At 62.7% G+C, this 56,662-nt stretch carries 49 protein-coding genes and 5 tRNA genes (2 of these 54 only partly in view); 24 read left to right on the top strand and 30 right to left on the bottom strand.

Going from position 1 to position 56,662, the window contains the following annotated elements; translation table 11 throughout:
- From SJI00_RS05120 to SJI00_RS05110, 3 genes are all read left to right on the top strand, one after another.
- Positions 1-5,054, top strand: the 3' portion of a protein-coding gene (locus SJI00_RS05120; RefSeq protein ID WP_322460661.1) for an RHS repeat-associated core domain-containing protein. 100 nt of this gene lie to the left of the window's left edge; the window shows 5,054 of its 5,154 coding nt (coding positions 101-5,154); its start codon lies off the left edge, out of view; its stop codon occupies positions 5,052-5,054.
- Positions 5,055-5,249: 195 nt separating this feature from the next.
- The gene (locus SJI00_RS05115) at positions 5,250-7,790 is read left to right on the top strand and encodes a fimbria/pilus outer membrane usher protein (protein ID WP_416220998.1); all 2,541 of its coding nucleotides are present in this window, start codon (positions 5,250-5,252) and stop codon (positions 7,788-7,790) included.
- Positions 7,791-7,834: 44 nt separating this feature from the next.
- Positions 7,835-8,914, top strand: a complete 1,080-nt coding sequence (locus SJI00_RS05110) for a fimbrial protein (RefSeq protein ID WP_322460659.1) — start codon at positions 7,835-7,837, stop codon at positions 8,912-8,914.
- Positions 8,915-9,258: 344 nt separating this feature from the next.
- On the opposite strand, the gene SJI00_RS05105 is transcribed toward SJI00_RS05110, so the two are convergent.
- The 5 genes from SJI00_RS05105 to SJI00_RS05085 all read right to left on the bottom strand — a co-directional run bounded on the left by SJI00_RS05105 (position 9,259) and on the right by SJI00_RS05085 (position 9,834).
- Positions 9,259-9,334: transfer RNA gene (locus tag SJI00_RS05105), tRNA-Gly, on the bottom strand.
- 85 nt (positions 9,335-9,419) lie between these two features.
- A tRNA-Gly gene (locus SJI00_RS05100) sits at positions 9,420-9,495 on the bottom strand.
- Between the two features lie 3 nt (positions 9,496-9,498).
- A tRNA-Glu gene (locus SJI00_RS05095) sits at positions 9,499-9,574 on the bottom strand.
- A gap of 106 nt (positions 9,575-9,680) precedes the next feature.
- Positions 9,681-9,756, bottom strand: a tRNA-Gly gene (locus SJI00_RS05090).
- Positions 9,757-9,758: 2 nt separating this feature from the next.
- A tRNA-Glu gene (locus tag SJI00_RS05085) sits at positions 9,759-9,834 on the bottom strand.
- Between the two features lie 322 nt (positions 9,835-10,156).
- Between SJI00_RS05085 and SJI00_RS05080 the strand changes: the two genes are divergently transcribed.
- Positions 10,157-10,924 (top strand): hypothetical protein, encoded by a 768-nt coding sequence (locus tag SJI00_RS05080; protein ID WP_322460658.1) that lies wholly within the window; start codon positions 10,157-10,159, stop codon positions 10,922-10,924.
- 332 nt (positions 10,925-11,256) lie between these two features.
- Here the strand turns inward: SJI00_RS05080 and SJI00_RS05075 are convergent, their stop codons facing one another.
- Both SJI00_RS05075 and SJI00_RS05070 read right to left on the bottom strand, forming a co-directional pair.
- On the bottom strand, positions 11,257-11,739 hold the full coding sequence (locus SJI00_RS05075) for a GAF domain-containing protein (RefSeq protein ID WP_322460657.1): 483 nt from the start codon (positions 11,737-11,739) through the stop codon (positions 11,257-11,259).
- The gene (locus SJI00_RS05070; RefSeq protein ID WP_322460656.1) at positions 11,740-12,627 is read right to left on the bottom strand and encodes an ATP-binding protein; all 888 of its coding nucleotides are present in this window, start codon (positions 12,625-12,627) and stop codon (positions 11,740-11,742) included.
- 119 nt (positions 12,628-12,746) lie between these two features.
- On the opposite strand from SJI00_RS05070, the gene SJI00_RS05065 reads away from it, so the two are divergent.
- Positions 12,747-15,047: a response regulator gene (locus SJI00_RS05065; RefSeq protein ID WP_322460655.1), complete on the top strand. Its 2,301-nt coding sequence runs from the start codon at positions 12,747-12,749 to the stop codon at positions 15,045-15,047.
- On the opposite strand, the gene SJI00_RS05060 is transcribed toward SJI00_RS05065, so the two are convergent.
- On the bottom strand, positions 15,037-15,525 hold the full coding sequence (locus SJI00_RS05060; RefSeq protein WP_322460654.1) for a glutathione peroxidase: 489 nt from the start codon (positions 15,523-15,525) through the stop codon (positions 15,037-15,039). The genes SJI00_RS05065 and SJI00_RS05060 overlap by 11 nt on opposite strands.
- A 12-nt stretch (positions 15,526-15,537) precedes the next feature.
- Positions 15,538-15,933, bottom strand: a complete 396-nt coding sequence (gene msrB / locus SJI00_RS05055; protein ID WP_322460653.1) for a peptide-methionine (R)-S-oxide reductase MsrB — start codon at positions 15,931-15,933, stop codon at positions 15,538-15,540.
- A gap of 163 nt (positions 15,934-16,096) precedes the next feature.
- Between msrB and SJI00_RS05050 the strand changes: the two genes are divergently transcribed.
- Positions 16,097-17,308, top strand: coding sequence for a pyridoxal phosphate-dependent aminotransferase (locus SJI00_RS05050; RefSeq protein WP_322460652.1), 1,212 nt, complete (start codon positions 16,097-16,099; stop codon positions 17,306-17,308).
- Positions 17,309-17,553: 245 nt separating this feature from the next.
- On the top strand, positions 17,554-18,441 hold the full coding sequence (gene htpX, locus SJI00_RS05045) for a protease HtpX (protein ID WP_322460651.1): 888 nt from the start codon (positions 17,554-17,556) through the stop codon (positions 18,439-18,441).
- Positions 18,442-18,501: 60 nt separating this feature from the next.
- Here htpX and SJI00_RS05040 read toward each other — a convergent pair whose 3' ends face one another.
- The 3 genes from SJI00_RS05040 to SJI00_RS05030 all read right to left on the bottom strand — a co-directional run bounded on the left by SJI00_RS05040 (position 18,502) and on the right by SJI00_RS05030 (position 22,338).
- On the bottom strand, positions 18,502-19,152 hold the full coding sequence (locus SJI00_RS05040) for a thiopurine S-methyltransferase (protein ID WP_322460650.1): 651 nt from the start codon (positions 19,150-19,152) through the stop codon (positions 18,502-18,504).
- Positions 19,153-19,292: 140 nt separating this feature from the next.
- Positions 19,293-20,972 (bottom strand): DEAD/DEAH box helicase, encoded by a 1,680-nt coding sequence (locus SJI00_RS05035; protein WP_491630664.1) that lies wholly within the window; start codon positions 20,970-20,972, stop codon positions 19,293-19,295.
- A gap of 610 nt (positions 20,973-21,582) precedes the next feature.
- Entirely contained in the window at positions 21,583-22,338 is a 756-nt protein-coding gene (locus SJI00_RS05030; protein WP_322460649.1) for a spermidine synthase, read from the bottom strand.
- Between the two features lie 119 nt (positions 22,339-22,457).
- Between SJI00_RS05030 and SJI00_RS05025 the strand changes: the two genes are divergently transcribed.
- Positions 22,458-23,804: a class II 3-deoxy-7-phosphoheptulonate synthase gene (locus SJI00_RS05025; RefSeq protein ID WP_322460648.1), complete on the top strand. Its 1,347-nt coding sequence runs from the start codon at positions 22,458-22,460 to the stop codon at positions 23,802-23,804.
- 294 nt (positions 23,805-24,098) lie between these two features.
- Here SJI00_RS05025 and SJI00_RS05020 read toward each other — a convergent pair whose 3' ends face one another.
- Positions 24,099-24,848, bottom strand: a complete 750-nt coding sequence (locus tag SJI00_RS05020) for a sulfite exporter TauE/SafE family protein (RefSeq protein ID WP_322460982.1) — start codon at positions 24,846-24,848, stop codon at positions 24,099-24,101.
- Positions 24,849-25,162: 314 nt separating this feature from the next.
- On the opposite strand from SJI00_RS05020, the gene SJI00_RS05015 reads away from it, so the two are divergent.
- Positions 25,163-25,618 carry a MarR family winged helix-turn-helix transcriptional regulator gene (locus SJI00_RS05015; protein WP_322460647.1) on the top strand — a complete coding sequence of 152 codons (456 nt, stop codon included), beginning with the start codon at positions 25,163-25,165 and terminating at the stop codon, positions 25,616-25,618.
- Positions 25,619-25,673: 55 nt separating this feature from the next.
- Here SJI00_RS05015 and SJI00_RS05010 read toward each other — a convergent pair whose 3' ends face one another.
- Together SJI00_RS05010 and earP are read right to left on the bottom strand one after the other, a co-directional pair.
- The gene (locus tag SJI00_RS05010) at positions 25,674-26,243 is read right to left on the bottom strand and encodes an elongation factor P (RefSeq protein WP_312935941.1); all 570 of its coding nucleotides are present in this window, start codon (positions 26,241-26,243) and stop codon (positions 25,674-25,676) included.
- A gap of 48 nt (positions 26,244-26,291) precedes the next feature.
- Positions 26,292-27,425 carry an elongation factor P maturation arginine rhamnosyltransferase EarP gene (gene earP / locus SJI00_RS05005; protein WP_322460646.1) on the bottom strand — a complete coding sequence of 378 codons (1,134 nt, stop codon included), beginning with the start codon at positions 27,423-27,425 and terminating at the stop codon, positions 26,292-26,294.
- A gap of 132 nt (positions 27,426-27,557) precedes the next feature.
- Between earP and SJI00_RS05000 the strand changes: the two genes are divergently transcribed.
- From SJI00_RS05000 to SJI00_RS04990, 3 genes are read left to right on the top strand one after another with little or no spacing between them, the layout of a single operon-like run.
- Complete coding sequence (locus tag SJI00_RS05000) at positions 27,558-27,938, top strand: hypothetical protein (protein WP_322460645.1); 381 nt, start codon at positions 27,558-27,560, stop codon at positions 27,936-27,938.
- A 2-nt stretch (positions 27,939-27,940) separates the two neighbouring features.
- Positions 27,941-28,411 (top strand): transcription elongation factor GreAB, encoded by a 471-nt coding sequence (locus SJI00_RS04995; RefSeq protein ID WP_322460644.1) that lies wholly within the window; start codon positions 27,941-27,943, stop codon positions 28,409-28,411.
- A gap of 50 nt (positions 28,412-28,461) precedes the next feature.
- A complete protein-coding gene (locus SJI00_RS04990; RefSeq protein ID WP_322460643.1) occupies positions 28,462-29,670 on the top strand; it encodes an MFS transporter in 1,209 nt (402 codons plus the stop codon).
- A gap of 537 nt (positions 29,671-30,207) precedes the next feature.
- Here SJI00_RS04990 and SJI00_RS04985 read toward each other — a convergent pair.
- The 6 genes from SJI00_RS04985 to recQ all read right to left on the bottom strand — a co-directional run bounded on the left by SJI00_RS04985 (position 30,208) and on the right by recQ (position 36,172).
- A complete protein-coding gene (locus tag SJI00_RS04985) occupies positions 30,208-31,155 on the bottom strand; it encodes an ornithine cyclodeaminase family protein (protein WP_322460642.1) in 948 nt (315 codons plus the stop codon).
- Positions 31,152-32,129, bottom strand: coding sequence for a threonine/serine dehydratase (locus SJI00_RS04980; protein WP_322460641.1), 978 nt, complete (start codon positions 32,127-32,129; stop codon positions 31,152-31,154). Before SJI00_RS04980 ends, SJI00_RS04985 begins: the two co-directional genes overlap by 4 nt.
- Before the next feature lie 168 nt (positions 32,130-32,297).
- Positions 32,298-32,906: a helix-turn-helix transcriptional regulator gene (locus SJI00_RS04975; RefSeq protein ID WP_322460640.1), complete on the bottom strand. Its 609-nt coding sequence runs from the start codon at positions 32,904-32,906 to the stop codon at positions 32,298-32,300.
- A gap of 144 nt (positions 32,907-33,050) precedes the next feature.
- Positions 33,051-33,332, bottom strand: a complete 282-nt coding sequence (locus tag SJI00_RS04970) for an Rdx family protein (protein WP_322460639.1) — start codon at positions 33,330-33,332, stop codon at positions 33,051-33,053.
- 59 nt (positions 33,333-33,391) lie between these two features.
- Positions 33,392-33,829: a MarR family transcriptional regulator gene (locus tag SJI00_RS04965; RefSeq protein WP_322460638.1), complete on the bottom strand. Its 438-nt coding sequence runs from the start codon at positions 33,827-33,829 to the stop codon at positions 33,392-33,394.
- Positions 33,830-34,036: 207 nt separating this feature from the next.
- Entirely contained in the window at positions 34,037-36,172 is a 2,136-nt protein-coding gene (gene recQ / locus SJI00_RS04960) for a DNA helicase RecQ (protein WP_322460637.1), read from the bottom strand.
- Between the two features lie 247 nt (positions 36,173-36,419).
- Here recQ and SJI00_RS04955 point away from each other — a divergent pair, with 247 nt between their 5' ends.
- From SJI00_RS04955 to SJI00_RS04945, 3 genes are all read left to right on the top strand, one after another.
- Positions 36,420-37,007 (top strand): YecA family protein, encoded by a 588-nt coding sequence (locus SJI00_RS04955; protein ID WP_322460636.1) that lies wholly within the window; start codon positions 36,420-36,422, stop codon positions 37,005-37,007.
- Positions 37,008-37,014: 7 nt separating this feature from the next.
- On the top strand, positions 37,015-37,380 hold the full coding sequence (locus tag SJI00_RS04950) for a YbaN family protein (RefSeq protein WP_322460635.1): 366 nt from the start codon (positions 37,015-37,017) through the stop codon (positions 37,378-37,380).
- 197 nt (positions 37,381-37,577) lie between these two features.
- A complete protein-coding gene (locus tag SJI00_RS04945; protein ID WP_322460634.1) occupies positions 37,578-38,579 on the top strand; it encodes an NADP-dependent oxidoreductase in 1,002 nt (333 codons plus the stop codon).
- Between the two features lie 90 nt (positions 38,580-38,669).
- Here SJI00_RS04945 and pyrF read toward each other — a convergent pair whose 3' ends face one another.
- Complete coding sequence (gene pyrF, locus SJI00_RS04940) at positions 38,670-39,371, bottom strand: orotidine-5'-phosphate decarboxylase (protein WP_322460633.1); 702 nt, start codon at positions 39,369-39,371, stop codon at positions 38,670-38,672.
- A gap of 169 nt (positions 39,372-39,540) precedes the next feature.
- Between pyrF and SJI00_RS04935 the strand changes: the two genes are divergently transcribed.
- Positions 39,541-39,708, top strand: coding sequence for a DUF2897 family protein (locus SJI00_RS04935; protein WP_322460632.1), 168 nt, complete (start codon positions 39,541-39,543; stop codon positions 39,706-39,708).
- 81 nt (positions 39,709-39,789) lie between these two features.
- On the opposite strand, the gene SJI00_RS04930 is transcribed toward SJI00_RS04935, so the two are convergent.
- Positions 39,790-40,149 carry a ComEA family DNA-binding protein gene (locus tag SJI00_RS04930; RefSeq protein WP_322460631.1) on the bottom strand — a complete coding sequence of 120 codons (360 nt, stop codon included), beginning with the start codon at positions 40,147-40,149 and terminating at the stop codon, positions 39,790-39,792.
- 414 nt (positions 40,150-40,563) lie between these two features.
- On the opposite strand from SJI00_RS04930, the gene kdsA reads away from it, so the two are divergent.
- Positions 40,564-41,406 carry a 3-deoxy-8-phosphooctulonate synthase gene (gene kdsA / locus SJI00_RS04925; protein ID WP_322460630.1) on the top strand — a complete coding sequence of 281 codons (843 nt, stop codon included), beginning with the start codon at positions 40,564-40,566 and terminating at the stop codon, positions 41,404-41,406.
- Positions 41,407-41,554: 148 nt separating this feature from the next.
- On the opposite strand, the gene ydiJ is transcribed toward kdsA, so the two are convergent.
- The gene (gene ydiJ, locus SJI00_RS04920; RefSeq protein ID WP_322460629.1) at positions 41,555-44,581 is read right to left on the bottom strand and encodes a D-2-hydroxyglutarate dehydrogenase YdiJ; all 3,027 of its coding nucleotides are present in this window, start codon (positions 44,579-44,581) and stop codon (positions 41,555-41,557) included.
- A gap of 183 nt (positions 44,582-44,764) precedes the next feature.
- Between ydiJ and SJI00_RS04915 the strand changes: the two genes are divergently transcribed.
- The gene (locus SJI00_RS04915) at positions 44,765-45,649 is read left to right on the top strand and encodes a LysR substrate-binding domain-containing protein (protein WP_322460628.1); all 885 of its coding nucleotides are present in this window, start codon (positions 44,765-44,767) and stop codon (positions 45,647-45,649) included.
- A gap of 58 nt (positions 45,650-45,707) precedes the next feature.
- Here the strand turns inward: SJI00_RS04915 and SJI00_RS04910 are convergent, their stop codons facing one another.
- Positions 45,708-47,123, bottom strand: a complete 1,416-nt coding sequence (locus SJI00_RS04910; RefSeq protein WP_322460627.1) for an amino acid permease — start codon at positions 47,121-47,123, stop codon at positions 45,708-45,710.
- On the opposite strand from SJI00_RS04910, the gene SJI00_RS04905 reads away from it, so the two are divergent.
- Positions 47,122-47,400: a hypothetical protein gene (locus SJI00_RS04905; protein ID WP_322460626.1), complete on the top strand. Its 279-nt coding sequence runs from the start codon at positions 47,122-47,124 to the stop codon at positions 47,398-47,400. The two genes, SJI00_RS04910 and SJI00_RS04905, sit on opposite strands and share 2 nt — an antisense overlap.
- Before the next feature lie 576 nt (positions 47,401-47,976).
- Here SJI00_RS04905 and rluB read toward each other — a convergent pair.
- From rluB to SJI00_RS04880, 5 genes are all read right to left on the bottom strand, one after another.
- Positions 47,977-49,035: a 23S rRNA pseudouridine(2605) synthase RluB gene (gene rluB / locus SJI00_RS04900; protein WP_322460625.1), complete on the bottom strand. Its 1,059-nt coding sequence runs from the start codon at positions 49,033-49,035 to the stop codon at positions 47,977-47,979.
- Positions 49,036-49,587: 552 nt separating this feature from the next.
- A complete protein-coding gene (scpB, locus tag SJI00_RS04895) occupies positions 49,588-50,448 on the bottom strand; it encodes an SMC-Scp complex subunit ScpB (RefSeq protein WP_416220997.1) in 861 nt (286 codons plus the stop codon).
- Entirely contained in the window at positions 50,435-51,298 is an 864-nt protein-coding gene (locus SJI00_RS04890) for a segregation and condensation protein A (protein WP_491630663.1), read from the bottom strand. The genes scpB and SJI00_RS04890 overlap by 14 nt, the downstream gene beginning before the upstream one ends.
- Positions 51,295-51,924 (bottom strand): L-threonylcarbamoyladenylate synthase, encoded by a 630-nt coding sequence (locus SJI00_RS04885; RefSeq protein WP_322460624.1) that lies wholly within the window; start codon positions 51,922-51,924, stop codon positions 51,295-51,297. The genes SJI00_RS04890 and SJI00_RS04885 overlap by 4 nt, the downstream gene beginning before the upstream one ends.
- A gap of 16 nt (positions 51,925-51,940) precedes the next feature.
- Entirely contained in the window at positions 51,941-52,798 is an 858-nt protein-coding gene (locus tag SJI00_RS04880; RefSeq protein WP_322460623.1) for a PHP domain-containing protein, read from the bottom strand.
- Positions 52,799-52,865: 67 nt separating this feature from the next.
- Between SJI00_RS04880 and SJI00_RS04875 the strand changes: the two genes are divergently transcribed.
- From SJI00_RS04875 to SJI00_RS04855, 5 genes are all read left to right on the top strand, one after another.
- Complete coding sequence (locus tag SJI00_RS04875; RefSeq protein WP_322460622.1) at positions 52,866-53,462, top strand: septation protein A; 597 nt, start codon at positions 52,866-52,868, stop codon at positions 53,460-53,462.
- Position 53,463: 1 nt separating this feature from the next.
- Entirely contained in the window at positions 53,464-53,763 is a 300-nt protein-coding gene (locus SJI00_RS04870) for a YciI family protein (RefSeq protein ID WP_322460621.1), read from the top strand.
- A gap of 72 nt (positions 53,764-53,835) precedes the next feature.
- Positions 53,836-54,513, top strand: coding sequence for a response regulator transcription factor (locus SJI00_RS04865; protein WP_322460620.1), 678 nt, complete (start codon positions 53,836-53,838; stop codon positions 54,511-54,513).
- Between the two features lie 132 nt (positions 54,514-54,645).
- Positions 54,646-55,698, top strand: a complete 1,053-nt coding sequence (locus SJI00_RS04860; RefSeq protein ID WP_322460619.1) for a metallophosphoesterase — start codon at positions 54,646-54,648, stop codon at positions 55,696-55,698.
- Between the two features lie 574 nt (positions 55,699-56,272).
- On the top strand, positions 56,273-56,662 hold the 5' portion of the coding sequence (locus tag SJI00_RS04855; protein ID WP_322460618.1) for a Spy/CpxP family protein refolding chaperone. Its footprint extends 24 nt past the window's final position; the window shows 390 of its 414 coding nt (coding positions 1-390); its start codon is at positions 56,273-56,275; the stop codon falls past the right edge of the window.

Raw genomic sequence — 56,662 nt, 5'->3', positions numbered from 1 at the left:
GCTTGCAGGTGCCGGCCGGCAACGACCTGCTCGGCCCTGGCTTACCCTTGCGCCTGTCGTACAGCTCATTCGCCAACGAGAACACAGGGTTCGGCACCGGCTGGCAACTGGCAATGACTCAGTACGTGCCTGCCACTCAAATGCTGACCCTGCACACGGGGGAAAGCTACAAGGTGACAGGGAGCGGGCCGCAACCCGGCATTCGTGAACAGAAAATTCACAGTTTCTACTTTTACGACGACGGCGAGGACGGCAAAGGCCCCTATCGAGTCGTGCATAAATCCGGTCTGGTGGAAATCCTCACTCTGCACGACGTGGTCAACCCTATTGCCCTGCCCGCAAGAGCCATGGCGCCGGCCGGTCACGGCATCACGTTCAGCTACGTCCCGGAAAACCGGCGGCTGAGCCAGATCGTCGATGACAATGGCACACTGCTACTTGAGCTTAAATACACCGCCAGCCGGGTAACCCTAGAGACGCACCCGGGCTCAGGGGCTGACGACCAGCCGTTCATGCGCTATGCGTTGGAGCTGAGAAACCAGGCATTGGTCGAAGTAAAACTGCCACCCGAAGTCGGCGGTAACTGGCGCTTCGGTTACACCACCGCCCTTGGCTTGCCCTGTATTGCGAAGGTATCCACACCCACGGGCGCGGTGGAGGAAATCCGCTACGGCGAGGACAGCGACCCGGGCCACTTGCTGCCGGGCACAAATCCGCGAAGATTCCTGCCGCGGGTAACAAGCCATGAAGTCAAACCCCGCGCCGATCAGCCACCGTTGAAAACAACCTACACCTACAAGCATTTCGATGAAGCCAACAGCGTCGAGGTAGAGCACAGCTTTGTAGGCAGCAACAGCGGTGTCAGTTGGCGTGACGATGGCGAGGATAACCTGTACCGGGCATCCTCTTCTTATCACTACAGTGTCACTGCGCATTACTGGAAAGCGGGCGAAGTCGCGCGCAAACAAACCCAGACGTTCAACCGCTATCACCTGCTGACCCGACAGGTACTTGAAGAAAACGGCCATATCGAAGAAACCGAGACGGTGTTTCACGAACGCGCCGGGGTCAGTTTTGACAATCAACCTCGTTATTTCCAACTGCCCAAGACCATCACCAAACGCTACAAATTGCGCGGCGACGCCAGCAAACTGCGCTTGGAAACTGCCAGCATCTACTATGACGATTACGCCAATGTCATCGAAGAAATAGCTCCCACGGGAGTACGTACTACCTACGAGTACTACGACAAGCAAGGCGAAAAACGGCAGGGCGACGATCAGGGCGATACCTGGGCCTGCCCACCCGACCCGCAGGGCTTCGTGCGCAACCTCAAATGCAAGACGATCTACCCCGCAGAGGGGCTAGCGGGCGACGCGCCGGTACAACGGGCTCGTCTGAGCTACAAGGCCTACCCGACCCTGGCCAGCCAGGAGCAAGCGGGCGAGTGGCTTTCGCCGTGCGAAGAACAGGTCCTGCAAGTATCCGATGCCGGCCTGCCCAACGAAGCCGAACACTTGCTGCTGAAGGTGGAGCGCGCCTACCTGAACAAGCCAGACGACGCCTTCCTGCATGGTCGGCCAGATCATCAGGTGACCACCCGTTACGGTGAAGCCACCGACGATCCCGTACGCCGGGCAATGGATAGCCGCAGCTCACGTGTCGACTGGCATTACCGCAAAGTTGTCGACAAACAGTACGGCCTGGAATACTGGACCGATGAAACCGTATCCGGTTTTGATCTGGTGCAAAAAACCTCCAGTACGGCCGTGTCCGGTCTGCACGGTCAAACCGTGTATGAAGAGGATGATACGGGCAATGGTATCCGTCGCAGCTACGATGCCCTTGCACGCCTGACAAAAGAAACCTTTGCCCCAGGACAAGGCGAGGACGAGGCCAGCGCCAGCTACAGCTACGGATTGGTCACCCACCCTGAGCAAGGCGTGGCCGGGCTGGCCTCGCAGTCAACCACCAGCAGCACGGGTGTGACGACCTCGGTTACCCTCGACGGCTGCAGCCGGATGGTGACCGAAGAGCGTGAAAGCGAAGTACCGCACGCTTCGGATACTGCGCCCGGGGCTGAAAAACAGCGGCAACTCAAAGTAACGGCACGGCGTAAATATGATGAACTGGGCCAACTGACAGAAGAAACGGCCTTCGACTATCACGACGGCAGAACCCTGCAGCTGACCTCCACATTCGAATACGATTCCTGGAGCAGGCTGTGCAAGACTCGTCTGCCGAACGGTGCCGCCCAGCACAGCGAGTATTCGCCATTCGGCGAATCAGGCGATCTCGTCACTGCCTGGATCGAATCACCCGACAAGCCAGGTATTCGTCAACAGCAGCAGGTGACCGAAAGCAATCGCTTTGACAAAGTGGCTCGCCAGTATCGGCTGGATGAGGCAGGCGAGGCCGTTGGCCGTCTTGAATTCAGCTATGACGGTCTTGGCCGCTGCACCCGCCAAGAGCATGCATTCAAACGTGGCGACAAGTCAGTCAGCCGAATCACCGGCTACACCTATGACTCCGAAGGCCGGGTGACGCGTACCGAACGGCCGGGCGGCTCGGCAGTGCTTAGCCAGTTCGCGCTGCACAGCGCCGCGCCTCTGGCCGAGCAAGTACTGGTCGAGCCGCGCAAGGGTGCGCAACCTGTTCTTGCCTGGCAGCGCAATTACGATGGCCTTGAGCGCCTGAAGTCGCTGACAGCCGGCTTGCAGCACGAAACGTTTACCTACAAGCCTAATACGTCACTGTTGGAAACCCGTACTACAGCGCAACGCACCTTCACCTACCACTACCGCCCCACTCGCTCGGCCCAACCCAACCGAATCGACGTCAACGCACAGACGACTGCAACGTACGATTACCACAGCAAGACCTCGGCCATCAGCACGGCCAGCGACGAACAGGGCCTGCACAGGTATACCTATTCCGATCAGGGCTACCTGCTGAAAACTGAATGGGAGGATAAAGACGCAAAAAGCTACCACTGCGATTACCGCAACAGCATGCAAGGCCTGTTATTGGGCTACACCGAAAATGACGGGATCGAAGTGAGCCATGTCTACAACGACCTGGGCCAACTGCAAGAGACTCGCCAGGGTGACCTGGTCGCCATCTTCGACTACGACACCCTTGGACGGTTGTGGAAGACCACCACTGAGGACCAGAGCAACAAACAGATCGTTGAGTGCGTACAAACGTTCGACTCCCTTGGCCGAGAGGAGACACGCGAACAAACCCTTACCCGTGCCGATGGTTCCACACTGACTCAGAGCATCGTACTGACGTGGCAGGGCGATGACCAGATACGCACCCGCACGCTTACCCGTGATGGCCAACAGCTGTTGCAGGAGACGTTCAACTACGATGCGCTTGACCGGCTGGAAGAACACAGTTGCCAAGGCACGGTTCTGCCTGAAAACGCTGCTGGGCGTGCTATCAAGAATCAGTTTTTCGTCTATGACAGTTTTAACAATGTCACAGAGTGCTACACCGATTTCGCTGACGGCGCCTCGGACGAGGCTCTCTTTACCTATGATGGTTTCATCCTCAAACACGCAGAGCACTCGCTGCAACCCGATTACCCGGCCAGTCAAGCCTTCGACTCCGATGCCGAAGGCAACCTGCTGAACGACGAACAAGGCAACCGACTGGTGTACGACAAGCAGGGGCGCCTGTGTGAAGTGCAAAGCGCCAGCGATGGGCAACCCCTGAGCCGCTACCGCTATGACGGTCATAACGACCTGATCGGCGTTCGCCATGACCAGGCACCAGAAGTGTCGCGCCGTTACCAGGGCTACCGAGTGACCAGCACGCGCGAGGCAGACGTGCTCACCGAGTACCTGTACGCAGGGGATCGCCCTCTGGGCCTGCAACGTCCGGCCAGCAGCGCAGACAACCGGCTGTTCGTGACCGACCTCGCCAACACGGTGGTAGGCGAATGCAGTCACGACCAGCTGCATGACACCACCTACACCGCCTATGGCGACTCTCCGGACAACGACCAGCTAGTGGGCCTGCTCGGATTCAACGGTGAAGCCCGCGAGCGGGCGTTGGGTTGGTCATTGCTGGGGCGTGGCTACCGTGCCTACAACCCCGCGCTGATGCGCTTCCACAGCCCCGACACGGCTGCGCCTGAAGATGCCGGTATCAATCCCTATGTGTACTGTGGCGGCAACCCGGTCAATTGGCACGACCCAAGCGGCCATTACGGCATACGCAACAGCATGGAGCTGCCCTATATCCCACCAAAACCTGTAAAGCCCAAGGCAGACTGGCGCGCCTGGGTTGGCGTGGGGCTGGGCGCTGTTTTTGCAGTGGTCAGCTTCCTGTTGCTGCCGCCGGTGGGCCTGACCGTGGCCTTCGCGTATGGCGCAGCCAGCCTGGCCATTGACGCGGCCGCGACGGCGGTTTCAGTCGCAGCCATTACCACCGGCAGCCAAGCGGCAAATGACTGGGCGTTTTGGCTTGGGGTGGCCAGTGCGGTCAGTACATTGGGGATGATCGCTTATGGCCGGTTGGCGGCAAAGGGGGCGGGTAAGCTTGCTAGTGTCGGCCAACACACTGACGACGCAACGTCGCTGGCTTCCTCCACCGCAACGGCTAGGAACGGTGGCGGTGTACTCACGAGTAGAATCACTACAACGCATGGACGAGTCTGGAGGAAAGTCGCAACGCCATTCAATAACGAAATATCGACTCAAACACCGAGAATGGCCGCAAGCGTCGATGCCTCCACTCAAATAACCCAGAATGTCTCTGACATGGCGACGTCCATGACGCCGAGCGGATCGCTCCGCAGCATTGCCTCCAATCATTCAGCTGCTTCCAGCGCTTCAAATGCTTCTGGTTCGTCAGTTGGGTCGTACGGCTTGGAAGCATTGTTCGCTGAATCTGCTAGCTCTCTAGTTCCTGCTGCTCCTAGAGCGGAAAACTTTATCAATAGTCCCGGTTCCATTTTGGGATTTAGAAAAGATCCAAACTCCCCACATTGGATACCAACGGAAAGATCGTCCTATGGCCCTGTTACCGTTGTGATCCCTGTATAAAAGTTTTAGCGGCCGGCGCATCAGCCGGCCGTACCGGCCGAATGCAGTGAGGAAAATTCCACGGTAAATTAATGAAATATCCTACATGAATCATTTCAGCAAGACTTTAGTCTGCGCCTGGAACTTGCTCCCAATGACCCTCAATATTCTCTCATAGAGACAGGGCTCAAACGCTTCTCTCCACGGTGCCTGATAATGCAAAGACTTACACAGTACCGACCATTGCCAAGTTATTTACCTGCAATCTTTTTCCTTCCCTTGGCAAGTTGCGGTCTGCTGTTTTTGTTGATTGATCCGGCACTTGCCAAAGAACGCCCGCTGCAATTCAACCCCAACTTCATGCGCCAAACCCCAGGGCAATCCAGCGACGCCAGCGTCGCTGCCCTGGGTACCCTGGCTGCTCAAGCATCCGTGGCACCCGGCCGCTATCAGGTTGAAGTGCTGGTCAATCTGGCCCCGGCAGGACAGCACGACATCGATTTCCGTGAACGCCGTGATGGCAAAGGCCTGGAGCCTTGCCTGAGCGCCAGTTTATTGCGCGAGCTGGGCCTGCGTGAACAAGGTCTGGCAGAGCCCTTGCCCACGGACGAGCGCTGCGTGGACCTGCCTGCACTGGTCTCCGACGCCACTTACTACCTCGACGCTGGCCAACTCCAACTGGCGCTCTCGATTCCGCAGATAGCCCTGCGCCGCGACGTCGCCGGCAGCGTTGCGCCAGAGCGCTGGGACGACGGCATCAATGCCGCCTTTGTCAGCTATCAGGCATCCGCGCAACGTTTCAGCGGCCGCGCGGGCACTTCCAACGACAGCCAGGACCTGTACCTCAATGCCGGCATCAACCTGGGCGGATGGCGCTTTCGCAGCAGCCAAAGCTGGCGCGACGACGGTAAAGATCAGGAGTGGGTGCACTTCAATACTTACGCCCAACATGATCTGCCCGGCCATTGGGGCACACTGACCCTGGGAGAAACCTTCAGCAGCGGGGACGTGTTTCGTAGCCTGCCCATCAAAGGGGTGCAGCTGGCCACTGACCTGGGGATGCTGCCTGACGTGATGCAAAATTACGCACCGGTCATCCGCGGCGTAGCTCAGACCCGGGCCAAGCTTGAGGTGTTGCACAATGGCTACCCGGTCTACTCCACCTACGTTGCCGCTGGCCCTTACGAAATCAACGATTTGGGTATCGGTGGCAGCAGCGGCGACCTGGAAATCGTGCTCACAGAAGCTGATGGCCAGGTACGCCGCTTCATCCAGCCCTACTCTACCCTCAGCAATCTGCTGCGCGAAGGTGTATGGCGCTATAACCTGCTGGCGGGGCGCTATGACGGCGCCGAGGGCATCGACAGCCCGGCACTGTGGCAAGCCACCCTCGCCCGCGGCGGCCAATGGGGCACGACCCTGTACGGCGGCCTGATGGGCAGCGAGTACCATGACGCCGCCAACCTTGGCGTTGCACGCGACTTCGGTAGCTTCGGCGCATTGTCGCTGGACGCAACGCAGTCTCGTACCGACCTGGGCGGGCAAGGCGGCCAGGTACAGGGGCAAAGTTACGCCATGCGTTACGGCAAGGCTTTTCAGACCGGTACCAGCCTGCGTTTCGCTGGCTACCGATACTCGACCGAGGGCTACCGCGAATTCGACGAGGCCGTGCAACAGCGTAACGCCTCCAGCCGCTACCAGGGCAACCGACGCAGCCGCCTTGAAACGTCGATCTACCAATCGTTCAGCAACCGTAATTCGCTGAGCCTGACCTTGTCCCAGGACGATTACTGGAACTCCAATCGCCAGCGGCGTCAGTATCAGTTTCAGTTCAATACCCATTACCGACGGGTCAGCATCAATCTGTATGCCTCGCAATCGTTGAACACCGACCGCGGCAGGCACGGTGTGACCGGCCGCAGGAGCGACCGCATCGTGGGGCTTGGCGTTACCCTCCCGCTGGACTGGGGCTCATCGAGTACGGCCAGTTTCGACGTGCAGGAAAGCAACGGCCATCTCAGCGAACGCGCTACCTTGAGCGGCGGCTCGCCGGATAATCGTCTGAGTTACCTGGCCTCGTTGGCCAATGACGAACAGCAGCGCAAGACGGTATCGGCGTCGATGGCGTACCAGACGCAAAAGGTCAACCTGGGAGCGGGCTTCACCGAGGCGGACGACTTCCGCAGCGTCTCGGTCAATGCCAGCGGCGCAGTACTGGCCCACGCGGGCGGTATCGTCCTAGGACAGTACCTGGGCGAGACTACCGCGCTGGTGCATGTCCCCGCAGTGCCCGGCGTAGGCGTTGACAACGTACCCGGTGGCCGCACCGACACCAATGGCTACATTCTCGCTCCGCACATGCGCCCCTATCGGGTCAATCAGGTCACGCTGCAAACGGATGAGCTCAATCCGGATGTTGAAATCGAAAACGGCGCCACCCAGGTCGTGCCTCGTCGAGGCGCAGTCGCCCTGGCTGCCTTCAAGGCACGGCACGTCAGCCGCCTGATCCTCACCTTGCAACATGCCGACGGCCGCCCACTGCCTTTCGGTACCCAGGTCACTGACCAGCAGGGTAACCACTTGGCGATAGTGGGCCAGGCTGGCCAGGCCCTGGCAGCCACCGATGCCCATGCCCAAACCCTGGAAGCGCGCTGGGGCAAGCGTAACGAGCAGCGCTGCCTGTTGAGAGTCGACCCCACAGCCATGCCAGAAGAGCAAGGCTACCGCCTGCAGACCCTGCGTTGCCCTACTCCTTGACCTCGCCCTAGCGCGATGCCACGTGTTTGCTACAGGAAACGACCATGCTCCCTTTTTCGCGTTTGATCATCGGCATTGCCGCTTCGGCAGCGATATTGACATTGCCCGGCCGGGCCCATGCCTTAGGATGCGAATGGCCGACCACAACGGGCCCGTTGCAGTACATCCACAACCTGGGGGCGTTGAAATGGGTAGCACGTGATGCCCCCGTAGGCAGCAAGATCTATTCAACTACCAGCACTGGCGTACGCGGGCCCGGGTTTGCATTGAAGTGCGATAACGACGCGTCGCTGTTGCTGACGGCGGACATGGGTACCCCATTACCGATCGCCCCCGGCACCTTTCCCCCCGTCGACGGTAGGGACGTTACTGGCAAAGTACTCGAGACCAGTATTCCGGGTGTTGGCCTTTATCTGGAACTGGGTGGCTTTCTTAACGCCACTGCAAGCAACGCGTTTTTGGCGAACGACGGGGGAGTCGGTGCGATTCCGTATCTGGGTGAGAACCAGAGAAGGATGTCACCGTCCCCGCTTCTGATGACGAATCTGGTCATCAAGTACATGGCCCTGATCAAGACCGGCACCATCCCGGCCGGGGTCAGCTCATTCAGCCAGGAAGTTGTCCGAGGGGTGGTCAGCGATGTCGGGGATGCCGTCAGGTTGACGCTCAGTGGTCAGGTGCAGCAGGCCCAGTGCACAGTCAAGGCCGACGCGGTCAGTGCCAACCCGGTACAACTGGGCACCCACGACATCGCCGACTTTACAGGCCAAGGCAGTACCAGCAATGCGGTTGATTTCTTCATTACCCTCAGCGATTGCGAAGACGATCCGGCGGCCAGTGTTGCGCGTGCGTTCATGCGCCTGGACGGCGTTGACGGGTCGATACCGGTGGACCGGGACATGGGGCTGTTCACCCTGACGACGGATTCTACCGCCACGGGTATCGGCATCCAGGTACTGCGCAGCGACAATACTCCGATCAAGCTCGAGGATTACGTTGACATGCTGGGCCTCACCTCGGGCATCACGCGCCTCGACCTGCGGGCTCGTTATTACCAGACTGGGGCGAGGGTTGTACCCGGTGAGGCCAAAGGCGCCTTGAATTTCACCATCGAGTACCGCTAGCAGCCCTGGCAGGCGGGTGATGCCAGGGCTGGCACGCCCCACGCTCGAGATCGCGCTGAATAAACATGAAAACCCTGGTCACGCAGTGGGCACGCACGCGTACGCCAATAGGCATGACAGGGCCAAGCCCCTCCTGGCAGGTGATCGCCGACCTTGTTGCGATGGGAAACCGAACGCGCTCGATGAGTCGGCCCCAGGGCTGAGCGTGCTGTATCGGCGTACAGAGGAGATGCGCCTCGAGCACGAGTCTAAACGGGCTGATGGCTGAAGCTGAAAACGAAAAAAGACGCCGAAGCGTCTTTTTTGTAGACCCAAGCATCTATGTAAGCCTGTAGGTCGATATGTGGAGCGGGAAACGAGACTCGAACTCGCGACCCCGACCTTGGCAAGGTCGTGCTCTACCAACTGAGCTATTCCCGCATGTGAAGCTTAAACCGCGATTGGCGTGAAGCGCCTTGACGACCCTCACCACCACTGCACCGCATAGACGCCACAGTCATCAAACTGGAGCGGGAAACGAGACTCGAACTCGCGACCCCGACCTTGGCAAGGTCGTGCTCTACCAACTGAGCTATTCCCGCAAATGGCGTCCCCTAGGGGACTCGAACCCCTGTTACCGCCGTGAAAGGGCGGTGTCCTAGGCCACTAGACGAAGGGGACACACGACACTGTTCAGCACAAGACTTTCAGCGCACCAAACCTGAACCTCACGATTCAACCTGGATTTTCTTTTCCTGCCTCGCCCTATAGGCGCTGCCGGAGAAACTGGAGCGGGAAACGAGACTCGAACTCGCGACCCCGACCTTGGCAAGGTCGTGCTCTACCAACTGAGCTATTCCCGCAATGGCGTCCCCTAGGGGACTCGAACCCCTGTTACCGCCGTGAAAGGGCGGTGTCCTAGGCCACTAGACGAAGGGGACACGCTGCTGGCATTTACATGCCGGCTTTCACTCCCTGCAACGGTTGGCTGTGTGCTTTACGCTGCAAGTGGCGCGCATTCTAGGGAGCGAGCGGTATCCCGTCAATACCTTTGTAGAAATTTATTTAAATCAATGACTTCGGGGCTTTCGCAGACGGGCTGACTGCAACCTCGCGACCCTGGCGTTGCTTTTATGGCGCCGCCTCGGCAAGCTCACGCCATTGTGCCAGTACGCGGCAGCCTGCCGGTCCGTTTGCACTGTTCCGCTGTCTTCGGAGCCACTAGACTCCGAGGGTAGACCTTCCTATATAGAGGCAACAACGGTGACTCCACTTCTGATCACCCTGCTCATCGTGGCCGGGATCACGCTGCTGATCGTGATCGGCTATCTAAACAATGCCGTGGAGAACAACAAGGTCGAACGAGCACGCAACAAGCTGGAACTCAGCGAGCGCCTCAAGCGCTGTGAAACGCTCAACGAAACCTTTCCCAGCCAGTTGATCAACGCGCCGCTCAAACTGCTGATGACGCGTCTGGAGCTCAACCTCAATCAGCGCCTGCTGGCGGTAGAGCGCAAGAGCCCGCGTTACCCGGCGCGCATCGCCGAGCTGGAAGCCTTGATCGCCAAGGGCGAGGACATCCCGGTCAATAATCCGCCGGCGCCGATCCTGACCGAAGCCAAGGCCAAGGACGTGCGCTTCCTCCTGGAAGTGCTGCACAACCAAGTGGTGCGCGCCACTGCCGAGGGTTTTCTGCAGAACATCGAAAGCAAGCACTGGATCAAGGAAATCCACCACATCCTGGTGTTGCTGCACATTGAGTTCTTCAACAACCTGGGCCAGCGTGCGCTGCAGCAGCAGCAGCCTGGTCAGGCACGTTTGGCGTTCGAGCGCGGCGTGCAGTACCTGAAGAAGCAGGCAGAACCCAAGCAGTACGAGGAACAGCGACTTTATCTGGAAAAACTGCTGGCCCGTGCCGATGCGCAGGTGCTGGACCAGATGGAGCCGAGCGAGGACGCGGAAAACGAACTGAATGAAGGCTTGAAGAGCGACGAAGAAGAGACCTGGAAGAAGAAGGCCATGTACGACTGATGCGCACCGGCCCGCTGGAACGTGGTGGCAACTTTCAGGGCAGCGCTGCCGCCCATCGCGGCTGACCGGAGCCCCGGGCCCGCCGCTCCCACAGACCGCAGTTCTTTGCAGAAGGCGGTGCAGATAGGAAACCGCATGAAGCTGCCCACCGCGTTCCCTGTAGGAGCAATTGTCTGTCACTCGGCGATGACAAACGGTGATGCATTCCCGCTATCAGGCCGACTTCGCTGTCCATCGCGAGCAAGCTCGCTCCTACCCTGAGATTCACAGGATTTTATAGGAGCGGCCGCTCCGGACTGCCGCGATGGCCGGCGCAGCCGGCCCTCCTGAGATCAGCAGTCGGTCAGCGACAGAAACACCGCCGCCAAGCGCTCCAACCCTGCCTGATCCGCCTCGCTGAAACGCCCGACCGTCGGGCTGTCCAGATCCAGCACGCCAATCAGCCTGCCCTCTTTGACCAGCGGAATCACCACTTCGCTGTTCGACGCACTGTCGCACGCGATATGCCCGGGGAAGGCATGCACGTCCTCGACGCGCTGGGTCTGTCGCGTGCGCGCCGCTGCACCACAGACGCCTCGGCTGAACGGAATCCGCACGCACGCCACTTGCCCCTGAAACGGCCCGAGCACCAGCTCTTCATTGCGGTTGAGGTAGAACCCGGCCCAGTTCAGGTCGTCGACCTGGTGATAGAGAAACGCCGAAAACTGCGCGGCATTGGCGATGAAGTCGCGCTCGTCAGCGAACAGGGCCTGTACTTGTGCGGCCAGCAGGTCGTAGCCGTCGAGGCCTTGGCCATTGGCATTGAGGTCGATCATTCAGGCTTGCTCCAACAATTGCAGCCCGACCCAGTAGCGGGCGAACTGGTAGGCACAACGGCCGTTACGGTTACCGCGGCCGGTGGCCCAGCGCACAGCGAGGATATCCAGCGCTTCATCACGCTGCCATTGCAGGCCGGCAGCGCCGGCCAGTTGGCCGATCCAGTGTTCGACCACATCGAGGTAGTGCTCTTGAGTGAAGGGGTAGAACGACAACCACAGGCCGAATCGGTCAGACAATGCAATCTTGTCTTCCACCGCCTCGCTGGGGTGCAGCTCGCCGTCCACGCGCTTCCAGTTTTCGTTGTCGCTTTCCTTTTCCGGCACCAGGTGGCGGCGGTTGGAGGTGGCATACAGCAGCACGTTGTCCGGCGCTTGTTCCAACGAACCATCGAGCACGCTTTTAAGTACGCGGTAGTCACCCTCCCCGGCTTCAAAAGACAGGTCGTCGCAGAACAGGATGAAGCGCTGCGCCAGCGTTTGCAGTTGCTCGACCACACGCGGCAGGTCGGCCAGGTGATCGCGCTCGATCTCGATCAGGCGCAACCCGGCGCTCGCGTGTTCGGCCAGCAGCGCGCGCACCAGCGACGACTTGCCGGTGCCGCGCGAGCCCCAGAGCAAGGCGTGGTTGGCGGGAAGGCCGCTGATGAATTGCTGGGTATTGCGCCCCAACTGCTCACACTGCCTATCCACGCCGATCAGGTCGGACAGGCGCGTATCCAGGCTCACTTGCAGCGGCAGCAGGTAGCCGCTGCGACCGTCGCGCTGCCAGCGTGCGGCCAGGGTGGCGGACCAGTCGATGTGCGGGCGCAGGGCCGGCAACAGCGGGTCGAGCCGCGCCAATACCGATTCGGCGCGGTCGAGAAAAGCGTTCATGCGGGCGTCCATGATGGCTCCTGACGGGAAAATGGGATGAGGCTGACGCCGCTGGCGCGCACAGAACACAGCGGCCATGGCGCTTGGGCTATGCTAGCGCTGCGCAATGGAGGTACACCGGCTCGGGGCCCATGGATATCAAGTTCACCAATCGCCTGTCGTATAAACAGGCCAAGCTCACCGTGCTGGTGGGCTTCATGCTGGGAACCTTGCTCAGCGTTGTGCAGATCGGCATCGATTATGCCAGCGAAGACGCGTCCATCAACCGCGAACTGCAAACCGTGCTGCAAATCAGCCACGATACCGCTTCGCGCATCGCCTACAACATCGACGCCGAACTTGGCGAGGAACTCACCGGCGGGCTGCTGCGCTCACCGGCCATCATTCGCGCGCGACTGATCGACAACAACGACACGGTACTCGCCGACAGCCAGCGGCCCAGAGAAGAGCGCCGGTTTCGCGCAGTGTCTGATTTCCTGTTCGGCGAACAGCGCCAGTTCCAGGACCGCTTGTTCCTCGCTCAAATGCCCGACGAATACCTCGGTACGCTGTACCTGGACGTCGACACCTACGCCTTCAGCAGCCGCTTTCTTGACCGCGCCGGCCTGACCCTGCTCACCGGTTTCACTCGCAGCCTGTTACTCACCGGCCTACTGCTGGCGCTGTTCTACCTGATGCTGACCAAGCCCCTGGTCACGGTCATCAGCGCCCTGAGCAGCGGGCGCCAGACCCGGCTGAACTGCCCCAGCGGCCATGAGCGCGACGAGATCGGCGTGCTGGTGAAGGTTGCCAATGGGCAGTTCGTCAGCATGGCCACCGAAATCGAACAGCGACGCAACGCCGAAAACCGCCTGACCCAGTACCTGAACGAACTCGAAGACATCGTTTCAGCGCGCACCGAGGCGCTCAAGGCCAGCCACGATCGCCTCAGCCACACCAACCATGAGCTCGAGCAAGCGCGCGGTCGGGCGCTGGACATGGCCCACGCGCGCGCGGCGTTCCTGGCCAACATGAGCCACGAGATCCGCACCCCGCTCAATGGCCTGCTGGGCATGATCGGTCTGACCCTCGACAGCGCACTCAACCCTGAACAGCACCAGCAGCTGTCGATTGCGCACGACTCGGGCAAGGTGCTGGTGGGGCTGCTCAACGATATTCTCGACCTGTCCAAGTTCGATGCCGGGCAGCTACAGCTTGAAACCATCGGCTTCGATGTGGCGACCATGGTCGAAGACACCGCCAGCCTGCTGTCACAGAACGCGGCCGCCAGCGTTGAACTCACCTGCCTGATCGCCCCACAGATGCCAGCCACGGTGCTGGGTGACCCGACCCGGGTGCGCCAGGTGCTCAGCAACCTGCTCTCCAACGCGCTCAAGTTCACCCGCTTCGGGCGTGTGGATGTGCGCCTGGTGCCGATTGTCGGTGGCGTGCAGGTGCAGGTATGCGACACCGGCATCGGGATTTCCGACGACGCCCAGGCGCGGATCTTTCAGCCGTTCATCCAGGCGGGCGCCGGCATCACTCGGCAGTACGGTGGCACCGGGCTGGGCCTGGCCCTGGCGCGCAACCTGTGCAGCGCCATGCGCGGACGTTTGCACGTGCAATCGCAGGTCGGGTTTGGCAGCACGTTCACCGCCGACCTGCCGTTGCTGGGCAACGGCCGTGCGATCGAGTGGCCACCCCTGTGCGGCCGGGTGCATGCCTTGAGCCGCGCAGGCAGCGGCTTGAGCGAGCTGTTGCAGACGCAACTGCCGAGTTGGGGGCTGCACTACCAGCGCCATGACAGCCCGCAAAGCCTCGACAATGAGGCCATGGATCTGCTGATTACCGATGATCTCGAAGCCTTGGAGCAGCTGCGCCCGGCACTGTCGACGCCGATCCTGCTGATCAGTGCCTACGGACGCTTTCTGTCGGTTGAACACGCCCGACAGCTGGCCCCTCTTCATCAGCTGGGCCGGCCACTGGCACGTGGCACCTTGCATGAAACGTTGCGCCGGGCACTGCAAGGGGCCCTGCCGAGCGCAATGGCCGGCCAGGCGACAGGCCCGCTGGAATCGCAAGGGGCGCAGATTCTGTTGGTCGAAGACAACCCGGTGAACCAACTGGTGGCCAAAGGCATGCTGGCCAAGCTCGGGTATCGGGTGCAGGTAGCCGGCAACGGTGCCGAAGCGCTGGAACGCCTGGAGACGCAACCGTTCGACCTGGTGCTGATGGACTGCAACATGCCGGTCATGGACGGGTACGAGGCCACCCGCCTGATTCGCCAGCGGGCCCGCTGGCCAGGGCTACCGGTGGTGGCCCTGACCGCCAACGCCATGCCCGAGGAGCGCGAGCGCTGCCGCGCGGCGGGCATGGACGACTACCTGGCTAAACCCTTTCGCCGTGAACAGCTGCAGGCGCTGATCGAGCGCTGGCTACCGCTCAGCGACTGACCAGGCGGTCGATGTCGGCTTCCAGCGCCTTGGGTTTGGTCGTTGGCGCGTAACGGGTGACCTGACCACTCACCGGATCGACCAGGAACTTGGTGAAGTTCCACTTGATCCGCTCGGTGCCCATCACGCCCGGCGCGCGCTTTTTCAGCTCGCGAAACAGTGGGTGGGCCAGCTCGCCGTTCACATCGACCTTGCGAAACAGCGGGAAACTGACCCCGAAGTTGCGCTCGCAGAACTGCGAAATCGCCAAGGTATCGCCCGGTTCCTGATGGCCGAACTGGTTACAGGGAAAGCCCAGCACCACCAGGCCGCGGTCACGGTATTGCTGCCAGAGCTGCTCGAGGCCGGCGTACTGCGGGGTGAAGCCGCACTGGCTGGCGGTATTGACCACCAGCAGGGCTTTGCCAGGGAAATCGCCCAGGCGTTTGTGCTCGCCGGTCAGGGTCAGACAGGAAATGTCGAGAAGTGTGTCGGCCATGATCGGCTCCGTTCAGTCGCGCGGCTTGAAATCGAGGCACACCGAATTGATGCAGTAGCGCAAACCGGTCGGCGCCGGGCCGTCGGGAAAGACGTGGCCCAGGTGCGCATCACAGCGCGCGCAGGTCACTTCGGTACGGATCATGCCGTGGCTGGTATCGCGAATCTCGATCATGGCGGCGTCGTTGATGGGCTGGTAGAAGCTGGGCCAGCCGCAACCGGAGTCGAACTTGGCGGCCGAGTCGAACACCTCCAGGTCGCAGCAGATGCAGCGGTAGATGCCGTCGCGCTTCTCGTCGTTGTATTTGCCGGTGAACGGCCGTTCGGTGCCCTTGAGTCGGCACACCTGGTACTGGGCTGGATCGAGCATCTGCTTCCACTCTTCCAGGGTTTTATCAATCTTTTGCATAGGAACCTCGGCAGGCTGAATTTCACCGGGTGCTGTCTTTATTTATAGCGCCGGTGACACGTATATTAGTGGGCTTATCTGGCCAGCCAGTCTGGCATGCGCCCTGCCCCTCTCCAATCTTTCAACGCGCCGGGCGCAGCGACTTCTCAACCGGGATCACACCATGCAGTTCAGCAAATCGAACAAGCTCGCCAATGTCTGCTATGACATTCGCGGTCCTGTGCTCAAGCACGCCAAGCGTCTGGAAGAGGAAGGCCATCGCATCCTCAAGCTGAACATCGGCAACCCGGCGCCCTTTGGTTTCGAGGCGCCGGACGAAATCCTCCAGGACGTCATCCGCAACCTGCCTACGGCTCAGGGCTACAGCGACTCCAAAGGCCTGTTCAGCGCACGCAAGGCGGTCATGCAGTACTGCCAGCAGAAGCAGATCGAAGGCGTTGGCATCGAAGACATCTATCTGGGCAACGGCGTGTCCGAACTGATCGTCATGTCCATGCAGGCACTGCTCAACAATGGCGACGAAGTGCTGATCCCGGCACCGGATTATCCGCTGTGGACCGCCGCGGTCAGTCTCGCAGGGGGCAACCCCGTGCACTATTTGTGCGACGAGCAGGCCGATTGGTTCCCTGACCTGGACGACATCAAGTCCAAGATCACGTCCAACACCAAGGCACTGGTGATCATCAACCCGAACAACCCCACGGGCGCAGTGTATTCGCGCGAGCTGATGCTGGGCATGCTGGAGCTGGCTCGCCAGCACAATCTGGTGGTGTTCTCCGATGAAATCTACGACAAGATCCTTTACGACGAAGCCGTGCACATCAGCACTGCGGCACTCGCGCCAGACTTGCTGTGCCTGACCTTCAACGGCCTGTCCAAATCCTACCGGGTAGCCGGTTTCCGCTCCGGCTGGCTGATCATCTCCGGCCCCAAGCACAACGCGCAGAGCTACATCGAAGGCATCGACATGCTGGCGAACATGCGCCTGTGTGCCAACGTGCCGGCCCAGCACGCCATTCAGACTGCGCTGGGCGGCTACCAGAGCATCAACGACCTGATCTTGCCGCCGGGCCGCTTGCTCGAACAGCGCAACCGGACCTATGAACTGCTCAACGACATTCCGGGCGTGAGCTGTGTCAAACCCATGGGCGCGCTCTATGCGTTCCCGCGTATCGATCCGAAGGTGTGCCCGATCTTCAACGACGAACGCTTCGCGCTTGATCTGCTGCTGTCGGAAAAACTGCTGATCGTTCAGGGCACCGCATTCAACTGGCCGTGGCCTGACCACTTCCGCGTGGTCACGCTGCCACGGGTGGATGACCTGGAGCAGGCCATCGGTCGAATCGGCAATTTCCTCAAAGGCTATTCGCAGTAAAGCGCTTGGCGGGCGGCCCATGAGCTGAGCCTCATGCGGCTGCCTGCCGCTGACCCCGCTGTTCGCCACCAGGCCTCAGAAGCCTCTTACATCCTGCAACGCTCTATCCCACAAGCGTTTCAGATGCCTCTGTCATACTTCGCCTACACAGTTTGAAATAGTCGGCCGGTTGAATCCGTCCGCTCTCCCCCTTATATACCCCCGCAGTACGCACCTCTTTCATCCGTCAGGAGAACGTGACAACCATGATGCGCATCTTGTTGTTTGTAGCCACCAACCTTGCGGTGGTGCTGGTTGCAAGCATTACTCTGAGCCTGTTCGGCTTCAACGGGTTCATGGCCGCCAACGGGGTCGACCTCGACCTGGGCAGCCTGCTGGTCTTCTGCGCCGTGTTTGGCTTCGCCGGCTCCCTGGTCTCGCTGTTCATCTCCAAGTGGATGGCGAAGATGAGTACGGGCACCCAGATCATCACCCAGCCGCGCACCCGGCATGAGCAGTGGCTGCTGCAAACCGTCGAGGAGCTGGCCCGCGAGGCCGGGATCAAGATGCCCGAGGTCGGCATCTTCCCCGCCTACGAGGCCAACGCCTTTGCCACCGGCTGGAACCGTAACGACGCGCTGGTGGCAGTGTCTCAGGGGCTGCTGGAGCGTTTTTCGCCCGATGAAGTGCGGGCCGTACTGGCCCACGAAATCGGCCATGTGGCCAACGGCGACATGGTGACCTTGGCGCTGGTGCAGGGCGTGGTGAACACCTTCGTGATGTTCTTCGCGCGTATCATCGGCAACTTCGTCGACAAGGTGATCTTCAAGAACGAGGAAGGCCGCGGCATCGCCTACTACGTAGCGACCATCGTCGCCGAGCTGGTGCTGGGCATTCTGGCCAGCATGATCGTGATGTGGTTCTCGCGCCGCCGGGAATACCGCGCGGATGACGCCGGCGCGCGACTGGCCGGCACCGGGGCGATGATCAATGCCCTGCAGCGCCTGCGCTCGGAGCAAGGTATGCCGGTGCACATGCCCGATACGCTGAAAGCGTTCGGCATCAACGGCGGGCTCAAGCAGGGCCTGGCTGGCCTGCTGATGAGCCACCCGCCGCTGGAAGATCGCATCAATGCACTGCGCCAGCGCGGCTGAAACCGGTAGCAACACGAAGGGCGACTGCGGTCGCCCTTTTTTGTGCCCGCTTGATGGCCATCAGCGCGTGAGCCGATACACCCGCTCAAGCAAGGTCCGCACGCCGGCAGCCACGAAACGTGGGCTGTCCTGAGCGATCAGATGCTGCTCGAGTTCAGCCACCTGCCAGCCAGCGAAACCCTGGCGCACTTCAACGTCCCGCACGCAGAACGGCGGCCCGTCGATCAGCGCCTGGTCATACTCCAGGGTCACCAGCAGGCCCTGGGCTGGCGCAGGCAGCAAGCGGCCCAGGTGCGAGAAATAGGACTGCCGCATCGGCGGCGGCAAGGCGATCAGGGCGGCGCGGTCATAGAAACCCGCACAGCCGTGCAGATCGTTCTCTGTCAGGGCGAAGAAGTCGCCGCACCAGAGCTCGATCGCCCCTGCCCGCCACACTTCAAACACACCGCGCGGCTCAACGACGGGCGTCAGCTGATGCGCCTCGAAAAACGCCGCCACCGCCTCGCGTGACAGTTCGACGCCCAGCACCCGATGCCCCTGCTCGGCCAGCCAGAGCAGGTCGAGGCTCTTGCCGCACAATGGCACCAGTACCTGGCTGCCCACCGCCAGGCCCAGCTCAGGCCAGGCGTTGCGCAAATAGGGGTTGACCTGCGCCTGATGAAAACCGATCTGTTGCGCTGCCCACCGTTGATGCCAGAACGCCGGCTCCATGGTTGTGTGCTCTTGAGGAGTGAGCGGGAAAGCTTACCCCAGACAAGCGCTTGCCGTGTACACGGGCAAAGCGCCTTCCTCAACGACACGCAAAAAAATCCCCGGCACCGGGCCGGGGATTTTCTACAACAACGCCAGGATCAATCTTCGCGGTAGCGACGCAGCTTCAGCTGCTTGCCAGCCACGCGGGTGTCCTTGAGCTTGGACAGCAGACGCTCCAGGCCCTCTTCCGGCAGCTCGACGAGGCTGAAGCTATCGCGCACCTGAATGCGACCGATTGCATCGCGGGCCAGGCCGCCTTCATTGAGGATGGCGCCCAGCAGGTTCTTGGCAGCGATGCCATCGCGGGCACCCAGCGCGGTACGGCAACGCACGCGACCTTCGCCCAGTGGCATTGGCGCACGACGCTCGCGGTCTGCACCGCTGCGCTCGGAACGCTCGCCGCTACGCTCGGTGCGCTCACGCGGAGCACCGCCAGTCGGTACCAGAGGCTGCTCGCGCTCCACCGATTCCAGGCTCAGTGCCTGGCCGTTGGTCGCTTTGCGCAGCAGGGCCGAGGCCAGGGCACGCGGGGTGCAGCCAAGGTCAGCGGTCAGGCGGTCGAGCAGTTCGCCATGGCTGGCTTTTGCTTCGGCAACCAGCGGCGCCAGGCTCGCGGTCAATTTCTTGATGCGTGCGTCGAGTACCGCTTGTGCGCCTGGCAGGCGTGCTTCGGCAACCTTCTGCCCGGTGACACGCTCGATCAGTTGCAGCATGCGGCGCTCACGCGGGGTGACCAGCAGCAATGCGCGACCTTCACGACCGGCACGGCCGGTACGGCCGATACGGTGTACGTAGGACTCAGGGTCGTACGGCATGTCGACGTTGAACACGTGAGTGATGCGCGGTACGTCCAGGCCACGGGCAGCGACGTCGGTGGCAACGACGATGTCCAGGCGACCATCCTTGAGCGATTCGATCACACGCTCACGCTGGTTCTGGGCAATGTCACCGTTCAGCGCAGCGGCTTTGTAGCCTTTGGCTTCCAGGGCCGAGGCCAGGTCGAGGGTGGCTTGCTTGGTGCGCACGAAGGCGATCAGCGCGTCGAACTCCTCGACTTCCAGCAGACGCAGCACAGCTGCGATCTTCTGGTCGGCGTGCACCATCAGGTGAGCCTGGTCGATGGCGGTGACGGTCTGGGTCTTGGTCTGGATCTTGACGTGTTTCGGGTCACGCAGGTGACGTTCGGCGATCGAGCGGATCGACGACGGCAGGGTGGCCGAGAACAGGACGGTCTGACGGGTTTCGGGAATGGCGTCGAAGATGACTTCCAGGTCATCCATGAAGCCGAGCTTGAGCATTTCGTCGGCTTCGTCCAGCACCAGGAATTTCACGGTGGACAGGACTTTTTCGTCGCGGCGCAGGTGGTCGCACAGACGACCTGGCGTGGCGACGACGATTTGTGCGCCGTTGCGAATGGCCTTCAGCTGCGGGCCCATCGGGGCGCCACCATACACAGCTACCACGTTAACGCCAGGCATCTGCTTGGCGTAGGTTTCGAAGGCCGTGGCGACTTGCAGCGCCAACTCACGGGTTGGCGCAAGGATCAGGGCTTGCGGTTCGCGCTTGCTCACATCGATGCGATTGAGGACCGGCAGTGCGAAAGCAGCGGTTTTACCGGTGCCCGTCTGCGCCTGGCCGATCATGTCGTGACCGGCAAGGATGATCGGAATCGACTGTTGCTGAATAGCGGACGGCTCTTCATAGCCGGTCGCTACAACGGCAGCAACGATGTTCGGGTGAAGTTCGAGAGCGGCGAATCCGCCGGTTTCCTGGGTCATGGGTCTGCCTCTAGAGTGCATCCGCAAAGACCCATGCTCCAAAGCTGCACATGCCTTGAAAGACCGGAAGGTCACCCAGGCAGCTTTGGCGGCGGGGATTTGCGAAAACGATTGAAAAAGGAACGTGTGAGAGGGTCCGCCTAGCGGACGTACAGCCGAAGCTGCACTCGGAGGATTTGCACCACCTGATTTTGCGGTCCGCTAAAAGACCGGCGCGTACTATACCCGAAGCCTGCCTGAAACGTGAGGAAAATTTTCACCCTGAACGGTCAGTCCGGGCCAGGCGGTGGCGCGAGCTGAATCGGTTGGGCCAGGTAGCTGGGGAATGAACCTCGCTGGGTCGACCAGTCAGCGGTCTGGAGAGCGTCGCCTCCACTGCGGGAGATATCGGTCTTGTTCCAGCGCCGCGCAACGGTGGTGGATGAGTGGGCCTGGCCAGAGCGATCGGTGGTGTCTGTATCAGGCCGGCTGCGCCTGCCATCGCGGCACTCGCCGCTGCCCTCTCGACCGCGCGGCAGCACGGATTTTGTCCGTCATAACCCTGTGCAAGCAACCGGCCGGACTGGACGCAACACCGTGCCGGCAACGAACGCCCCCCCAACCCGAGCCTTCAGCTTGCCGGCCGAATCGCCTGGATCAGGCGCTCCAGGCTATAGCCCAACTGCGGCGCCAGCGCTGCGGCGCGGGCCTTGAGGCCATCGACGTCGAGGTGCTGGTCAAGGTCAGCCGGCACCAGCAGGATGACGTTACCCTCGCTTACCGGCAGTTCCCAGTAATGGCGGTGGTACAGGCCGCGCAGCAACGCCGCGCCCAGCGGCTTGCCGTCGTCGGTAGCCCACTGGTTGATCACCAGCCAGCCGCCGGGGTTGAGCTGCCGCTGGCAATCCTCGAGAAAGCGCCAGGCCATATGGCCCACTCCAGGACCGGTGTCGGTGTACAGATCGACAAACAGCACGTCGGCCTTCTCGGCGCTCGGCAGCAGCTCGAGCGCATCACCGATGCGCACGTACAGGCGCGGATCGTCTTCCAGGCCCAGATGCTCCATGGCCAGGCGCGGTACATCCGGGCGCAGCTCGATGGCTTCGACGTCTTCCAGCGGCAGGAACTTCAGGCATGCCTGGGTCAGCGTGCCGGCACCCAACCCCAGGAACAGCGCGCTGTCAGGCGCCGGGTGGCAGAGCGCGCCGACCAGCATGGCGCGGGTGTAGTCGTACTCCAGCCAGCTGGGGTCGGCGGTGAAGGTGCAGCTCTGCTCGATGGCATCACCGAACTCGAGAAAACGGTACTCGTCCACTTCATAAACGCTGATGACACCGTAGGCATCCTCGACCCGGGCCAGTAGCCGTTCATTACGCTCGGTAGTCATGCCAGCTCCTGCTTGTCCGGGCAAAACCGCGATTCTCCGTGAATGCCGGCACTGCAACAAGCGCACCCCCACCTGATACGATGACGGCCAGCCCTCCCCTGACCTTGATAGAGCCCGTGATGACCCAACCCTGGAGCCCTGAAAGCTGGCGCGCCCTGCCGATCCAGCAGCAACCCACCTACCCCGACGCCGCCCACCTGGCCAAGGTCGAACAGCGTCTGGCCAGCTATCCGCCGCTGGTGTTCGCCGGTGAAGCGCGCGAGCTGCGCCGCCAGTTCGCTGAAGTCACCGAGGGTCGGGCATTTCTGCTGCAAGGGGGCGATTGTGCCGAGAGCTTTGCCGAGTTCAGCGCCGGCAAGATTCGCGACACCTTCAAGGTACTGCTGCAGATGGCAATCGTCATGACCTTCGCTGCGGGCTGCCCGGTGGTGAAGGTAGGCCGCATGGCGGGCCAGTTCGCCAAGCCACGTTCGACCAACGATGAAACCATCGGCCAGGTCACCCTGCCCGCCTACCGCGGCGACATCGTCAACGGCATCGGCTTCGACCCGGTCAGCCGTGTGCCCGACCCCGAGCGCCTGCTGCAGGCCTACAACCAGTCCACGGCGAGCCTCAACCTGCTGCGCGCCTTCGCGCAAGGGGGCTTCGCTGACCTGCATCAGGTGCACAAGTGGAACCTGGACTTCATCGCCAACGCGCCTGTGGCCACCAAGTACCACCAACTTGCCGACCGCATCGACGAAACCCTCGCGTTCATGCGCGCCTGCGGCCTGGACAGCGCCCCGCAACTGCGCGAAACCAGCTTCTTCACCGCCCATGAGGCGCTACTGCTGAATTACGAACAGGCCTTCGTGCGTCAGGACAGCCTCACGGGCGATCACTACGACTGCTCGGCGCACATGCTCTGGATCGGCGACCGTACCCGTCAGCTCGACGGTGCCCACGTGGAGTTCCTGCGCGGCGTGCATAACCCGATCGGGGTCAAAGTCGGCCCGAGCATGAACCCCGACGACCTGATCCGCCTGCTCGACATCCTCAACCCCAGCAACGACCCGGGCCGCCTCAACCTGATCGCGCGCATGGGCGCGGGCAAGGTGGGCGACCATTTGCCAGGGCTGATCCGCAAGGTCGAGGGCGAAGGGCGCAAGGTGCTGTGGAGCTGCGACCCGATGCATGGCAACACCATCAAGGCCAGCACCGGCTACAAGACCCGCGACTTCGCGCAGATCCTCGATGAGGTGAAGCAGTTCTTCCAAGTGCACCAGGCCGAGGGCAGCTATGCCGGCGGTATCCACATCGAGATGACCGGGCAGAACGTCACTGAGTGCATCGGTGGTGCGCGGCCGGTGACCGAAGATGCGTTGTCGGATCGCTATCACACCCACTGCGACCCGCGGCTCAATGCCGATCAGTCGCTGGAGCTGGCCTTCCTGATTGCGCAAACATTGAAAGACGTGCGCCGCTGACTGCGCCGCTCGCCCGCACACTGCAGGGCTCGCCGCCAGGCCGACATGCCGGCCTTGGTGGCTAAGGCCCTTCAGGGTTCGCAGGGCAGGTGAAACTCACACAGGCCAGTGGCAGCGGTGTCAGTCGCGAAGGGCGGCAAAGCCGTCCTCGATGAAACGACGCGTGAGGTGCGACGATATGGCTAACCGCCATCGCTTCGCCCTTCAGCTCTGGTCGACTCGGCCCGAGCGCCAGAGCTGCCGTTACGCAAGCAAGCACCGTAAGCCTGGGGTGGCGGCGTGACCACCGGCCGCTCAGACCTCCAGCAGCAACAACCCCGCACAGAGCAGCAGAAATCCGCAGAACAGTCCGCGCAATACTTTCTCCGGCAAGGCGTGAGCGAGCTTCACGCCCCAACTGATGCTCAACAGCCCGCCCACGGCCATTGGCAACGCCACGGCCCAGACGACGCTGTCGTGCAGCGCATAGGTGACCAGCGTGACGAAAGTGCTGGGCGCCGCCAGCGACAGCGACAGGCCTTGGGCTACCACCTGCGTAGTGCCGAATACACTGGTCAGGATCGGCGTGGCCACTACTGCGCCGCCGACGCCGAACAACCCACCCATGGCCCCGGCAAAACTGCCCAGCACACCCAGCCACGGCCAGCCGTAGCGAAGTTCAGGGCTGGCCTTGGCTACCGGCAGGAACAGGCGCAGCGCGTTCCATACCACCAGCACCAGCAGGAAGCCGACAAACCCCAGGCGCATGGCCTGAGCGTCGACGCCCACGGCCCAGATCGAGCCAAGCCAGGCGAAGACGAAACTGCACACCGCCAGCGGCAATGCATGCCGCAGTTCGATGCGATTGCGCTGGTGATAGCGCCACAGCGCCAGCAGCACGTTCGGCACCACCATGACCAGCGCCGTGCCTTGGGCCACTTGCTGATCCAGCCCGAACAGCACACCCAGCGCGGGAATGGCGATCAACCCGCCGCCAATGCCGAACACCCCACCTACGGTACCGAGCGCTGCGCCCAGCACCAGGTACATCAAACCCTCGACCATCCGTCCCATCCCGCTCATTTCACGAGCGGCCATGCTAACAGCCCCGCCTCGCCGTGAAACCTTTCGCAACATCTCTCGGGCCAACGAACGCCGTCAATCCAGTGGAAAAACACGCTGGACGGGTGCTTTCGCAGCCTTTATCGGACCAGTCGTAAATTTGAAACGAACCTTCCTGACATCTCATGGCTCGAAATTCCAAGAGCCGCTTTAGTTCGCGGTTGCGCTAACAATTGGCCCCGCGTAATGAACTGCGATGGTAACCAGCGGTTGATCGTTCGCTGCCCATTTCCTCCATCTCGCTTTCAAGGACTTGCATGAACGCCGACACCAAAGCCCCCCGAGATGAGTTGTTGTTGGACAATCAGGTCTGTTTCGCCCTGCACTCGACCTCGCTGATGATGACCAAGGTGTACAAACCCTTACTGTTGAAGCTGGGCCTGACCTACCCGCAATACCTGGCGATGCTGGTGTTGTGGGAGCAGGACGGGCTGACCGTCGGCGAGATCAGCCACCGGCTGTTGACCGACCCCGGCTCGCTGACGCCCCTGCTCAAGCGCCTGGAAAGCGAAGGCCTGCTCAAGCGCACGCGCAGTCGCGATGACGAGCGTGTGGTGATCGTGCAACTGACCGACAAGGGCCAGACGCTGCGTCGCGAAGCACAGCGCATGCCGCAATCGATTACCGAAGCCAGCGGGCGTACCGCCGAGCGCCTGCAAGCCTTGCAGGCCGAGCTGGTGGAAATCCGCGCCAGTCTGCAGAAGAAGCTCTGAACGACAGGCACAAAAAACCCGGCCGAAGCCGGGTTTGGGTACTACGCAAGGCGCATTACTTCTTCGCGCGACCTTTGTAGGTGCCGTCGCGGGTGTCGATTTCGATCAGCTCGTCGATCTCGATGAAGTCAGCAACCGACAGCTCGGTACCGTTGGCCAGCCGGGCTGGTTTCATCACTTTGCCGGAGGTATCGCCACGGGCAGAGCCTTCGGTGTAGTCGACTCGACGCACGATGGTGGTCGGCAGCTCGACCGAAACCAGACGGTCTTCGAAGAACACCGCTTCGCAGACATCTTCCATGCCTTCTTCGATGAACGGCAGAACGGCTTCGATGTCTTCGGCGTTCAGCTCGTACATGGTGTAGTCAGTGGTGTCCATGAAGGTGTAGGAGTCACCGCTGATGAACGACAACGTGGCTTCTTTGCGATCGAGGATCACGTCGTCCAGTTTGTCGTCGGCGAAGTAGACCACTTCGGTCTTGTAGCCGGTCAGCAGGTTCTTCATTTTGGTCTTCATGATCGCGCTGTTGCGACCCGACTTGGTGAACTCGGCTTTCTGCACGAGCCACGGGTCGTTGTCGATCCGCAGGACGGTGCCGGGTTTCAGTTCTTTACCAGTTTTCATTACGCAGTATCCGAATCTGGGGGGATTTATAAAAATCAGGGCCGCGTATCATATCCAATTTCGATAAAACTGCACCAGCGCCGTGGCGAGGTCTGGTTGAACGGCCTGTGCTGCGCGCCAGCGCTCGGCCTGCTCGGCCAGCACGTGCCACTGTGGCTGCAGTGCGCGCCAGGCGGCGGCCATGTCCTGATCCATGTTCCACGCACGCCACAGGCCACGCAGCGCATCGCTTGCGGCAGGCGTCAGGCCCTGGCAGTAGCGCGTCAGAAACGCCTCGAGCTTTTCCCAATGGGCGTTCTCTTCCTGTACATAGATATGCCAAAGCAACACGCCACCCGCCCACTGGGCCCGCACGAAGGAATCTTCGCCGCGCACTGCGTTGAAATCGCAGCACCAGAGCAGGCGGTCGTAGTCGTCCTGGCTGACGAACGGCAGCACCTGAACGGTCAAGCCGCCGCGCTGGTGAATGTCGCCCACCGCCAGTTCAGGCTCATTCAGCCAGGCCCGCAGGTCAGCGAGGATGCGTCCTTCCGGCACCAGCACATGGCAGGTCTGCGGGCCCTCGGCCATCGCCGCGAGCCAGGCGCCGAGCTGTGGGTTTTCATAGGCGAACAGCGAGATCAGCCGGGCGTCAGTGGCGGGTCGCACACCCAGCGCCTGCAGGAACTGCTGGCGCGCCGAGGCATCGGCGGCGAAGGCCGCGCGCCGTGCCAGCAACGATGCTTCACGCAGCAGCCCGCCAGTACGCGGGGTAAAGCCCGGGAAGAAGAACCAGCGGCGCAGGCCGTTGGCTTGCGGCGAGGCCAGGCCATGACACCCGTCGACCCAGGCTTCAGCGCTCAGGTACTCGAGATTCAGCCAAAGCGCAGGTGTGGCACGGGTCCGCAATGCTTCGACGTAAGCCCCCGGCAAGCTGCAACCAAAGGCGCCAATCACCACCTCGGCGGGCGCTACCTCGGGCCAGGGCGACGACCAGCGCAACACCTGCACACCCTGCTGGTGTTGCGCAGCGGCATCCGCTTGCGCTTCCGGGCACAGGCGCACGAAGGCCGACAGATCATCCACCCACAGCCGCACGGTCAGGTCGTGCTCCTGAGCCAGCTGGCGGGCCAGGCGCCAGGTCACGCCGATGTCGCCGTAGTTATCGACGACCGCGCAGAAAATGTCCCAGGTGGCGTTCACATCCACTCCCTTCAGCGTGCCAAAAGCGCCTGATTTTGCGGGCATAACGGCAGACACGGAAGCACAGCGCTGAAAAATCTCTCACCTGCATGCGACAATACCGACCTCTCTGCCCCTGACCAGGAGCCCGACATGGCCCACGACCGCGCGTTGAGCATCACCCTGACCCCCGTGCAGTTCATTCTCTGCCTGGCCTTGGGCCTGTGGCTGGGCGCCGTGGCCATCGGCGCGACCGCCTGGTTGGCCGTGCAGCTCTGGCCGCAGCACATGGCGCCGTGGGTGCAGGCCGTGCAACCCCCGGCCGCCGTCGCGCCTGCCGCGCAAGACGCGCAGCAGGTGATGTTCGAGCGCTATGAGCAAAACGTGCAGCGCCAGCAAGCACGGCAGAACAGCGAGGCGGCGGCGGCCAACCCCCGCAATCTCGACAACCCCAAGTGCCAGTTCTGGCTGCAACAGGATCGCACCGCGCCGACTGCCAGCAGTCAGGCCCACGTATTGGAATTTTGCAACTGACCATGGATAAACCTGCCCTGCTGGCCTGCATCATCACCGCCCTTGAGGCAGACGCCGAGGCCTTGCGCCTTGCCGCTCAGACCGCCTACGAAACGGCAACCGCCGAAGAAAACATCGCCGAAAACAAGTACGACACCCTGGGCCTGGAGGCTTCGTACCTGGCCACCGGCCAGGCCCGACGCGGTGCCGAGATTCGCCAGGCGCTGCTCACCTATCGCCAGTTGCAGCTGCGCGCCTATGACGCGCTGCGCGGCATCGAGGTCAGCCACCTGATCGCGGTGGAGTCAGCCCAAGGCGCCGTGCAGCGTTTTTTTCTCGGCCCTGACGCCGCTGGCCTCAAGATCGGCCAGGGCGATCAGCTGATCACCGTGATCACCCCGCGCTCACCACTGGGCCAGCAATTGCTGGGCAAGCGCATCGACGACGAGGTGACACTGCCGGCGCAGACCCTGCAGGTGATCGACGTCACCTGAAGCCGGCCCGCCGCCACCACCCCTTTCTTCCGCCTAACCCGAGACCTGCGATGACTACCGCACCTCCCAGTCGCGCCCTGATCCTGCTGATGGCCACCGCCATCGGCCTGGCCGTGGCCAGCAATTACTATGCCCAACCGTTGCTGCACAGCATTGCCGAACAGTTCGGCCTGAGCACGGTAGGCGCCGGCAGCATCGTGGTCACCGCCCAGCTCAGCTACGGCGTTGGCCTGCTGTTACTGGCGCCGTTGGGCGACCTGTTCGAGCAGCGGCGGCTGATCGTGATCATGATGATCATTGCCACCCTGGGCCTGATCATCAGCGCCTGCGCGCCGAGCCTGCCGTGGCTGATCGTCGGCACGGCGCTGACCGGGCTGTTCTCGGTGGTGGCGCAAGTGCTGGTGCCGATGGGCGCAGCGCTGAGCGACCCGGCGCAGCGTGGGCGCACGGTCGGCACGCTGATGAGCGGCCTGCTGCTAGGCATTCTTCTGGCCCGCACTGCCGCAGGGCTGAGCGCCGAGCTGGGCGGCTGGCGCAGCATCTACGTGCTGGCGGCGGTGCTCATGGCAATCACGGCGCTGGCGCTGTACCGCGGCCTGCCGCGCCATCAGCAGTCGGCCGGGCTCAGCTATCCGGCGCTGATCGGCTCGGTGTTCCGCCTCTTCGTGGAGGAGCCTGTGCTGCGCGTGCGCTCGCTGCTGGGGCTGCTGTCGTTCTGCATGTTCGCCCTGTTCTGGACCCCACTGGCCTTTCTCCTGGCGCGCGAGCCGTATCACTTTTCCGATGCGGTGATCGGACTGTTTGGCCTGGCCGGAGCGGCCGGCGCGCTGGCCGCGAACTGGGCCGGCCGGCTGGCGGACCGCGGCAAGGGCGCACTGGGAACCACCGTGGGTCTGGTGGCGCTGCTGCTGTCGTGGATTCCATTGGGCTTTGCCGAAACGTCCCTGGTGGCGCTGATCCTCGGCGTGCTGGTACTGGACCTGGCGGTGCAGTTGGTCCATGTGGGCAATCAGAACGCGGTGATCGCCCTGCGACCGCAAGCGCGCACCCGGCTCAACGCCGGCTATATCACCTGTTACTTCATCGGCGGCGCACTGGGTTCGCTGCTCGGCACGCAACTGTTCCAGTGGCGCGGCTGGGAAGCCATCGTCGCGGCGGGGCTGCTGGTCGGGCTGCTGGCGCTGCTGGTGTGGTGGCGCGGCGCACGGCGCGAACGCTGCATGGGGCAGCCAGCCCAGGATGCGCAGGGGACGTCCTGAGACGACGATCAGGCCAGGCGAAAACAGGCAGAGGTGCTGAGCCGATAAGCCGCCCCAGGGCGCGTGCGACCGCACTGCAGTACATGGCTTTTCAGAGGCCTGGCGCCCCGGCCCGTTTGCAACGCAGTCTGCGTCCAATCGCGGGGCTTTGCGTACAAGCCCTGAGGTTCAGCCCCCGAACGGCCGTCGCCCGGGGACTGGGCGGCGACCTGCGATTCGCGCCAGGCGGTCCCCATCTGGTGCTCGATCAGCGCTGTGCATGATTCCCGACTCGCCACAGTTGACCGACTCCACCTCGTCTACGCGGCACAGTGCAGGAGGCGCGCGGCCTGACAGTCGCGGGCACTCAAGTGCATATGGGCAATTCAACGGGCATGCATGAACGTGCCGCCTGCGCTGGGCGATTCAGTTCAACGTGCTCCATGGCCGCGCTTGGGTACGGTTTGCAGGACACTGGCAGGCCGATAGGCCTTGTTCGTGGCAGCCGGACCACCCGCGCATGGCTATTGCCTGTCGGATCCAGGGCCGGTCAGCCCCTCACCCGTGCAGCGCCGCCAGTACCCCACTGGCGATTTGCGCATCCTGCACCGCGACCCCCGTGAGGTCAGCCAGCGTGATCTGCTGATCATCGGTTCTGCCCTGCCCCGTGCCGGCCAGCAACGCGCCGAGCTCCAGCAACTGCTCGCGCCTGATCAGGCCGGCGGCGAGCGCACCCGCGACCTCGCCGTAGCGACAACACTGGTCGAGCGAATCCACCACCAGACGATCGGCCCGCGCCACCAACGCCACGTCCAGTTCCTGCTTGCCCGGCGCATCGGCGCCCACGGCGGTGATATGGGTGCCTGGGCGCACCCATTCGCTGCGCAGGAGCGGTACGCGCGAGGGCGTGGTGCAGACGATCAGGTTGGCCGCATCGGCGACCTGTTCGGGGGTTGGCGCCAGTTGCACCGCGTAGCCCAGGGTGCGGGCGAAATCGGCATAACCCTGCAGCTGATCCTGGCCCCGAGCCCAGGCCACCAGACTGCGGCAGGGGTTGGACGCGTGCAGTTGTTCAAGTTGCAAGCGGGCCTGCGTCCCGCTGCCCAGCATGCCGATGGCGTGCACCTCACGCGGCGCCAGAAGGCGCGCAGCGATGCGCCCGGCCAACGCGGTGCGCAGCCCGGTCAACCAGCCTTCGTCCTGCAACAGCGCCAGCGGCCGGCCAGTGCGCGCGCACAGCACCAGCATCAGGCCATCGTTGCTGGCCAGGCCAAGGGCCGGGTTGTCGTAGAAGCCGGTGGACACCTTCACGGTGAAGGTGTCGCTGCCCTCGACATGGGCCGACTTGATGCAGCAGTCGCCATTGGCCTGGGCGAAGGCAAACGCCTGCACTGGCGGCACCTGCACCTGACCTGCGGAATAAGCGATGAAACCGTGCTCGATTCGCGCCAGCGCGTCGTCGATATCGAGGTGGGCCATGATCTGCTGCCTGGCGAAGACCTTCACTGGATCGCCTCCAGGAACTTCTCCAACAGAATATTGCGCCCACAGATCACTGCCGCCACGCGTTTGCCCTGATAATCCGGCGCCAGCTGTTGCAGGCCCGCCACCGCCACCGCCGCGGCGCCTTCGATGATCCAGCGTTCGCTGCTGGCCACCTCGCGCATGGCCGCCTTGATCTGCGTTTCGCTGACCAGCACGGTACGGGTGATCAGTTGCTGGCACAGCGCGAAGGTGATGCTGTCTGGCTCCACACCACCTGCAGTGCCGTCGGACAACGTCTCCTCCTCGTCCATCTCGATGATCCGGCCGGCTTCCAGCGAGCGTTGCAGGGTAGGCGCGTTGGCAGGCCAGCAACCGATGATCTCCACCGAGGGATTGAGCGCCCGCAGTGCTGCGCCGATACCAGAAATCATGCCGCCGCCGCCCACCGCCACGAACACCGCGTCGAGCTCGGGCGCCTGCTCATGCAGTTCCATGCCGATGGTGCCCTGGCCGGCGATGATCTCTGCGTCGTTGTAGGGCGAGATGAACGGCTTGCCTTGCGCCCGCGCCTGGCGCGCGGCTTCCAGCTCGACACCCAGTGGGTCGAGGCCCAGGCAGATCACCTCGGCGCCCAGGCTGCGCATGGCCTCAAGCTTGTAGGCCGACGCCGAAGTGGTGGTGTAGACCGTGACCGGCACCCCGAGCACTTGCCCGGCCAGCGCCAGCCCCTGGCCATGATTGCCGGAGGACGCGGTAATCACACCCCGACCACGCTGCGCCTCGGGCAGCAGCCGCAGCTTGTTGCTGGCCCCGCGGAACTTGAACGAGCCGGTGTGCTGCAGGTGTTCACTTTTCAGGTACACCTCGCAGCCGGTCTGGGCAGACAAGCGTGGGCTGAAACTGAGCGGCGTGGTGGCAACCGCAGGGCGCAAGGCGCGGTGAGCCTGGGTGATGGCGGTGGACAAGGCATCGAGCGACGGGGCTGGCAAGGGCATGGGCAGGTTCCAGAAACGAAAACGATTGTGGACTATAAATCCAATATGGACTTTATATCTACAAATGAAATGTCTGCTTTGCTTGCCGTGCCGCGTGAAGCGTTTAGCGCAGGGCCAATGCGTCAAGGGTCGGAAACTTCGCCTGGGCGTTTCTAGCCCGGCAAACGCCTACCCGCGCAGGGCCTTGAGGTATTTGTAGACCGTCGCTCGCCCCATTTCGAGCACGTTGGCAATGTAGTCGGCGCTGCTGCGGGCGTCGAAGGCGCCTTCGGCGAACAGCGCTTCGACCAGCGCACGTTTGTCTTTGGCGCGCAGGGTACGCAGGGAAAGGTTGTGCTGCTCCAGCCAGGCTTGCAGAAAAGTGTTGATACGCTCCTGCCAGTCGTTCTTGAACAAGCCTTCAGGCTGCGGTATCACGCGTTGCAGCTGGAAGAAAGCGGCCAACGCCTGGTGCGCCTGCTCCAGCACAGAGACATTGAAATTGATGCACAACAGGTACTCTGGCTGGCCCTCGGCATCGCGCAGCACAGCACTGATGGAGCGGACCTTCTGCCCGTCCCAGTTGAGCTTTTCATACGGGCCCAAGGTGTCGGCGTGCTGGAAATCGTCCAGGGCATCATCCAGCGCCGAGTCATCGCCCGGGCTGCGCTTGGAAAAGTTGTTGGCAATGTGCAGCACCGTTTGGCTGGCGATGTCATGCACGATCACCTCCGCGTGCGGATAGAACAGCGCAGCGATGCTGTCGGCGATGGCGGTGTAGTTGGCGAGCAGGGTCATGGTGGGTCAGCATTGGCAAGTGGGACGGGAGACGGGGCAGTCTGCACAGAAAAGTCTCGATTTTCGATCACGCGGTGTGGCACACCCTTCCAGACCCCTGGCCGCCCTTCCAAGCGCGCTCGACGTGAGCCTGTCGGTACAGGTTCAACGGTCGTTATGGCCCAGGTCGCGTTCGGGGTCGATCACATCGCGCACCCGCTGCTTGAGTACCTTGGCCTCGGGGAAGCCACCGTCGGCCTTGCGCTCCCACAGTGGCTTGCCATCACAGGTGATGACGAAAACGCCTCCGGTGCCAGGCTTCAAGGTGACGCCGCCCAGCTCGTCGCCAAAGGTACTGAGCAGCTCCTGAGCCAGCCAGGCGGCGCGCAACAGCCATTGGCACTGGGTGCAGTAGGTGATGACGATAGCCGGCTTGCTGGGCGACATGCGAAAACCTCGGTAAGACATAGATTGGCGCGGCTGGCAGCACACCCCTTGCGATTGATTCAGGAGCGCTCGAGGTTGTCCAGAATCTTGGCGTGCACGCGCATGCACAGTTCCAGTTCAGCCTCGTCAACACCGCTGAACAATTCAGCGCGCAGGGCATTGGCGATGGTTTCGATCTGCTCGATCAACGGCTTGGCTGGCGGGCACAACAGAATTTTCTTCGCCCGGCGGTCTTCCATGACCGCTTGGCGGCGCACCAGCCCCTGGGCTTCGAGGCTGTCGAGCAAGCGTGCCAGGGTCGGCCCTTCGACACCGACGTTCTGCGCCAGCTCGCGCTGGGTCGGCGCGTCTTCGAAACGGGCCAGGTGCAGCAGTACCAGCCAGCGCGCCTGGGACAGGTTGAGCCCGGCCAGCCGGCGATCGAGTTCCGCACGCCAACCCCGTGACATCTGTGCAAGCTGCATGCCGAAGCGGTGTTGGTTGTCGGTGAGTGGCATAGTGAGTCAATCCAGTGAACTGCTTTGGAGGCTTTGTACGAGGCGCCTTGAGAAAGGGTCATGCTGCGGTGGAACAGCTGGGGCACTTTGCCAGACCTTTGTCTCAAGCCTGCTCGTACAAAGCAAAGTGGAGGTCATCATGCCCTGCGCGTCGGCACAAAGCCAACGCGCCAGCCGGCGACCCTAACGCCGAGCGCGGTGTCGCGCCTACACCTCGAACTCGGCGGCCAGGGCGGCGCGTACGCAGTACAACACCCCTTCAGGCAGACGCCCTTCAAACTGCGCGGCCACTGCCGACACCGGCGGCAACTCGCCCTCGCCGTCAAGGAAGGCATCCTGGATTTCGGCCATCAGGTCTTCGGGCAGGTCAAGGGCCTGGTCCAGGCTCAGGGCCTGGCTGCCCAGCGCTTCGGCCAGCAGGCTGTAGACATTTTTCTCGCTGCAATCGAGTTGTCCGGCAATCTGCGACGGCGTCATGCCGGCGCGGGCCAAGCTGACCAGTTCGTGACGCAGGTCGGTGACCACCGCAGGCGCTGGCGCGGTATCGCCGCCATTGAGCACTTCGAGAAAGGCCTGGCCGTAGCGCTCCAGCTTGCGCGCGCCCACGCCGCTGACCTGGCCCATCTCATGCAGGCTGGTGGGCTGGCTGCGGAGCATTTCAAGCAAGGTGGAGTCAGGGAAAATCACATAAGGCGGCACGCTGTGCTCTTCGGCCAGCTTGCGCCGCAAGGTGCGCAACGCTTCCCACAGCTCGCGCTCCTCGCCCCGCACCAGCTGGCTGGCGGGGCTGCCACCGGAGGTTTTGGCCACGGTCTGCGGCTTGAGGTCGCGGCGTAGTTCCAGGTTCACCTCACCCTTGAGCAAAGGGCGGCAGCTGTCGGACAGACGTAAACCGCCATAGCCCTCCAGGTCGATGTCCACCAGCCCGCGCGCGACCAGTTGGCGGAACAGGGAGCGCCATTGAGCTTCGTCGCGGCCCTTGCCGACGCCGAACACCGAGAGCCGCTCATGGCCGAAATTGCGCACTTTTTCGGTGTCTTTGCCCAGCAGCACGTCGATCAAATGGCCCACCCCATAGCGCTGACCGGTACGGTACACGGCAGACAGCGCCTGGCGCGCCGCTTCGGTGGCGTCCCAGGTCTGCACGTTGTCGACGCAGTTGTCGCAGTGCCCACAGGGCTGTTCGAGCACTTCATCGAAGTAGGCCAGCAGCGCCTGACGGCGGCAGCGCGTTTCTTCGCACAGCGCCAGCATGGCATCGAGCTTGTGCTGTTCGACGCGTTTGTGACGCTCGTCGCCTTCGGAGTTCTGCAGCATCTGCTTGAGCATGACCATGTCCTGCAGGCCGTAGGCCATCCAGGCGTCAGCGGGCAAGCCATCACGCCCTGCCCGACCCGTCTCCTGATAATAGGCCTCGAGCGATTTGGGCAGGTCGAGGTGGGCGACGAAACGCACGTTGGGCTTGTCGATGCCCATGCCGAAGGCAATGGTGGCAACCATGATCAGCCCTTCCTCGTTGAGGAAGCGGCGCTGGTTGGCAGCGCGTGTTTCAGCAGGCAGGCCGGCGTGATAGGGCAAAGCCGGGAAGCCTTGGTCGCACAGGAAGGCTGCGGTTTCATCGACCTTCTTGCGCGACAGACAATAAACGATGCCGGCATTGCCGCGGCGCTCACCGAGGAAGGCCATCAGCTGCTTGCGCGGCGATTCCTTGGGCACGATGCGGTAGAAGATATTGGGCCGGTCGAAGCTCGACAGAAAGCGCTCGGCGCCGTGCAGGTGCAGACGCTGGACGATCTCTTCGCGGGTGCGCATGTCGGCCGTTGCGGTCAGGGCGATGCGCGGCACGTGGGGGAACAGCTCGGCGAGCTGGCCGAGCTGCAGGTATTCAGGACGGAAATCGTGACCCCACTGCGACACGCAGTGCGCCTCATCGATGGCAAACAGCGACACATCGAGCCCGCGCAAAAAATCCAGCATGCGCTGCTGCACCAGGCGCTCCGGTGCCAGGTAGAGCATCTTCACCTCGCCGCGGCGCAAGCGCCCGGCCAGCTCGCGCTGCTGATCGGCATTGAGCGTGGAGTTCAGCGCCGCCGCCGCAACACCAAGCTCGCTGAGCGTGGCAACCTGATCGTCCATCAGGGCGATCAAGGGCGAGACCACCACCGTCAGGCCCGGACGCAACAGCCCCGGCACCTGGAAGCACAATGACTTACCACCACCGGTGGGCATCAGCACCAGCGCGTCGCCGCCATTGGCCACGCAGTCGATGATTGCCTCCTGGCGCCCTCGGAAGCTGTCGTAGCCGAAGATGTCCTTGAGGACGCGCTGAGCCTGTTCGAGCATTTGCCACTCCATAAATCGCTGTACCGTTCGGCCGACAGGCTGGACGATAATCCCGCCCCGCACACCCGCGAATGCGTAAGCGGCTTTTGCCGGGCCGCGTGAAACGTGACTCTGGCATGAAAAACGGCAGATTATACCTGAGCTGCCCCTTTGGCAGGGGCGCCGGTGACAGACGTCTTCCTTTGCCTCGGATGTGTTGCAAGGTGCTAGAATTCCCCATCGTCAAATCCTCAAGGTAACCCCTCCAATGTCCTTCGCCGAGCAACTCACCCGCCTGCAAGCCTTCCTTGATGCCGATGAGCTGCACGAGGAAGCGCTGGACTACGTCGCCGCACACGGCTACCTGACTGCGCTGTCGATCAGCGCCGAAGACGTCCCTGAGCGTGAATGGATCGACGCCCTGTTCGCCGAAACCCCCAAATACGCCAGCGACGCCCAGCACATCGAAGTCGAAGCCACCCTGGTTGCACTCAAGGCCCACATCGCCCGCCAACTGGCCAGCGAAGAAGACTTCGAGCTGCCCTGCGACCTCGACCTCACCGACGAGCCGGATGACTCCGAGCTGCGCGGCTGGTGCATCGGCTTTATGGAAGGCGTGTTCCTGCGCGAAGAAATCTGGTTCGAGAACGCCGAAGACGAAGTGAGCGAAATGCTGCTGCCGATCATGGTCGGTTCTGGCCTGTTCGACGAACAACCCGAGTTCGCCGACATCGCCAGCAACGCCAACCTGCAGGACGACATGATCGTGCAGATCCCCGAAGCACTGACCGCGCTGTTCCTGCTGCTGCACGCTCCGGACGAAAAACCAGCCCTGCTCAAGCCTCGTCACCACTGATCGCGCCATGCGCTACCTGTTGCTGGCCATCGGCTGGCTCAGCGTAGCGCTGGGTGTGGTCGGCATCTTCCTTCCGGTGCTCCCCACCACCCCGTTTCTGCTGCTGGCTGCCGCGTGTTTCGCGCGCAGCTCGCCGCGCTTTCATCACTGGCTGATCCATCATCCGCAGCTGGGCCCATGGATTCGCGATTATCTGGGTGGCCAGGGCATCCCGCTCAAGGGCAAGGTCTACGCCATCGGCCTGATGTGGGCCAGCATCCTGTTCTCGTGCTATCTGGTGCCGCTGTTCTGGGCGCGGGCGTTCATGCTCACCAGTGCCGTGTGCGTGAGCCTGTACATCCTCAGGCAAAAAACCCTGCGCAAAGGGGGCTGAGGGCCAGTCAGGTCTGCCTTCAGGCTCGGTCGATCGATCCTGCCGCCCATCACCCCTGCCAATCCCCCACCATTCCCGCGCCTGTCACACACTTGTCGATCACCTGATCGCACGCTATCAAGGGAAACCTGTCCATCAGAAACGCTGGTCGTCTGCTTTACATCACCAGCACCCTATTCACTGTCCAAGGACCTCCCATGACCCAGAGCAACCGCCGCTTCCTGCTGACCAAACGCCCCTCTGGCGCCGTACAGCGTGAGGACTTCACCTTCGAGCAGGCGCCCCTCGAGGCCCCCGCCGACGGCCAGGTCCAGGTCAAGAACCTCTACCTCTCACTCGACCCCGCCATGCGCGGCTGGATGAACGAGGGTAAGTCGTACATTCCACCCGTGGGCCTGGGCGATGTGATGCGCGCACTGGGCGTCGGTGAAGTGGTCGCCTCCAGCCATCCGGACTACAAGCCCGGTGACCATGTCGGTGGCACACTCGGCGTGCAGGACTACTTCACAGGCAAGCCCGAAGGGCTGCAGAAGATCGATCCAAACCTGGCGCCCCTGCCCCGTTACCTCTCCGCGCTGGGCATGACCGGCATGACCGCCTACTTCGCCCTGCTCGAGGTCGGGCAACCGAAGGCCGGTGACACCGTGGTGATTTCCGGCGCAGCCGGCGCGGTGGGCAGCATCGCCGGGCAAATCGCCAAGCTCAAAGGCTGCCGCGTGGTCGGCATTGCCGGCGGCCAGCAGAAATGCCAGTACCTGATCGATGAGCTGGGCTTCGACGGCGTCATCGACTACAAGGCCGAAGACGTGCTCGATGGCCTGAAGCGCGAGTGCCCCAAAGGCGTCGACGTTTACTTCGATAACGTCGGCGGTGAGATTCTCGATGCGGTGTTGTCGCGCATCAACTTCAAGGCCCGCATCGTGATCTGCGGCGCCATCAGCCAGTACAACAACAAAGAGGCGGTCAAAGGCCCGGCCAATTATCTAGCGCTGCTGGTCAACCGCGCGCGCATGGAAGGCTTCATCGTCTTCGACCACCTGAAAGACTACGGCAAGGCTGCAAAAGAAATGGCTGGCTGGCTGGCCAGCGGCGAAGTGAAGAGCAAGGAAGATGTGGTCGAGGGTCTGGAAACGTTCCCCGAAACCCTGCTCAAGCTGTTCAACGGCGAGAACTTCGGCAAATTGGTGCTGAAGGTCTGACCCACCTCGTGCAGCGGTAACGCTCAGTAAAAAGGGCCGCACCCAGGTAATGGGTTCGGCCCTTTTCAGTGGGGGATCAGGGGCTGAGCCTCAGCCGCGAATCTCAGCCACCACCGCCGCCAACGCCGCCGCGGGGTCCGCCGCCTGACTGATGGGCCGACCGATCACCAGGTAATCCGACCCCGCCTGCAACGCCTGGCGCGGCGTCAGAATGCGCCGCTGATCATCCTGCGCGCTCCCGGCCGGACGAATCCCAGGCGTCACCAATTGCAGCGACGGATGCGCAGCCTTCAGCGCCGTCGCCTCCAGCGCCGAGCACACCAGGCCGTCCATGCCAGCCTTCTCGGCCAACGCTGCCAAGCGCAGCACCTGCGTCTGCGGCTCGACATCCAGGCCGATTCCGGCCAGGTCTTCCTGCTCCATGCTGGTCAGCACCGTAACGCCAATCAGCAACGGTTGCGGGCCGCTGCGCGCCGCTAGCACCTCGCGGCACGCCGACATCATGCGCAGGCCACCGGAGCAGTGCACGTTGACCATCCACACGCCCATCTCGGCGGCGGCCTTGACTGCCATGGCCGTGGTGTTGGGGATATCATGGAATTTCAGGTCCAGAAATACCTCGAAACCCTTCGCACAGAGCGTCTCGACGATGCCCGACGCACTGCTGGTGAACAGCTCCTTGCCCACCTTCACCCGGCACAAGGCAGGATCAAGCTGGTCGGCCAGTTTCAGGGCAGCATCACGGGTGGGAAAATCCAGGGCGACGATCAGGGGCGTCTGGCAGGCGGACATGGTCAGGTCTCTTGGCAAGTCGGAAACGGCGCGCATTGTAAACGAACTCACTGCCGCTTGGGGCGCCGAGAATCGGTGGCTGGCCGACGGCTACAAGGGAACCAATCCCCTTGGCGCCCGCTCAACATGCCATACGAGCCACACTCACCCCGCCCTCAGGAGAACGACAATGCCCTGGTATGCCTGGCTTATCCTACTCGTCGCCATCGGCTCGATCGCTGGCGGCCTGATGATGCTGCGCGACACTGCGAAAAAAGTGCCCTTGACCGAAGAGCAACTGAAGAAAGTACATGAACGCAACGCGGTTGCCGATGTACAGGATGCTCGCGACCGCTGAGCCGCTTTCTTCCACACCCTCAATAGAAACGGGCCGCTCTATGCGGCCCGTTCCGTTGGGGGTGTCAGCGTGCCATGCGGATCACTTCACGCTGATCTTGTCCCGATTGCGCTCGAGCAGCGCACTGCCGATGCCCTTGATTTCCAGCAGCTCATCCACCGAGGTGAACGGCCCCTGGGCTTCGCGGTAAGCAACGATGGCCTCGGCTTTGGCCTTGCCGATGCCGGCCAGTTCTTTCTGCAAAGTGGCCGCGTCGGCGGTGTTGAGGTCAAGCGGGGTGGTCACTTCGTTGGCATGGCCGGGCATGTCGCTGGACGTGCTCAGTTCGCTGGCCAGCTTGGGTGCGGTAGCGTCGGCAGGGAGGCTGTTGGCGGTGGCACCAAGGGAGAACAGCAGGCCGGCGGCCAGGGGAATCAACGGGGCGAAGAAGGATTTGCGCATCGGTAAAGCACTCCTGTGCAATGCGGTAGGCATGGGCCCGATATGGGCTGCGACATAACCGTAGCGGCACAAGCGGTATTGGAGTAGCACGCTTTTACGGGGAATGGTTACTGGATCAGTCATCTGATTGAGCGGGTCGAAAAGGCGCACGAGTCAAAGAGCTGGCAGCGATTGACGACTTCAGAATTGCAGCACGCAGCACGTGCAATAGCGCGAAAGACGTCTATCTGACAATTGCAGCTCAAGCCTTCGATCCTCACTTCAAGATGGAGATCAGTGCATACCGCCACATGGAAAGTTAACCGGTCGCAGTAAATACTTGTAAAATCCCGACCAAGCCGGCGGACACCGCGCCATTGCATGGATAATCACGCACTGGCCACCCGTCTCACACGCTTCAGCACAGAGCCCACCATGATCAAGATCGCCCCACACATCGACTGCTCGAACACCGCACCCTTCGTTCTGTTCGGCGGCATCAACGTACTCGAGTCCGAGTCACTCGCCCTGACGGCGTGCGCAGAATACGTGCGCGTCACCGAGAAACTCGGCATTCCCTACGTGTTCAAGGCGAGCTTCGATAAAGCCAACCGCTCGTCGATCCACTCCTACCGAGGCCCAGGCCTGGAAGAAGGCCTGCGCATTTTCGAAAAGGTGAAAGCCGAGTTCGGCGTTCCGATCATTACTGACATCCACGAAATCCATCAGGCTGCACCGGTCGCAGAAGTCGCGGACGTGCTGCAGTTGCCGGCTTTCCTGGCTCGGCAAACCGATCTGGTGGTGGCGCTGGCCAAAACCGGCAAACCCATCAACATCAAGAAGCCGCAGTTCCTCAGCCCGTCGCAGATGCAGAACATCGTGCAGAAGTTCAAGGAAGCCGGTAACGACCAGCTGATCTTGTGCGACCGCGGGACCTGCATGGGCTACGACAATCTGGTGGTCGACATGCTCGGCTTCGGCGTCATGAAGCGCACCTGCAATAACCTGCCGATCATCTTCGACGTTACCCACGCATTGCAGAACCGCGATCCGTCCGGCGCTGCCTCCGGTGGTCGTCGCGAGCAGGTGGTGGATCTTGCCCGCGCAGGTATGGCCGTTGGGTTGGCGGGGCTGTTCCTGGAAGCGCATCCGAACCCGGATCAGGCGAAATGCGATGGGCCGAGCGCGTTGCCGCTGGACAAGCTGGAGCCATTCCTGGCGCAGATCAAGGCGCTGGATGATTTGGTGAAGTCGCTGCAACCGCTAGCGATCGATTGATGCGCCACCCGCCGCGGGCGTGAAGCTTGAAACGTTCATCGAGCATGTTGCAGGGCCGAGCGATCGGCCCTTGACGCAACGCCGTGGTGCAACGCAGGCCCGGCTGCCAACGCGGCCACGCCGCTAGCCGGCAAGCGCGCCCTGCGCCTCAGCCCTCCCGTCCCGCATACTGCAACACCACTTCCAACGGATGGCGCAGTTGCTTGTGGCTCATCCGCTTCACCTGGCTGCGGCACGAATAGCCGGTCGCCAAGGCCTCGCCTTCCTTCTCCAGGTTCGGCGCCCAAGACTGCTCGAAGATGGCGTGCGAGGTCTGCTGGTTGCGCGCTTCGTGGCCATAGGTGCCGGACATGCCGCAGCAGCCGGTGGCTTCAGTCACCAAACGCAGGCCCAGTCGCGTGAACACCTGTTCCCACTGGCGGGTACTGGCCGGAACGTTGGTCTTTTCCGTGCAGTGCGCCATCAAGCGGAAGTGACCGGCGTGCGTGACGGCCTGTTCGGGCAGCGCCTGCACCAGCCATTCCTGGGGTAGCAACACGGTGGGGCAGTTCTCCAGGCCCGGCACCTTGGTGTACTCCTGGCGATAGACCAGGGTCATTGCCGGGTCCAGCCCCACCAGCGGCACGTCGCAGTCGGCCAGTGCCTTCAACTGCGTGGCATTGCGCACGGCGGCCTTGGCGAAGGCGCCAAGGAACCCTTGCACGTGCAACGGCTTGCCGTTGGCACTGTAGGGTGCGAGGAAGACGCGGTAGCCCAGGCGCGTGGCCAGTTCGATGAACGACGCCAACAGCGGGGTCTCGAAGTAACGGGTGAAGGCGTCCTGAACCAGCACGATGCTGCGCGCACGCTGCGCCGGGGTCAGTTCGCGCAAGGCCGGCACACTGGCCACAGCCACTCGGCAACGGCTCAGCGTGGCCTGGAAGTTGAAGCGGCTGAGCAGCGGGCTGTCGACCATACCCACGCCGCTTTGCAGCAGACGGCTGATCCACTTCGACCCCATCACCGCGTTGTACAGCCCCGGCGCGTGGGCCAGGTACGGCACACTGAATTCCAGCGAGCCGATCAGATAATCGCGCAGCGGGCGCTGGTAGCGGCCGTGGTACAGCTCAAGGAAACGCGAGCGGAAGTCCGGCACATTGACCTTGATCGGGCACTGCCCCGCGCAGGATTTGCACGCCAGGCAGCCGGCCATGGCGTCATACACCTCGTGGGAAAAGTCGGCTTGGCCCTGACGCTGTGCCCAGCTGTTGCGCAGGCGCTTGGGCAAGCCTGTGAGCCAGGCCAGCTTGCCTCGGCTGACCGCCAGCACATCGATGTTCGCCGCACCTTGCAGGCGCAGCCATTCGCGAATCAGCGAGGCGCGGCCTTTGGGCGAGTGGCGACGCTCGCGAGTGGCTTTCCACGACGGACACATGGCGTCGTTGGGGTCGTAGTTGTAGCAGGCGCCGTTGCCATTGCAGTGCACGGCGCTGGAAAAGCTCTGCCACACACGCTCATCGATGCTGCGGTCCAGATCGCCGCGCAGGGTCACGCCATCGACTTTGGTCAGCGCGTCGAGGCTGTTCAGTGGGGTGCAGATCTTGCCGGGGTTGAGCTGGTTGTGGGGGTCGAACGCAGCTTTGAGCCGCTGCAACGACGGGTACAGCTCGCCGAAGTATTCGGGCACGTATTCCGACCGCAGGCCCTTGCCGTGCTCGCCCCAGAGCAGCCCGCCATAGCGCTTGGTCAGCGCAGCCACGGCGTCGGAAATGGGCTTGACCAGCGCGGCCTGGGCCGGGTCTTTCATGTCCAGCGCCGGGCGTACGTGCAGTACGCCGGCATCGACGTGGCCGAACATGCCATAGGCCAGGCCATGGCTGTCGAGCAGCGCGCGGAACTCGGCAATGTAGTCGGCCAGCCGCTCGGGCGGCACGGCGGTGTCTTCGACGAAGGGCTGTGGGCGTACCTCGCCTTCGACGTTACCGAGCAGGCCCACCGAACGCTTGCGCATCACATACACGCGGGTGACCGCCTCGGCACCTTCGGCCAGGGTATGGCCCAGGCGCTCGACACGGGTATCGCGTTGCAGGTGCGCGACAAACGCCGCCACCCGCGCGTTGACCTCGGCAGCGTCATCGCCGCAGAACTCCACCAGGTTGATGCCCAGCGTCGGCCGCTCGGGGTGCTCGGGGAAGTATTCGGCCACGCTGTGCCAGACGATGTCCTTCATCGCCAGCAGCAGCACCTTGGAGTCCACGGTCTCGATCGACAGGGGTTTGTGCGCCATCAGCGCATTGGCATCGCGCAGCGCGTCCATGAAGCTGGCATAGCGCACATTGACCAGCACCGCGTACTTGGGGATCGGCAGCACGTTGAGGGTGGCTTCGACCACATAGCCCAGCGAGCCCTCGGCGCCGCACAGCACGCTGTTGAGGTTGAAGCGGCCTTGCCCATCACGCAGGTGCGCAAGGTCATAGCCGGTCAGGCAGCGGTTGAGCGTGGGAAAGGTGCGCTCGATCAGCTCGCCCTGGTTCTGCTCGATGTCGCGCGCCACGCGGTACACCTCGCCTGCGCGACCGGGGGCCGCACAGGCGGCCTCCAGCGCGGCGTCATCGATGGGCCCGGTGTGCAGACGCTGGCCGCCGAGCAGCACAGTGTCCAGGGCCAACACGTGGTCGCGGGTCTTGCCGTAGGTGCAACTGCCTTGGCCGCTGGCGTCGGTGTTGATCATGCCGCCGAGGGTGGCGCGGTTGGAGGTCGACAGCTCTGGGGCGAAAAACAGCCCATGAGGCTTGAGCGCGGCGTTGAGCTGGTCCTTGACCACCCCGGCCTGGACCCGCACGCGGCGCTGCGCGACGTCGATTTCGAGGATGTGGTTCATGTGCCGCGACAGGTCGACGAGGATGCCGTCGGTCAGCGACTGGCCATTGGTGCCGGTACCGCCGCCACGCGGGGTGAGGCGAATGTCACGAAAGCGCTCTTCGGCCATCAGCGTGGCGACCCGCGTGACGTCCTCGGCATCCAGCGGGAACACCGCGGCCTGCGGCAGGCGTTGGTAGATCGAGTTGTCGGTGGCCAGCACGGTACGGGTGCCGTAGTCGGCGCTGATCTGGCCACGAAAACCACTGCCGCGCAGGGCGTCGAGGAAGGTGCTGTAGTGCGCGGCGGGCGCTTGGGCGGGTAACGGGGCGATCATCGGGGATGGCCTTCTAATAAGAGCGGTTCACGGTCGAGGGACACGGGCGGGTCAATGCCCTGTGGCGAATCATTGTCATTTGCGCATGAGTACTGCGTGATGGAATGACGAGCAAGCCAATGTTCCTGTAGTTTCGCGCCTAGGGCAAACGGATATTCCTGCCGCTATCGATGAGTTTTATGAATGAATTACCGCCACCTTACGCCGTCCATGTCATTGCTGCTGGCCTTCGAGGCGGCTGCCCGGCACGAAAGCTATACCCGCGCCGCTGTCGAGCTGTCACTGACCCAGAGCGCGATCAGCCGCCAGGTGCAGGCACTGGAGCAGCAACTGGGGCTGACACTGTTTCGTCGCGAGGGCCGGCAAGTGCAGTTGACCGATGTGGGGCGCCTGTACCAGCGCGAATTGAGCGAAGCGTTGGGGCGCATCCGCAGCGCCACCTTGCAGGCCCTGGCGCACCAGTCGGGTGTCGGCACTCTGCGCCTGGCCACCTTGCCCACGTTCGGCTCGAAATGGCTGCTCCCCCGACTCAATACGTTCTATGCCGACCACCCTGGCATGCTCGTGCACATCCACTCGCGAATCGAGGCGATCAATTTCGACACCAGCGAGATCGATGCCGCCATCGGCGTGGCCCATCACGACCTGCCCGGGCTGGTCTGCCATCGCCTTCACGCCGAGGAGCTGGTGGTGATCCTGCCGCCCGCTGCGCTGGCCGAGGCTGAGCCATGGACGCCGCAACGGATCAGTCAGCAGGTGCTGCTGAACGTGGCCAACAATCCCCACGCCTGGGGCGAATGGTTCTCCCACCAGCACCTGGCGCACCGCACCATGCGCCTGGGACCAAGCTTCGAGCTTACCTCGCACTTGATCCAGGCGGTGCGCGCCGGCATCGGCATTGGCCTGGTCCCACGGGTGCTGGTGCAGGACGAGCTGGACAGCGGCGACCTTTGCACCACCGGTGTCCCGTTTGCCAGCCAGCGCAGCTATTACCTGATCTACCCACCGCGCAACGAGAATTTGCCATCGCTGCGGGCGTTTCGGGGGTGGTTGTTGGCGCAGTTGTGAGAAGCGCTCGGGTGCACAGCTAGCGCCTGCACCCAGCGAAGACCCCCACCTTCGAGCCTCAGCCCTTGACGGAAGACCGCTCGATTCGCCCTGGCGCTTGACGCGACTTCAACCAGTAACAGCCGAACATCACCAGCAACCACACCGGAATCGCATACACCGAAATACGAATCCCCGGGATCAACAGCATGATCCCCAGAATCAGCAGCACGAACGCCAGGCACAGATAGTTGCCGTACGGATACCACAGGGCCTTGAACAGCGGCGTGCGCCCGGTGCGATCCAGGTGCTGACGGAATTTCAGGTGCGAGTAGCTGATCATCGCCCAGTTGATCACCAACGCCGCCACCACCAGCGACATCAGCAACTCCAGTGCCTGTTGCGGCATGAAGTAGTTGAGCAACACGGCAATCAGGGTAAAGGCCGCCGAGGCCAGAATCGCCGCCACGGGCACGCCGCGCCGGTCGATCTTCGCCAGGCGCGCAGGCGCATCGCCCTGCTCGGCCATGCCATACAGCATCCGTGCGTTGCAGTAGGTGCCGCTGTTGTAGACCGACAACGCCGCAGTGAGCACCACGAAGTTCAGCAAGTGCGCCGCGACATCACTGCCCAGCAGCGAGAACACCTGCACGAACGGGCTGCTGCCATAGCTGCCACCGGAGGCATCGATGCTGGCGACCAGCGTGTCCCATGGGGTCAGCGACAGCAGCACGATCAGCGCACCGACATAGAAGATCAGGATGCGATAGATCACCTGATTGATCGCTTTGGGGATGACCTTGCGCGGCTGATCGGCCTCGGCGGCAGTGAAACCCAGCATTTCCAGGCCACCGAACGAGAACATGATGATCGCCAGGGCCATCACCAGCCCGCTGATGCCGTTGGGGAAGAATCCGCCATGGCTCCACAGGTTGGTCACCGTAGCCTCAGGGCCGCCGCTGCCGCTGGTCAGCAGCCAGGCGCCTAGCGCGATCATGCCGACGATGGCGACCACTTTGATGATGGCGAACCAGAACTCCGCTTCACCGAACACTTTCACGTTCATCAGGTTGATGGCGTTGATCAGCACGAAGAAGCCGGCGGCCGATACCCAAGTCGGAATTTCCGGCCACCAGTAGTGCACGTACTTGCCCACCGCCGACAGCTCGGACATGCCGACCAGGATGTACAGCACCCAGCAGTTCCAACCCGACAGAAAGCCTGCGAAACCACCCCAATAAGTGTGGGCGAAATGGCTGAACGATCCAGCCACGGGCTCTTCGACGATCATCTCGCCGAGCTGGCGCATGATCATGAAGGCGATGAAGCCGCAGATGGCATAGCCAAGGATCATCGACGGCCCGGCAGACTTCATCACCCCGGCCGAGCCGAGGAACAGGCCGGTACCGATGGCGCCACCGAGGGCGATCAATTGGATATGACGGTTTTTCAGGCCACGCTTGAGTTCGCCTGACTGCGAGTTGTGTCCACTCATGAACGGAGTCACCTGCTTGTTTTTATCTGTGACGGAATCGGACCCACCGCGCTCGTGGCGCAGCGGAATGGGCAAGGTGGTTACCTTGATTTACTGGACGCAGCACCGCCGGGGCGGTCAGCTGGAAATCAGCAAAATTGCGCGAGGCGCGAAGGGGTCACAGATAAAACGCGGCGCCCTGTATACCCCTGCGAACGCGCAGACGTCAACGCGTCGCGTACTTTCCGGTAAGAAAAGCGCAACGATCCTGAAGGGATGGCCTGACAAGGCGAAGTGATGGGCGTACATAGCGCCTCCAATTGTTGTTTTATCTGCTCGAATCGACGAGTGATTGGACACGGCAATGGCACCAGTTCAACGCGACTGGGGCGTTGCGGCAATGGCAGCAACGGAGGCTGGCGATCACCATGCAGAGGCATTTGGCAGGATTTATTTACAGGCGTGAGCACTCAACCAAACGCTGAGGAAAAATCGCTCTAATCCGTAAGGTTTTTTTTACAAGCTGGTGTAAATAGTTTCCAGCACGAATCAGAAATACCCTTCAGCTCTTCCAAAGCCGCACGCCAGAGCCCTCGCCTGTGCGGCAACCGCCCGGGACAACGAAGGATCTGTGCGAACGGTCTTGAGACCCCGCTCAGGCAAGGCCGATGGCGGCCGCGTAAAAACCGGTGAGCCAAGGCCGGGGGCGCGCCCGAGCCTACGGTGATCCGTCAGCATCTCGACCCTGCTCTCAACGCAGCATGAGCGAGTATCGAGGCGTCTGGCAGCGAGCCTGGAAACGCAAAAGGCCGCATTGCGCGGCCCTTTGTTTCGATCAATCGGCGCGCCTCGCGTCAGAGGCGGCCACGCGCGATCAGTCGCGGGGCTTGCCGCGACCACGCCCAGCGGGCTTGTCGGTCTGTGGCTTGCCGGTACGCTTGCGCATCTCGCTCGGGCGCTCGGCCACGGCGCTGCCGCGATCTTTACGCGGGGCGTCTTTGCCAGCCGGGCGGGCCCCGCGCTCGGGCGCTGCCTCTTGCGCCGGGCGCAGGCTGCGCACGCGCTCGTTGCGGGCCATCGGACGGCTCGACTTGCGCTGCAGGCGCTCAAGCTTTTCCTTGGCCTTGAGGTTCAAGGTCGGCAACTTGACCGGCTGCAGGCCCACTTCGTCTGCCAGGATGTCGATCTCGCCCTGGCTCATTTCGCGCCAGCGGCCCATCGGCAGGTCGGAATTGAGGAACACCGGGCCGAAGCGCACGCGCTTCAGGCGGCTGACCACCATGCCCTGGGATTCCCACAAGCGCCGCACTTCGCGGTTGCGACCTTCCATCACCACGCAGTGGTACCAGTGGTTGAAACCTTCGCCACCGGGGGCTTTCTTGATGTCGGTGAACTTGGCCGGGCCGTCTTCGAGCACCACACCGGCCTTGAGCCGCTCGAGCATCTCGTCGTCGACTTCGCCACGCACACGCACGGCGTATTCACGGTCCATTTCGTAGGACGGGTGCATCAGCCGGTTGGCCAGCTCACCGTCGGTGGTGAACAGCAGCAGCCCGGTGGTGTTGATGTCCAGACGACCGATGTTGATCCAGCGGCCTTCGCGTGGCTTGGGCAGGCGGTCAAACACGGTGGGACGGCCTTCAGGGTCGTCACGGGTGCAGATTTCGCCATCGGGCTTGTTGTACATGATCACGCGGCGGGTCGCCTCGGCGGCTTCCTCGCGCTTGATCAGCTTGCCGTCCACGGCAATGGCATCGTGCAGGTCGACGCGCTGGCCCAGGGTGGCGGGCTTGCCGTTGACCTTGATGCGGCCTTCGCCAATCCAGGCTTCGACGTCGCGGCGCGAGCCCACGCCGATACGGGCCAGGACTTTCTGCAGCTTTTCGCCAGAGGGCGGGACGGGTTGGGATTCTTGCAGGTCGTTGTCGCTCATGGGGCACCTCCCGGTGTGGTCATGACAATCGAATGGCGACTGATGCGCCAAGGGGGCGCGCATTGTAGGGGGATTGTGGGAGGAACGCACGGGGTGTCTGTCGGAATTTTTTCTTGCGGGGGCTTGTGGCAGGTGTGCTGTTCAGTGGCTGGCAGTGCCAGGGAGACGTCGACAGCTAAAGGGCTGCCAATCAAGCCGCGCAGCCTCTCGCCGCGCGCGCCTGCACGGCAGCGCTGAGCCCGCGACCGCAGATCGCTTGAAGGACCGGATTATTGATTCATCGAGGTGGCCGCAGTGGGCCGACTTTGCCGGCCATCGCGGCTCACCGCGGCGCCAGCTTGGCCGCTCTAGCAGGACTACACACGACCTGTTGGTTTCACAGGGGTCTGCAGGAGCGGCCGGTCCGGCGCTCCGGCCGGTCGCGAAGGGCGGCAAAGCCGTACAGGCCTACCGCCCGATAAAGCGCGATTGCAGCCACTGGTGCTGCTTCGCAGCCCTTCGCGACCAAAGTCGCTGCGGCACGACCGCCGCGCTCTGTGTGGAGGTAGGGCACTAGCCGACATCGGAAGGCGAAGGCCTGTCCGTCAAAGGGATTTGGGCCTTCGCATCGTTTTCATCCACCGCCTCATCGCCGGCCGTTTCGTCACCCATCGTGTCATAGGCCGCCACTTCAGCACCCGCCAGCTCCCGCAAATCGTCGAAGTCGGTCTTGATCCCCTCCTCCATCGCATCCAACTCCACCAACAGGGTACGGAAGCTGGTTTCTTCCTTGGGCGCTTCGGTTTCATCATCACCTTCGCCCAAGCTGGCATCGGCCAACGCTTGAAGGTGTGCAGGAACCGGCGCGTCATCGGGGTCGTCGAACAGCGGCGCCGGCTCCAGATCCCGCAGCTCGGCCAAGGCTGGCAACTGATCGAGGCTCTTGAGGTTGAAGTGGTCAAGAAAGCCTTTGGTGGTGGCGAACATCGCCGGGCGGCCAGGCACTTCCCGGTGGCCGACCACACGGATCCACTCGCGCTCGATCAAGGTACGCACGATGTTGCTGTTCACCGCCACACCGCGCACGTCTTCGATTTCGCCGCGGGTGATGGGCTGGCGGTAGGCAATCAGCGCCAGGGTTTCCAGCAAGGCGCGCGAATAGCGCTGCGGGCGTTCCTCCCACAGCCGCCCGACCCAGGGCGCGTACTGCGCGCGAATCTGCAAACGGTAGCCGCTGGCCACTTCCTTGAGCTCGAACGCGCGCTCGACGCAGGACTTCTCAAGCACCGCCAGGGCCTTCTTGAACACCGAGGGGCCGGGGCGTTCGCCCTCTTCAAACAGCTCGTACAGCCGCTCGAGGGTCTGCGGTTTGCCCGAGGCCAGGAGAAAGGCTTCGATCAGTGACGCGAGGTCACGGGGGTCATTCAGGTTCATGTGGCTCTAGGGACTCTTGGCTTTGGGCACTGCGGACACGCACGTGAATCGGCGCGAAGGGTTCGTTCTGCACCAGTTCGATCAACGATTCCTTGACCAGCTCGAGAATCGCCATGAACGTCACCACCACGCCCAGTTTGCCCTCCTCGGCGGTGAACAGCTCGACGAAGGGCACGAAGCCGCCACCGCGCAGGCTGTCCAGTACGTGGCTCATGCGCTCGCGGGTCGACAGCACCTCGCGAGTCACCTGGTGGCTCTCGAACAGATCGTTGCGGCGCATGACCTCGGCCATCGACATCAACACCTCTTCCAGGCTCACCTGCGCCAGCACCTTGCGCGCCTTGGCCTGCGGCGCTTCGAGGCGCGGCACCTGATAATCCCGGCCGTTGCGGGGCAACTGATCGAGGTCTTCAGCGGCCGCCTTGAACCGTTCGTACTGTTGCAGCCGGCGGATCAGTTCGGCGCGTGGGTCGCCCTCTTCGGCTTCGATCTCGGCCGAGCGTGGCAGCAGCATGCGCGACTTGATCTCGGCCAGCATCGCGGCCATCACCAGGTACTCGGCGGCCAGCTCCAGGCGCACGTGCTGCATCAGCTCCACATAGCTCATGTACTGGCGGGTGATGTCGGCCACCGGGATGTCGAGGATGTCGATGTTCTGCTTGCGGATCAGGTACAGCAGCAGGTCGAGCGGGCCTTCAAAGGCGTCGAGGAACACTTCCAGGGCGTCGGGTGGGATGTACAGGTCCAGCGGCAGTTCGGTCAGCGCTTCGCCGTAGACCAGCGCCAGTTGCATCTGCAGCGGCAGCGGCGCCTCGTCGATGGGCGCCGTGGGGTGTTCCTGCACGCTCACGCCTTGGCCAGGAACGGCGCTGGGTCACCGCAGCCTGCGCGGATCAGTTCGGGTTCATCGCCCGACAGGTCGATCACGGTCGAAGCTTCGAGGCCGCCGTAGCCACCGTCGATGATCAGGTCGACGTGATGTTCCAGGCGCTGGCGGATCTCGTAGGGGTCGGTCATGGGGTCCGCGTCGCCCGGCAGGATCAGGCTGACGCTCATCAACGGCTCGCCCAGTTCGGCGGTCAGCGCGTTGACGATGGGATTGGACGGCACGCGCAGGCCGATGGTGCGGCGCTTGTCGTGCATCAGCAGGCGCGGCACTTCGCGGGTGGCATTGAGAATGAAGGTGTAGGGGCCGGGGATGTGCGCCTTGAGCAGGCGGAACTGCGCGGTGTCGATCTTGGCGAACAGGCCCATCTGCGACAGGTCGCAGCAGAGCAAGGTGAAGTTGTGGTGCTTGTCGAGCTGACGCAGCCGGCGGACACGCTCGATGGCATTCTTGTCGCCGATCTGGCAACCCAGGGCGTAGGCAGAGTCGGTGGGGTACACCACCACACCGCCTTTGCGGATGATGTCCACGGCCTGTTTGATCAGGCGCGCCTGCGGGTCTTGCGGGTGAATCTGGAAAAATTGGCTCACGTCGTTGTCCTGTGCATCACGCAATAGGCTGTTCATGTCGGAATCGGCGCCACAGCGGTGGCAAGTCCTCGGGCAAAGGCCGATAGGCACCGATCTCGCCCCAGGTGCCGGGGCCGTGGAAATCACTGCCAGCGCTTGCCAGCAGACCGAACTCACGGGTGAGGATGGACATCGTGCCCACCTGCTCGGCGGGCATCATGCCGTTGACCACTTCCAGCGCCTGCCCACCTGCCTGAATATAGTCGGCAATCAGGCGCCTGCGCTTGGTGCGGGTCAGCTCGTAGTGCATGGGGTGCGCCAGGCTCACCCAGGCGTTGGACTGGCGCAGGGTGGCGACAGTTTCCTCAAGGCTGGGCCAGTGCTGCTTGACGTCGCCCAGCTTGCCGGCGCCCAGCCATTTGCGAAACGCCTCGCCACGGTCCTTGGCCAGCCCGGCCTGGACCAGGTATTCGGCAAAATGGGGTCGCGCCGGGGCGTTACCGCTGTCGCCCAGGGCCTGTTGCACGGCGCGGGCGCCGTCAAGGCTGCCGGGCATGCCTTTTTGCGCCAGGCGCCGGTCGATTTCTTCGGCGCGCAGCCAGCGGCCGCGGTGCAGGTTTTCGATGGCGGCCAGCAGGGGCGCGGCGTCCAGTGCAAAGTCGTAGCCCAGAATGTGGATGGTAGCGCCGTTCCAGGTGCACGACAGCTCTACGCCGCTGATCCAGCGCATGCCCAGCGCGCGGCAGCGCTCACGGGCTTCGGGCAGGCCGTCGAGGGTGTCGTGGTCGGTCAGGGCAAAGGTCTGCACCCCGTGCGAATGGGCACGCTCGACCAGGACCGAGGGCGACAAAGCGCCATCGGAGGCCGTGCTGTGACAGTGCAGGTCAACATTCATAGAGGAGCCGTTCCGCGGGAATCGATGTTTGATATTATGCCGCCACATCCCGCTTCTGGCTGCCACCGTGAAACAATTCATCGATTTCATTCCGCTGTTGCTGTTCTTCATCGTCTACAAGCTCGACCCGCGCATGGTCGATCTGGCCGGGCATGACTTCGAGCTCGGCGGCATCTACAGCGCCACCAAGGTCCTCATCGCGGCCTCCGTCGTGGTCTACGGCGCGTTGTTCATCCGCCAGCGCAAGCTGGAAAAGGGCCAGTGGCTTACCCTGATCGCCTGCCTGCTGTTCGGCGGCCTGACCCTGGCCTTCCACAGCGTCACCTTCCTCAAATGGAAAGCGCCGGTGGTGAACTGGCTGTTCGCGCTGGCCTTCCTGGGCAGCCACTTCATCGGCGACAAGGTGCTGGTCAAACGTTTCATGGGCCACGCCATGAGCCTGCCCGAACCCGTCTGGCTGCGCCTGAACATGGCCTGGGTGGTGTTCTTCATGTTCTGTGGCGCGGCCAACCTGTACGTGGCCTTCACCTTCGAAGACTTCTGGGTCGACTTCAAAGTCTTCGGCAGCCTGGGCATGACCGTGGTTTTCCTGATCGCTCAGGGCATCTATCTCTCGCGCCACCTGCACGACAGCGACACCCCTCCCACCAAACCCAAGGACTGACATGCTCTACGCCATCATTGCCAGCGACGCCGAAGATTCCCTGGACAAACGCCTGGCTGCTCGCCCGGCCCACCTCGAACGCCTGCACCAGTTGCAGACCGCTGGGCGTATCGTGCTGGCCGGCCCACACCCGGCCATCGACAGCAACGATCCTGGCGCCGCAGGCTTCACCGGCAGCTTGATCGTGGCTGAATTCGACTCCCTCGCCGCTGCCCAGGCCTGGGCCGACGCTGACCCCTATGTCGCCGCTGGCGTCTACCGGCAGGTCGTGGTCAAACCGTTCAAACAGGTATTGCCGTGACCTTTGGGGCGGCGCGCGTGTCTGTTGCACAGGCACCCGCCGCTCCAATCCATGTTTCGCGTTGAGTAAGCCATGAGTGAGCTGTTACTGATTGATGATGACCAGGAACTCTGCGAGTTGCTCGGCAGCTGGCTGAGCCAGGAAGGGTTCGTGGTCCGCGCCTGTCACGACGGCCAGAGCGCGCGCCAGGCCTTGGCCGAACAGGCACCGGCAGCGGTGGTGCTGGATGTGATGCTGCCCGATGGCAGTGGCCTGGAGCTGCTCAAGCAGCTGCGTACCGAGCACACCGACCTGCCGGTGCTGATGCTGTCGGCGCGCGGTGAGCCGTTGGACCGCATTCTCGGGCTGGAGCTGGGCGCCGATGATTACCTGGCCAAGCCTTGTGATCCGCGCGAACTGACGGCGCGGTTGCGGGCGGTGTTGCGCCGTAGCCACCCCACGGCGACACCGACGCAGGTGGAGATTGGTGATCTGGTCTTCAGCCCGGTGCGCGGGGTGGCCAGTGTCAATGAACGGGAGATGACCCTGACGCTGTCGGAGAGTCGGATTCTCGAGGCCTTGTTGCGCCAGCCTGGCGAGCCGCTCGACAAGCAGGAACTGGCGCAGTTGGCACTCGGGCGCAAGCTGACGCTGTATGACCGGAGTCTGGATATGCATGTCAGCAATTTGCGGCGCAAGATCGGGCCGCATCCTGACGGCCGCCCGCGCGTGGTGGCGTTGCGTAGTCGGGGGTATTACTACAGTTTGTGATGGGCAAGTGGCGTGCGCTCGGATTAACCCGAACCGGCCGTGCGGCGACCCCCCAGCCAGAGGATCATGTCGTGTGTGCGGGGCAAGGTTAAGCGGCAGTTTTCCTCGACGTCTGCGCATGACAGGTGGAAAATGGACGGTTCCAACCAGACTGGCAAAGGGATCGGAGATGCAGCCTACCCCATGAATTCCAAGGTGCTTCAGCTCCCCAGAAATCGCCACGGCCGTGACTTCGTGGTCGGAGACATCCACTTCAAGACCACAGAGCTGCACCGCGGCCTGCACGCGTTGGGCTTCGATAAAGCCAAGGATCGGCTGATCGCCGTGGGTGATCTGATCGACCGCGGGCGTGGTGTTCTGGATGGGCTGAAACTGCTGGGCGAGCCCTGGTTTTTCAGCGTGCTTGGCAACCACGAGCGAATGCTGATCGACGCTTATGAAGCCAATCCAGAGGCTCGCTATTCGGCGCATGGCGCTGGCTGGTGGATGACGATCGCTGATGAGTCCAAGGCGATGATCATCGACAAGCTCCGGAGCCTGCCGATCGTCATAGAGCTCGAGTCGGACCAGGGCGTCGTCGGTGTGGTGCACGCCGATGTGCCGGCGGGCATGACCTGGCCGACCTTCGTCGAGCAACTCGGCGAGCCTGCGATCGAGGAAATCGCCCTGTGGGGGCGAGATCGGATCGTTGAGCACCATCGTCAAGGCGTGCCGGGCGTGTGGCGCGTCTGCACCGGGCATACGTGGACGCCGCAGCCGCTGAGATTAGGCAATGTGCTGGCGCTGGACATCACCGGTGGTGTCGATGGCTCTCTGGCCATTTTCAGTGTTCAGGATGACAAGGTCTTCGTTGACGGCATTGCCGCATCGATCGAGCAGGCCGAATGCCTGAGCGATCGGCTCCAAGCGCTTGAGCAGTGTGCCGGGGCTCTCAAGTCGACGGTGGACGCTAACGAGCTCAGCGAGGCACAGGTCCTGGCCGCAGAGCTGACGCTCATGGTGAAGCGGATCACTTCGATGTGGCACCACGTTCACGAAGGCGTTGATGAACAACAGCGGCTGATCAACGCGCTGCATGGTCTGAGCCTTGTGAACGAAAAGCATCGCAGCGCCCGGCTCGACGCGCTATGTGCCAGGCACAAGAACACCCAAGTCGAGGGGCTTCTTCGACGATTGCTGGGTTGAGCGGGTTGTACGGCACAGTCAGCCTCGAGGCCGTGGAGGTTTTTCAGGCCGCTCCCAACCCACGTCCAGCGTGCTGACTGCGCACCAGGCCTGGCTTGACGATTCACGCTCGAAAGCTCGGTTCGAGCGCCTCGCAACGCCTGGCCGTTGCACTGCGGCGTTTTACCGTGGACTTATGCACCGAGCGGCCTCTCTCCGATTCGAAACGCCCTACGCACCGCCGCCCTCAGCTCCGTCAGGAACTGTGGCGCTACTGCCCGCGCCAGAGCAGGCGCCCCCAGACCACGGCTGGGCAGCAAGCTCAACGAGCCATTAGCCAGTACCTGATGAGCGACTGTACCTGGACCCGACCTCAGCAGTTCAACGAGCGAGCGGCTCCGGCAAAAACCGAAGAACAACTCAAAACCGTGTCCGGGACTAATCGAGCACTACAGCGACGGGTGTCCAGGGAAACAGCATCAGCAACGCGCTGCCTCTCTTTACCCTGCCTTTACCCTCCCCTGACGGCCTTTGACTTTCATCTCCCTAGACTGGGCTCATCCGGTAATCGCCGGTCCATGACAGGAGATACACCATGCGCAAGACCCTCACCGCCCTGCTGTTCGCCGCCACCTTGCCGACCGTGGCCATGGCCATGCCACCTGAAGGAGGCCCACGTCACGATGGCCCGCACCGTGGAGGCCCCTTCGCGCAACTGGACCTGACCCGCGAACAGCGCCAGCAGGTCGATCAGTTGATGGATCAGCAACGCCGCGCCGACCGCGAGATCCACGAGCGCTACCTGGACAAGCTGCCCGCCGCCGAAAAAACGGCGATGGACAAGGAAGCCAAGGCCAGCCGCGAGAAAACCCAATCGGAGATTCGCGGCCTGCTCAAGCCCGAGCAGCAGAAGCGTTTCGACGAACTGCAGAAAGCACGTGACGCCCGTGCCGCCGAATGGCAGGAATTCCAGACCTGGAAAGCT

Origin of the sequence: Pseudomonas gebzensis, assembly GCF_034427815.1 — a bacterium.
In the GTDB taxonomy this organism is placed as follows: Bacteria; Pseudomonadota; Gammaproteobacteria; order Pseudomonadales; family Pseudomonadaceae; genus Aquipseudomonas.
The sequence above is the reverse complement of the archived record's forward strand: the minus strand, read 5'-3'. Positions and strand labels throughout refer to the sequence as shown.

What these genes read in the sequence shown, in the direction of transcription:
- SJI00_RS05115 (WP_416220998.1), top strand. Translation starts at nt 5,250, where the DNA reads ATGCAAAGACTTACACAGTACCGACCATTGCCAAGTTATTTACCTGCA.
- SJI00_RS05110 (WP_322460659.1), top strand. Translation starts at nt 7,835, where the DNA reads ATGCTCCCTTTTTCGCGTTTGATCATCGGCATTGCCGCTTCGGCAGCG.
- SJI00_RS05075 (WP_322460657.1), bottom strand. Translation starts at nt 11,739, where the DNA reads ATGATCGACCTCAATGCCAATGGCCAAGGCCTCGACGGCTACGACCTG.
- SJI00_RS05070 (WP_322460656.1), bottom strand. Translation starts at nt 12,627, where the DNA reads ATGGACGCCCGCATGAACGCTTTTCTCGACCGCGCCGAATCGGTATTG.
- SJI00_RS05065 (WP_322460655.1), top strand. Translation starts at nt 12,747, where the DNA reads ATGGATATCAAGTTCACCAATCGCCTGTCGTATAAACAGGCCAAGCTC.
- SJI00_RS05060 (WP_322460654.1), bottom strand. Translation starts at nt 15,525, where the DNA reads ATGGCCGACACACTTCTCGACATTTCCTGTCTGACCCTGACCGGCGAG.
- msrB (WP_322460653.1), bottom strand. Translation starts at nt 15,933, where the DNA reads ATGCAAAAGATTGATAAAACCCTGGAAGAGTGGAAGCAGATGCTCGAT.
- SJI00_RS05050 (WP_322460652.1), top strand. Translation starts at nt 16,097, where the DNA reads ATGCAGTTCAGCAAATCGAACAAGCTCGCCAATGTCTGCTATGACATT.
- htpX (WP_322460651.1), top strand. Translation starts at nt 17,554, where the DNA reads ATGATGCGCATCTTGTTGTTTGTAGCCACCAACCTTGCGGTGGTGCTG.
- SJI00_RS05040 (WP_322460650.1), bottom strand. Translation starts at nt 19,152, where the DNA reads ATGGAGCCGGCGTTCTGGCATCAACGGTGGGCAGCGCAACAGATCGGT.
- SJI00_RS05035 (WP_491630664.1), bottom strand. Translation starts at nt 20,972, where the DNA reads ATGACCCAGGAAACCGGCGGATTCGCCGCTCTCGAACTTCACCCGAAC.
- SJI00_RS05030 (WP_322460649.1), bottom strand. Translation starts at nt 22,338, where the DNA reads ATGACTACCGAGCGTAATGAACGGCTACTGGCCCGGGTCGAGGATGCC.
- SJI00_RS05025 (WP_322460648.1), top strand. Translation starts at nt 22,458, where the DNA reads ATGACCCAACCCTGGAGCCCTGAAAGCTGGCGCGCCCTGCCGATCCAG.
- SJI00_RS05020 (WP_322460982.1), bottom strand. Translation starts at nt 24,848, where the DNA reads ATGGTCGAGGGTTTGATGTACCTGGTGCTGGGCGCAGCGCTCGGTACC.
- SJI00_RS05015 (WP_322460647.1), top strand. Translation starts at nt 25,163, where the DNA reads ATGAACGCCGACACCAAAGCCCCCCGAGATGAGTTGTTGTTGGACAAT.
- SJI00_RS05010 (WP_312935941.1), bottom strand. Translation starts at nt 26,243, where the DNA reads ATGAAAACTGGTAAAGAACTGAAACCCGGCACCGTCCTGCGGATCGAC.
- SJI00_RS05000 (WP_322460645.1), top strand. Translation starts at nt 27,558, where the DNA reads ATGGCCCACGACCGCGCGTTGAGCATCACCCTGACCCCCGTGCAGTTC.
- SJI00_RS04995 (WP_322460644.1), top strand. Translation starts at nt 27,941, where the DNA reads ATGGATAAACCTGCCCTGCTGGCCTGCATCATCACCGCCCTTGAGGCA.
- SJI00_RS04990 (WP_322460643.1), top strand. Translation starts at nt 28,462, where the DNA reads ATGACTACCGCACCTCCCAGTCGCGCCCTGATCCTGCTGATGGCCACC.
- SJI00_RS04980 (WP_322460641.1), bottom strand. Translation starts at nt 32,129, where the DNA reads ATGCCCTTGCCAGCCCCGTCGCTCGATGCCTTGTCCACCGCCATCACC.
- SJI00_RS04975 (WP_322460640.1), bottom strand. Translation starts at nt 32,906, where the DNA reads ATGACCCTGCTCGCCAACTACACCGCCATCGCCGACAGCATCGCTGCG.
- SJI00_RS04970 (WP_322460639.1), bottom strand. Translation starts at nt 33,332, where the DNA reads ATGTCGCCCAGCAAGCCGGCTATCGTCATCACCTACTGCACCCAGTGC.
- SJI00_RS04965 (WP_322460638.1), bottom strand. Translation starts at nt 33,829, where the DNA reads ATGCCACTCACCGACAACCAACACCGCTTCGGCATGCAGCTTGCACAG.
- recQ (WP_322460637.1), bottom strand. Translation starts at nt 36,172, where the DNA reads ATGCTCGAACAGGCTCAGCGCGTCCTCAAGGACATCTTCGGCTACGAC.
- SJI00_RS04955 (WP_322460636.1), top strand. Translation starts at nt 36,420, where the DNA reads ATGTCCTTCGCCGAGCAACTCACCCGCCTGCAAGCCTTCCTTGATGCC.
- SJI00_RS04950 (WP_322460635.1), top strand. Translation starts at nt 37,015, where the DNA reads ATGCGCTACCTGTTGCTGGCCATCGGCTGGCTCAGCGTAGCGCTGGGT.
- SJI00_RS04945 (WP_322460634.1), top strand. Translation starts at nt 37,578, where the DNA reads ATGACCCAGAGCAACCGCCGCTTCCTGCTGACCAAACGCCCCTCTGGC.
- pyrF (WP_322460633.1), bottom strand. Translation starts at nt 39,371, where the DNA reads ATGTCCGCCTGCCAGACGCCCCTGATCGTCGCCCTGGATTTTCCCACC.
- SJI00_RS04935 (WP_322460632.1), top strand. Translation starts at nt 39,541, where the DNA reads ATGCCCTGGTATGCCTGGCTTATCCTACTCGTCGCCATCGGCTCGATC.
- SJI00_RS04930 (WP_322460631.1), bottom strand. Translation starts at nt 40,149, where the DNA reads ATGCGCAAATCCTTCTTCGCCCCGTTGATTCCCCTGGCCGCCGGCCTG.
- kdsA (WP_322460630.1), top strand. Translation starts at nt 40,564, where the DNA reads ATGATCAAGATCGCCCCACACATCGACTGCTCGAACACCGCACCCTTC.
- ydiJ (WP_322460629.1), bottom strand. Translation starts at nt 44,581, where the DNA reads ATGATCGCCCCGTTACCCGCCCAAGCGCCCGCCGCGCACTACAGCACC.
- SJI00_RS04915 (WP_322460628.1), top strand. Translation starts at nt 44,765, where the DNA reads ATGAATTACCGCCACCTTACGCCGTCCATGTCATTGCTGCTGGCCTTC.
- SJI00_RS04905 (WP_322460626.1), top strand. Translation starts at nt 47,122, where the DNA reads ATGAACGGAGTCACCTGCTTGTTTTTATCTGTGACGGAATCGGACCCA.
- SJI00_RS04910 (WP_322460627.1), bottom strand. Translation starts at nt 47,123, where the DNA reads ATGAGTGGACACAACTCGCAGTCAGGCGAACTCAAGCGTGGCCTGAAA.
- rluB (WP_322460625.1), bottom strand. Translation starts at nt 49,035, where the DNA reads ATGAGCGACAACGACCTGCAAGAATCCCAACCCGTCCCGCCCTCTGGC.
- scpB (WP_416220997.1), bottom strand. Translation starts at nt 50,448, where the DNA reads ATGAACCTGAATGACCCCCGTGACCTCGCGTCACTGATCGAAGCCTTT.
- SJI00_RS04880 (WP_322460623.1), bottom strand. Translation starts at nt 52,798, where the DNA reads ATGAATGTTGACCTGCACTGTCACAGCACGGCCTCCGATGGCGCTTTG.
- SJI00_RS04870 (WP_322460621.1), top strand. Translation starts at nt 53,464, where the DNA reads ATGCTCTACGCCATCATTGCCAGCGACGCCGAAGATTCCCTGGACAAA.
- SJI00_RS04865 (WP_322460620.1), top strand. Translation starts at nt 53,836, where the DNA reads ATGAGTGAGCTGTTACTGATTGATGATGACCAGGAACTCTGCGAGTTG.
- SJI00_RS04860 (WP_322460619.1), top strand. Translation starts at nt 54,646, where the DNA reads ATGGACGGTTCCAACCAGACTGGCAAAGGGATCGGAGATGCAGCCTAC.